This is a genomic window from Kitasatospora sp. NPDC086791 (assembly GCF_040685975.1).
Taxonomy (GTDB): domain Bacteria; phylum Actinomycetota; class Actinomycetes; order Streptomycetales; family Streptomycetaceae; genus Kitasatospora.
The window spans coordinates 1-56477 of the sequence record NZ_JBFBOC010000026.1 but is presented as its reverse complement, the minus strand read 5'-3'; the positions used below and the strand labels follow the sequence as shown (position 1 = coordinate 56477).

49 protein-coding genes, 2 tRNA genes and 1 pseudogene (1 of these 52 running past the window's edge) are annotated in these 56477 nt (G+C 73.4%); 19 read left to right on the top strand and 33 right to left on the bottom strand.

Features of this window, described 5'->3' with window-relative positions; genetic code table 11:
* The 3 genes in view from purL to purS are tightly spaced (each overlapping or abutting the next) and all read right to left on the bottom strand, a layout consistent with a single transcriptional unit that may run on beyond the window.
* Window positions 1-2186, bottom strand: the 5' portion of a protein-coding gene (purL, locus tag AB0Q99_RS26745; RefSeq protein WP_363575910.1) for a phosphoribosylformylglycinamidine synthase subunit PurL. The gene continues 70 nt to the left of window position 1, outside the view; only the first 2186 of its 2256 coding nucleotides appear in the window; its start codon is at window positions 2184-2186; its stop codon lies beyond the left edge, outside the window.
* Window positions 2186-2863 carry a phosphoribosylformylglycinamidine synthase subunit PurQ gene (purQ, locus tag AB0Q99_RS26740; RefSeq protein WP_363575908.1) on the bottom strand — a complete coding sequence of 226 codons (678 nt, stop codon included), beginning with the start codon at window positions 2861-2863 and terminating at the stop codon, window positions 2186-2188. Before purQ ends, purL begins: the two co-directional genes overlap by 1 nt.
* The gene (gene purS / locus AB0Q99_RS26735; RefSeq protein ID WP_363575906.1) at window positions 2860-3114 is read right to left on the bottom strand and encodes a phosphoribosylformylglycinamidine synthase subunit PurS; all 255 of its coding nucleotides are present in this window, start codon (window positions 3112-3114) and stop codon (window positions 2860-2862) included. Before purS ends, purQ begins: the two co-directional genes overlap by 4 nt.
* Window positions 3115-3581: 467 nt before the next feature.
* On the opposite strand from purS, the gene AB0Q99_RS26730 reads away from it, so the two are divergent.
* From AB0Q99_RS26730 to AB0Q99_RS26700, 7 genes are all read left to right on the top strand, one after another.
* On the top strand, window positions 3582-3899 hold the full coding sequence (locus tag AB0Q99_RS26730; RefSeq protein ID WP_030056585.1) for an Lsr2 family protein: 318 nt from the start codon (window positions 3582-3584) through the stop codon (window positions 3897-3899).
* 152 nt (window positions 3900-4051) lie between these two features.
* A tRNA-Gly gene (locus AB0Q99_RS26725) sits at window positions 4052-4124 on the top strand.
* Window positions 4125-4164: 40 nt separating this feature from the next.
* Window positions 4165-4237: transfer RNA gene (locus AB0Q99_RS26720), tRNA-Gly, on the top strand.
* A gap of 212 nt (window positions 4238-4449) precedes the next feature.
* Window positions 4450-5457, top strand: a complete 1008-nt coding sequence (locus AB0Q99_RS26715; protein ID WP_363575904.1) for an ABC transporter ATP-binding protein — start codon at window positions 4450-4452, stop codon at window positions 5455-5457.
* The gene (locus AB0Q99_RS26710) at window positions 5454-6302 is read left to right on the top strand and encodes an ABC transporter permease (protein WP_363575902.1); all 849 of its coding nucleotides are present in this window, start codon (window positions 5454-5456) and stop codon (window positions 6300-6302) included. Before AB0Q99_RS26715 ends, AB0Q99_RS26710 begins: the two co-directional genes overlap by 4 nt.
* Window positions 6303-6398: 96 nt before the next feature.
* Complete coding sequence (locus AB0Q99_RS26705) at window positions 6399-7628, top strand: histidine kinase (protein ID WP_363575900.1); 1230 nt, start codon at window positions 6399-6401, stop codon at window positions 7626-7628.
* Between the two features lie 60 nt (window positions 7629-7688).
* Window positions 7689-8339 (top strand): response regulator transcription factor, encoded by a 651-nt coding sequence (locus AB0Q99_RS26700; protein ID WP_363575898.1) that lies wholly within the window; start codon window positions 7689-7691, stop codon window positions 8337-8339.
* 58 nt (window positions 8340-8397) lie between these two features.
* Here the strand turns inward: AB0Q99_RS26700 and AB0Q99_RS26695 are convergent, their stop codons facing one another.
* From AB0Q99_RS26695 to purD, 4 genes are all read right to left on the bottom strand, one after another.
* The gene (locus AB0Q99_RS26695) at window positions 8398-9297 is read right to left on the bottom strand and encodes a phosphoribosylaminoimidazolesuccinocarboxamide synthase (protein ID WP_363575897.1); all 900 of its coding nucleotides are present in this window, start codon (window positions 9295-9297) and stop codon (window positions 8398-8400) included.
* 90 nt (window positions 9298-9387) lie between these two features.
* Entirely contained in the window at window positions 9388-10926 is a 1539-nt protein-coding gene (locus AB0Q99_RS26690; RefSeq protein WP_363575896.1) for a N,N-dimethylformamidase beta subunit family domain-containing protein, read from the bottom strand.
* Between the two features lie 239 nt (window positions 10927-11165).
* Window positions 11166-12749, bottom strand: coding sequence for a hypothetical protein (locus AB0Q99_RS26685; RefSeq protein ID WP_363575894.1), 1584 nt, complete (start codon window positions 12747-12749; stop codon window positions 11166-11168).
* Between the two features lie 546 nt (window positions 12750-13295).
* On the bottom strand, window positions 13296-14543 hold the full coding sequence (gene purD, locus AB0Q99_RS26680; protein ID WP_363575892.1) for a phosphoribosylamine--glycine ligase: 1248 nt from the start codon (window positions 14541-14543) through the stop codon (window positions 13296-13298).
* A gap of 368 nt (window positions 14544-14911) precedes the next feature.
* Between purD and AB0Q99_RS26675 the strand changes: the two genes are divergently transcribed.
* Window positions 14912-15697, top strand: coding sequence for an SLATT domain-containing protein (locus AB0Q99_RS26675; protein WP_363575890.1), 786 nt, complete (start codon window positions 14912-14914; stop codon window positions 15695-15697).
* Between the two features lie 44 nt (window positions 15698-15741).
* Here AB0Q99_RS26675 and AB0Q99_RS26670 read toward each other — a convergent pair whose 3' ends face one another.
* The 3 genes from AB0Q99_RS26670 to AB0Q99_RS26660 form a co-directional block, all read right to left on the bottom strand.
* The gene (locus AB0Q99_RS26670; RefSeq protein WP_363575888.1) at window positions 15742-16389 is read right to left on the bottom strand and encodes a hypothetical protein; all 648 of its coding nucleotides are present in this window, start codon (window positions 16387-16389) and stop codon (window positions 15742-15744) included.
* A 113-nt stretch (window positions 16390-16502) separates the two neighbouring features.
* Complete coding sequence (locus tag AB0Q99_RS26665) at window positions 16503-17549, bottom strand: GntR family transcriptional regulator (RefSeq protein WP_363575886.1); 1047 nt, start codon at window positions 17547-17549, stop codon at window positions 16503-16505.
* Window positions 17550-17726: 177 nt separating this feature from the next.
* Window positions 17727-18524, bottom strand: coding sequence for a carbon-nitrogen family hydrolase (locus AB0Q99_RS26660; RefSeq protein WP_363575884.1), 798 nt, complete (start codon window positions 18522-18524; stop codon window positions 17727-17729).
* Window positions 18525-18697: 173 nt separating this feature from the next.
* Here AB0Q99_RS26660 and AB0Q99_RS26655 point away from each other — a divergent pair, with 173 nt between their 5' ends.
* Complete coding sequence (locus AB0Q99_RS26655) at window positions 18698-19519, top strand: maleylpyruvate isomerase family mycothiol-dependent enzyme (protein WP_363575883.1); 822 nt, start codon at window positions 18698-18700, stop codon at window positions 19517-19519.
* A 158-nt stretch (window positions 19520-19677) separates the two neighbouring features.
* Window positions 19678-20541 (top strand): Bro-N domain-containing protein, encoded by an 864-nt coding sequence (locus AB0Q99_RS26650; RefSeq protein WP_363575881.1) that lies wholly within the window; start codon window positions 19678-19680, stop codon window positions 20539-20541.
* A gap of 100 nt (window positions 20542-20641) precedes the next feature.
* Here the strand turns inward: AB0Q99_RS26650 and AB0Q99_RS26645 are convergent, their stop codons facing one another.
* The 3 genes from AB0Q99_RS26645 to AB0Q99_RS26635 form a co-directional block, all read right to left on the bottom strand.
* Complete coding sequence (locus tag AB0Q99_RS26645) at window positions 20642-22027, bottom strand: MFS transporter (protein ID WP_363575879.1); 1386 nt, start codon at window positions 22025-22027, stop codon at window positions 20642-20644.
* A gap of 174 nt (window positions 22028-22201) precedes the next feature.
* Window positions 22202-23380 carry a M64 family metallopeptidase gene (locus AB0Q99_RS26640; protein WP_363575877.1) on the bottom strand — a complete coding sequence of 393 codons (1179 nt, stop codon included), beginning with the start codon at window positions 23378-23380 and terminating at the stop codon, window positions 22202-22204.
* 265 nt (window positions 23381-23645) lie between these two features.
* Complete coding sequence (locus AB0Q99_RS26635) at window positions 23646-24869, bottom strand: benzoate/H(+) symporter BenE family transporter (RefSeq protein WP_363575876.1); 1224 nt, start codon at window positions 24867-24869, stop codon at window positions 23646-23648.
* Window positions 24870-25075: 206 nt separating this feature from the next.
* Between AB0Q99_RS26635 and AB0Q99_RS26630 the strand changes: the two genes are divergently transcribed.
* Complete coding sequence (locus AB0Q99_RS26630) at window positions 25076-26023, top strand: hypothetical protein (RefSeq protein ID WP_363575874.1); 948 nt, start codon at window positions 25076-25078, stop codon at window positions 26021-26023.
* A gap of 86 nt (window positions 26024-26109) precedes the next feature.
* Here the strand turns inward: AB0Q99_RS26630 and AB0Q99_RS26625 are convergent, their stop codons facing one another.
* From AB0Q99_RS26625 to pdhA, 3 genes are read right to left on the bottom strand one after another with little or no spacing between them, the layout of a single operon-like run.
* On the bottom strand, window positions 26110-27588 hold the full coding sequence (locus AB0Q99_RS26625; RefSeq protein WP_363575872.1) for a dihydrolipoamide acetyltransferase family protein: 1479 nt from the start codon (window positions 27586-27588) through the stop codon (window positions 26110-26112).
* A 15-nt stretch (window positions 27589-27603) separates the two neighbouring features.
* Window positions 27604-28581, bottom strand: a complete 978-nt coding sequence (locus AB0Q99_RS26620) for an alpha-ketoacid dehydrogenase subunit beta (protein ID WP_363575972.1) — start codon at window positions 28579-28581, stop codon at window positions 27604-27606.
* A complete protein-coding gene (gene pdhA, locus AB0Q99_RS26615) occupies window positions 28578-29738 on the bottom strand; it encodes a pyruvate dehydrogenase (acetyl-transferring) E1 component subunit alpha (protein WP_363575870.1) in 1161 nt (386 codons plus the stop codon). Before pdhA ends, AB0Q99_RS26620 begins: the two co-directional genes overlap by 4 nt.
* Window positions 29739-30158: 420 nt before the next feature.
* On the opposite strand from pdhA, the gene AB0Q99_RS26610 reads away from it, so the two are divergent.
* Window positions 30159-30818, top strand: a complete 660-nt coding sequence (locus AB0Q99_RS26610; protein WP_363575868.1) for a response regulator transcription factor — start codon at window positions 30159-30161, stop codon at window positions 30816-30818.
* 65 nt (window positions 30819-30883) lie between these two features.
* Window positions 30884-31984, top strand: a complete 1101-nt coding sequence (locus AB0Q99_RS26605; RefSeq protein ID WP_363575866.1) for a phosphotransferase — start codon at window positions 30884-30886, stop codon at window positions 31982-31984.
* Between the two features lie 5 nt (window positions 31985-31989).
* Here AB0Q99_RS26605 and AB0Q99_RS26600 read toward each other — a convergent pair whose 3' ends face one another.
* The 10 genes and pseudogenes from AB0Q99_RS26600 to AB0Q99_RS26555 all read right to left on the bottom strand — a co-directional run bounded on the left by AB0Q99_RS26600 (window position 31990) and on the right by AB0Q99_RS26555 (window position 43518).
* Window positions 31990-33522, bottom strand: a complete 1533-nt coding sequence (locus AB0Q99_RS26600) for a protein kinase (RefSeq protein WP_363575970.1) — start codon at window positions 33520-33522, stop codon at window positions 31990-31992.
* 310 nt (window positions 33523-33832) lie between these two features.
* Complete coding sequence (locus tag AB0Q99_RS26595) at window positions 33833-35266, bottom strand: protein kinase (RefSeq protein ID WP_363575864.1); 1434 nt, start codon at window positions 35264-35266, stop codon at window positions 33833-33835.
* A gap of 293 nt (window positions 35267-35559) precedes the next feature.
* Window positions 35560-36171, bottom strand: a complete 612-nt coding sequence (locus tag AB0Q99_RS26590; protein WP_363575862.1) for a bacterial proteasome activator family protein — start codon at window positions 36169-36171, stop codon at window positions 35560-35562.
* Window positions 36172-36423: 252 nt separating this feature from the next.
* Window positions 36424-36876 carry a hypothetical protein gene (locus AB0Q99_RS26585; RefSeq protein WP_363575861.1) on the bottom strand — a complete coding sequence of 151 codons (453 nt, stop codon included), beginning with the start codon at window positions 36874-36876 and terminating at the stop codon, window positions 36424-36426.
* A 526-nt stretch (window positions 36877-37402) separates the two neighbouring features.
* Window positions 37403-38380, bottom strand: coding sequence for an NAD(P)H-quinone oxidoreductase (locus AB0Q99_RS26580; RefSeq protein ID WP_363575859.1), 978 nt, complete (start codon window positions 38378-38380; stop codon window positions 37403-37405).
* A 67-nt stretch (window positions 38381-38447) separates the two neighbouring features.
* Window positions 38448-39494: a potassium channel family protein gene (locus tag AB0Q99_RS26575; protein WP_363575857.1), complete on the bottom strand. Its 1047-nt coding sequence runs from the start codon at window positions 39492-39494 to the stop codon at window positions 38448-38450.
* 22 nt (window positions 39495-39516) lie between these two features.
* The gene (locus tag AB0Q99_RS26570; protein WP_363575855.1) at window positions 39517-40713 is read right to left on the bottom strand and encodes a molybdopterin molybdotransferase MoeA; all 1197 of its coding nucleotides are present in this window, start codon (window positions 40711-40713) and stop codon (window positions 39517-39519) included.
* A gap of 98 nt (window positions 40714-40811) precedes the next feature.
* Window positions 40812-41754 (bottom strand): annotated as a pseudogene (locus AB0Q99_RS26565) (NTP transferase domain-containing protein).
* A gap of 67 nt (window positions 41755-41821) precedes the next feature.
* The gene (locus AB0Q99_RS26560; RefSeq protein ID WP_363575853.1) at window positions 41822-42760 is read right to left on the bottom strand and encodes an MBL fold metallo-hydrolase; all 939 of its coding nucleotides are present in this window, start codon (window positions 42758-42760) and stop codon (window positions 41822-41824) included.
* Window positions 42761-42870: 110 nt separating this feature from the next.
* A complete protein-coding gene (locus AB0Q99_RS26555) occupies window positions 42871-43518 on the bottom strand; it encodes an NAD(P)H-dependent oxidoreductase (RefSeq protein WP_363575851.1) in 648 nt (215 codons plus the stop codon).
* A gap of 106 nt (window positions 43519-43624) precedes the next feature.
* Between AB0Q99_RS26555 and AB0Q99_RS26550 the strand changes: the two genes are divergently transcribed.
* Window positions 43625-44035 carry a helix-turn-helix domain-containing protein gene (locus tag AB0Q99_RS26550; protein ID WP_363575849.1) on the top strand — a complete coding sequence of 137 codons (411 nt, stop codon included), beginning with the start codon at window positions 43625-43627 and terminating at the stop codon, window positions 44033-44035.
* Between the two features lie 96 nt (window positions 44036-44131).
* Here the strand turns inward: AB0Q99_RS26550 and AB0Q99_RS26545 are convergent, their stop codons facing one another.
* Complete coding sequence (locus AB0Q99_RS26545; RefSeq protein ID WP_363575847.1) at window positions 44132-44896, bottom strand: polyprenol monophosphomannose synthase; 765 nt, start codon at window positions 44894-44896, stop codon at window positions 44132-44134.
* A 329-nt stretch (window positions 44897-45225) separates the two neighbouring features.
* Between AB0Q99_RS26545 and manA the strand changes: the two genes are divergently transcribed.
* A complete protein-coding gene (gene manA / locus AB0Q99_RS26540) occupies window positions 45226-46431 on the top strand; it encodes a mannose-6-phosphate isomerase, class I (RefSeq protein WP_363575846.1) in 1206 nt (401 codons plus the stop codon).
* A gap of 77 nt (window positions 46432-46508) precedes the next feature.
* Here manA and AB0Q99_RS26535 read toward each other — a convergent pair whose 3' ends face one another.
* On the bottom strand, window positions 46509-47885 hold the full coding sequence (locus AB0Q99_RS26535) for an acyltransferase (protein ID WP_363575844.1): 1377 nt from the start codon (window positions 47883-47885) through the stop codon (window positions 46509-46511).
* A 200-nt stretch (window positions 47886-48085) separates the two neighbouring features.
* Window positions 48086-49735: a replicative DNA helicase gene (gene dnaB / locus AB0Q99_RS26530; protein ID WP_363575843.1), complete on the bottom strand. Its 1650-nt coding sequence runs from the start codon at window positions 49733-49735 to the stop codon at window positions 48086-48088.
* A 452-nt stretch (window positions 49736-50187) separates the two neighbouring features.
* Here dnaB and AB0Q99_RS26525 point away from each other — a divergent pair, with 452 nt between their 5' ends.
* Window positions 50188-51549: an MATE family efflux transporter gene (locus AB0Q99_RS26525; protein WP_363575841.1), complete on the top strand. Its 1362-nt coding sequence runs from the start codon at window positions 50188-50190 to the stop codon at window positions 51547-51549.
* A 69-nt stretch (window positions 51550-51618) separates the two neighbouring features.
* Here the strand turns inward: AB0Q99_RS26525 and rplI are convergent, their stop codons facing one another.
* The 4 genes from rplI to rpsF form a co-directional block, all read right to left on the bottom strand.
* Window positions 51619-52065 carry a 50S ribosomal protein L9 gene (gene rplI / locus AB0Q99_RS26520; protein ID WP_363575840.1) on the bottom strand — a complete coding sequence of 149 codons (447 nt, stop codon included), beginning with the start codon at window positions 52063-52065 and terminating at the stop codon, window positions 51619-51621.
* 17 nt (window positions 52066-52082) lie between these two features.
* The gene (rpsR, locus tag AB0Q99_RS26515; RefSeq protein ID WP_030059640.1) at window positions 52083-52319 is read right to left on the bottom strand and encodes a 30S ribosomal protein S18; all 237 of its coding nucleotides are present in this window, start codon (window positions 52317-52319) and stop codon (window positions 52083-52085) included.
* Window positions 52320-52398: 79 nt separating this feature from the next.
* Window positions 52399-53010 (bottom strand): single-stranded DNA-binding protein, encoded by a 612-nt coding sequence (locus AB0Q99_RS26510; protein WP_363575838.1) that lies wholly within the window; start codon window positions 53008-53010, stop codon window positions 52399-52401.
* A 96-nt stretch (window positions 53011-53106) separates the two neighbouring features.
* Window positions 53107-53397: a 30S ribosomal protein S6 gene (rpsF, locus tag AB0Q99_RS26505; RefSeq protein WP_063348486.1), complete on the bottom strand. Its 291-nt coding sequence runs from the start codon at window positions 53395-53397 to the stop codon at window positions 53107-53109.
* 319 nt (window positions 53398-53716) lie between these two features.
* Between rpsF and AB0Q99_RS26500 the strand changes: the two genes are divergently transcribed.
* The 3 genes from AB0Q99_RS26500 (at window position 53717) to AB0Q99_RS26490 (ending at window position 56388) form a co-directional block, all read left to right on the top strand.
* Entirely contained in the window at window positions 53717-54016 is a 300-nt protein-coding gene (locus AB0Q99_RS26500; RefSeq protein ID WP_363575837.1) for a hypothetical protein, read from the top strand.
* A 205-nt stretch (window positions 54017-54221) separates the two neighbouring features.
* Complete coding sequence (locus tag AB0Q99_RS26495) at window positions 54222-55340, top strand: peptidoglycan bridge formation glycyltransferase FemA/FemB family protein (RefSeq protein WP_363575835.1); 1119 nt, start codon at window positions 54222-54224, stop codon at window positions 55338-55340.
* A gap of 13 nt (window positions 55341-55353) precedes the next feature.
* Window positions 55354-56388, top strand: a complete 1035-nt coding sequence (locus tag AB0Q99_RS26490; RefSeq protein ID WP_363575833.1) for an alanine racemase — start codon at window positions 55354-55356, stop codon at window positions 56386-56388.
* Window positions 56389-56477: the final 89 nt, after the last annotated feature.

The window sequence follows — 56477 nt, the reverse complement described above, 5'->3', positions numbered from 1 at the left end:
CCCTGGACGTCCAGGTCCTGGCCGTCCACGACACCGATCCGGGTGGCCGGCAGGCCACGCGCGGTGCACATGTCGTTGAACCGGAGCTCCTCGCTGCGCGGCACCGCCACGACGGCGCGGCCGGCCGACTCCGAGAACAGCAGGACGAACGGGTCCGTGCCCTCGGGCACGACGATCCGCGCGCCGTGGCCGCCCTTGAGGCAGCTCTCCACCAGCGCCTGGCCGAGACCACCGTCGGAGAGGTCGTGCGCGGCGTCGATCATGCCGTCGCGCGAGGCGGCGATCAGGATGTCGCCGAGCAGCCGCTCGCGCTCCAGGTCCACCGCGGGCGGCAGGCCGCCGAGGTGCTCGTGGACCGCCTGGGACCAGGCCGAGCCGCCGAGCTCGTCCGCCGTGTCGCCGAGCAGGTAGAGCAGCTGCCCCTCCTCGGCGAAGGCGACCGGGGTGCGCCGGGTGACGTCGTCGATGACGCCGAGCACCGCGACCACGGGGGTCGGGTGGATGGCGACCTCGCCGGTCTGGTTGTAGAGCGAGACGTTGCCGCCGGTGACCGGGGTGCCGAGCACCAGGCAGGCGTCGGCCAGGCCGCGGGTCGCCTCGGCGAACTGCCACATCACGTCCGGGTCCTCGGGGGAGCCGAAGTTGAGGCAGTCGGAGACGGCGAGCGGCTTGGCACCGCCGGCCGCGACGTTGCGGTACGCCTCGGCCAGGGCCAGCTGGGCGCCGGTGTACGGGTCCAGCTTGGCGAAGCGGCCGTTGCCGTCGGTGGCGACCGAGACGCCGAGGTTGGTCTCCTCGTCGATCCGGATCATGCCCGAGTCCTCGCCGACCGAGAGCACGGTGTTGCCGAGCACGTAGCGGTCGTACTGGTCGGTGATCCAGGACTTGGAGGCCTGGTTCGGGTGGCTCACGACCTTCAGCAGGTCGGCCTTGAGGCCCTCGCCGGTGGTCGGGCGGGCCAGCCGCTCGGCGGTCGGGGCGTCGGCCTGCAGCGCGTCCTGCCAGCTCGGGCGGGCGTACGGGCGCTCGTAGGTCGGGCCCTCGTGGGCGACGGTGCGCGGCGGGACGTCCACCACGAGGTCGCCGTGCCAGTAGATCTCCAGGCGCTCGCCGTCGGTCACCTCACCGATGACGTTGGCGATGACGTCCCACTTCTCGCAGATCTCCAGGAAGCGGTCGACCTTGTCGGGCTCCACGATCGCGCACATGCGCTCCTGCGACTCGCTCATGAGGATCTCCTCGGGCGAGAGCGTGTGGTCGCGCAGGTGCACGGTGTCGAGCTCGATCCGCATGCCGCCGGAACCGGCCGAGGCCAGCTCGCTGGTGGCGCAGGACAGACCGGCGCCGCCGAGGTCCTGGATGCCCTTGACGAGCTTCTCGCGGAAGATCTCCAGGGTGCACTCGATGAGGAGCTTCTCCTGGAACGGGTCGCCGACCTGGACCGCCGGACGCTTGGCCGGCTTGGTGTCGTCGAAGGTCTCCGAGGCCAGCACCGAGACGCCGCCGATGCCGTCGCCGCCGGTGCGGGCGCCGTACAGGATGACCTTGTTGCCGGCGCCGGAGGCCTGCGCGAGGTGGATGTCCTCGTGCTTCATGACGCCCACGCACAGCGCGTTGACCAGCGGGTTGCCCTGGTAGCAGGAGTCGAAGACGACCTCGCCGCCGATGTTCGGCAGGCCCAGGCAGTTGCCGTAGCCGCCGATGCCCGCGACGATCCCGGGCAGCACGCGCCGGGTGTCCGGGTGGTCGGCCGCACCGAAGCGCAGCGGGTCCATCACGGCGACCGGGCGGGCGCCCATCGCCAGGATGTCGCGCACGATGCCGCCGATGCCGGTGGCCGCGCCCTGGTAGGGCTCGATGTACGACGGGTGGTTGTGCGACTCGACCTTGAAGGTGACCGCGTAGCCCTGGCCGACGTCGACCACACCGGCGTTCTCGCCGATGCCGACGAGCATCGCGTCCGAATCGGGCTTCTTCTCGCCGAACTGCTTGAGGTGGACCTTGCTGCTCTTGTACGAACAGTGCTCCGACCACATGACCGAGTACATCGCGAGTTCGGCGCCGGTCGGGCGGCGGCCGAGGATCTCCCGGATGCGCGCGTACTCGTCCTCCTTGAGGCCGAGTTCGGCCCAGGGCTGGGCGGCGTCCGGGGTCTGCTCGGCGTTCTTGACGGTGTCGAGGCTCATCAGGCGTTCACCAGCTGCTTCAGGACGGAAGTGAAGAAGCCCAGGCCCTCGGTGGTCGGACCGGTGAGCGGCTCCACGGCGTGCTCCGGGTGCGGCATCAGGCCGACGACATTGCCGGCGGCGTTGGTGATGCCGGCGATGTCGCGGTACGAACCGTTCGGGTTGACGTCCAGGTAACGGGCCACCACCCGGCCCTCGGCCTCCAGCTCGTCCAGGACGTGCGCGTCCGCGACGAAGCGGCCCTCGCCGTTCTTCAGCGGGACGACGATTTCCTGGCCCGCCGAGTAATCCCCGGTCCAGGCGGTGCCGGCGTTCTCGATGCGCAGCTTCTGGTCGCGGCAGATGAAGTGCAGCGAGTCGTTGCGGGTGAGCGCGCCGGGCAGCAGGTGGGATTCGCAGAGCACCTGGAAGCCGTTGCAGATACCGAGCACCGGCATTCCGAGCTTCGCCTGCTCGATGACGGTCTCCATCACCGGGGAGAAGCGGGAGATCGCACCGCAGCGCAGATAGTCGCCGTAACTGAATCCGCCCGGCAGGACGACGGCGTCGACCTGGTGGAGATCCTTGTCACGGTGCCAGAGGGCGACCGGCTCGGCACCGGCGAGGCGGACCGCCCGCTGGGCGTCGCGGTCGTCGAGCGAGCCGGGGAAAGTGACGACGCCTACGCGGGTGGTCACTTGCCCTCCTCCTCGACCCGGACGGTGAAGTCCTCGATCACGGTGTTGGCGAGAAAGGTCTCGGCGGCTTCGCGGATACGGGCGAGCGCCGCGTCGTCGACCGGGCCCTCCACATCCAGCTCGAAACGCTTGCCCTGGCGGACGTCGGCGATCCCGGCGAATCCGAGACGGGGCAGTGCACGCTGCACCGCCTGTCCCTGGGGGTCGAGGATCTCCGGCTTGAGCATGACGTCGACTACGACGCGTGCCACTGGCACTCCCGGTGGTGTCTTCGGTGAGGCGGGGGAACTCCAGACTACCGGTGGTTTCGGGCAGGATTGCTGGCCGGGGATAGCGACGCGCGTAGACCAGGGCCCCTTACGCCGCAAGGGATCCGAACCCCCGACCCCCCGTCCGGGGCGGCCGGTTTCCGCGGATTCGGCGCCCGGAACCGGCGCCTCCGGAGAACACCCGAATACGGCACTTGCGGACAGATCCGCCCGTCCCGCACACCGGTATCCGACCACCCCGCGAAGACACGTGAATATCCGGAAAAGAATGCCGGACTCTTCGATTTCGACCCCCTTCGGGTGCAGAATAGGGCCACCTGTCGCGGCAAGTGCTGCGTATCAGGCGGGCCGTCCGGCCTGCCCGTATGCGCTTGCGCGAGTTGGTGCACATCAGGCCCCGGGCGTACCCCCGCGGACCGGTGGCCGAATTGCCGAGAGGATTGACACCCATGGCTCAGCGTGTAGTTGTCACGCTCTCCGACGACCTGGACGGCGGCGCAGCCGCGGAAACCGTCCACTTCGGCGTCGACGGGAAGTCGTACGAGATCGACCTGTCCGTGGACAACGCGGAAAAGCTGCGGGAGGCCCTCGCCCCGTTCGTCGCCGCCGGCCGCCGGCAGAGCCGCACCGGAAAGTCGTTCCGCCGCACCGCCCTCACCCCGGACCCGGCCGCCGTCCGCGCCTGGGCGCTGTCCCGCGGCATGGAACTGCCGGCCCGCGGCCGCATCCCCAAGCACGTGTACGAGGCGTTCGCCGAGGCGAACTGACCCTCGCGGCCCGGGGCGCACCAGCCCCCTCGGTCGCCCTGCCCGCCCGGATCGAAAGGGTGGGGCGACCACCCCGAACGATGCTGTAGAGTATTCCTCGTCGCCGCAACGGAGAGATCCGAAGAGGCGGCGGGTGTCCCACCAGGCACCATGCGGACGTGGCTCAGTTGGTAGAGCATCACCTTGCCAAGGTGAGGGTCGCGAGTTCGAATCTCGTCGTCCGCTCGCAGTGCGCGAGCACAGCACAACTCAATAGTTTGACCATGCGGACGTGGCTCAGTTGGTAGAGCATCACCTTGCCAAGGTGAGGGTCGCGAGTTCGAATCTCGTCGTCCGCTCCGAACGAAGGGCCCCTCGATCGAGGGGGCCCTTCGGCATTCCCGTCCCGGAACCCGCGCCGGCCCCATACCGGAACCCGGCTCCGAACCCGCGCCGGAACCCGTCCCGAAATGCGCCATGACATTTGTCATCGCCGACCCGTGGATCCCCATCGCGAGGTCATGACGGCGCGCACTGCCCGCGCGGCCCGGGCGGCGGAAGGCTTGGGGGCATGGAAACGAGCAGCCCCTCCCGCCCCGGCGACAGCGTGATCGAGGTCACCGACCTGCACCGCCACTACGGCAGCGGTGCCACCGGCTACCACGCCGTCCGGGGCGTCGACCTGACCGTCGGCCGCGGCGAGCTGTTCGCCCTGCTCGGCACCAACGGCGCGGGCAAGACCTCCACCATGGAGCTCATCGAGGGCCTGGCCGCCCCCAGCGGCGGCACCGTCCGGGTGCTCGGCCACGACCCGCACCGGGAGCGCGCCGCCGTCCGCCCGCGGATCGGCATCATGCTCCAGGAGGGCGGCTTCCCCGGCGACCTCACCGCCGCCGAGACCGGCCGCGTCTGGGCCGGGATGACCAGCGGCGCCCGCCCGGTCGAGGAGGCGCTGGAGCTGGTCGGCCTCGCCCACCGCCGCGACGTCCGGGTCAAGCAGCTGTCCGGCGGCGAACGGCGCCGGCTCGACCTCGCGATGGCCCTGCTCGGCCGCCCCGAGGTGCTGTTCCTGGACGAGCCCAGCACCGGCCTCGACCCCGAGGCGCGCGCCGCCGTCTGGCGGCTGGTCCGCGAGCTGCGCGCCCAGGGCACCACCGTGCTGCTCACCACGCACTACCTGGAGGAGGCCGAGGAGCTGGCCGACCGGCTGGCCATCATGCACGGCGGCCGGGTCGTCACCGCGGGCACCGTCGCCGAGGTGATCGCCGGACGGCCGTCCCGGATCGCCTTCGAGCTGCCCGAGTTCACCGGCGTCTCGCTCCCGCTGCTCACCACGGCCGAGGTCACCGCCGACGGCCGCAGGGTCATCGTGCAGACCACCGACCTCCAGCGGACCCTCCACGACCTGCTCGGCTGGGCCCACCGGCACGGCATCGCGCTCGGCGCCCTGGACGCCCGCAGCGCCTCGCTGGAGGAGGCCTTCCTCGCCATCGCCTCCAAGGCCGCCCACCAGGCCCCCTCGGCCCCTGCCGCCCCCGCCCGTACCGCCCGCCGCCGCCTGATCGGATCCGCCCGATGACCACCGCCGCCACCGCCACCACCGGCCCGCAGGGCACCGTCACCGGCCCGCGGAGCACCACCGCCCGCCGGCTGCTCGCCCTGGGCCGCGCCGAGGCCACCCTGCTGCTGCGCAACCGCACGGCCCTGTTCACCGCCCTGCTGCTGCCGCTGCTCCTGCTCCTCACCCTGCGGAGCACGCTCGCCCAGCAGGCCGAGGGCAACCCCGGGCTGGACGTCGACTCGCTGCTGGTCCACGGCTCGGTCGGGATGATGCTGGGCTTCGTCGTCTACTACAACCTGACCGCCGCCTACGTCGCCCGGCGCGGTGAACTGGTCCTCAAGCGGCTGCGCACCGGCGAGGCCCGGGACATCGAGATCATGCTCGGCACCGCCGTCCCCTCGCTCGCGCTCGGCCTGCTGATGGCCGCCGTGATCGGGACCGTCGGCAGCGTCGGACTGCACCTGACGGTGCCGGTCAACCCGCTGCTGATGCTGGTCGGCCTGGTGCTGGTGCTGGCCACCATGATCGCCCTGGCCGCGCTCTCCAGCGCCTTCACCAGGACCGTCGAGAGCGCGGGCATCACCACCCTGCCGGTCATGCTGATCATCCAGCTCGGCTCCGGCCTGTTCATCCCGCTGGAGGTCATGCCCGCACAGGTGGCCGACGTCTGCCGCCTGCTGCCGACCACCCCGGCCTTCCAGCTGATCCGGGTCGGCTGGTTCGGTACCGACGGTTCGGCCGCCGCGACCGGATTCGCCGGCAGCTGGGGCACCGCCGGCCCGCACCTGGTCACCGGCGCGATCTGGCTGGGCCTGACGGTCTGGGGCGCGGTGCGCTACTTCCGCTGGGAGCCGCGCCGCTGATCGTGCCACGGCAAACCAAGGCGACACCCCCGGTCCGACCTCTGATATGAAGGCAGCAGCGTGATCATGGTCGGACAGGGGGTACACCACGTGGACATGCGCTCACCACTGCGGAGATGGCGGGGCTTCGGCAAGCCCCAGCGCGCCGAGCTCTACTTCCGCTGGTCGATCTACCTGATGCCGCTGGTCGTGCTGCCCTCGACCCTGCTCGTCATCGGCGCCCACAACGGGCCCGGGCTCTCGCCGGCCCCGGTCCGGATCGCCCTGGTCGTCGCGCTGGCCGCCACCCTGGTCGGCCTCCGGGCCTGCCGCACCTCGCTCGACCACTACCTGGGACGGCCCACCGACCACCTCCGTTGGCTCGCGATCAGCGGCGGGCTCACCGTGGCCGGCGCCTGGGCCCTGCTGCTGACCGGCCCGGCGGCGGGCGGACCGGCCGGGCCCGCCGAGCCGCCGTACACCTCCCTGATCACGGTCTTCCTGCTGGTCGTCTCCGCCGGCCCGATCTCCATCGGCCTCCCGCTGCGGTGGGCCGCCCCGGCCGTCACCGGCCTCGCGCTGCTGATCGCCCCGGCGATGCTGCTGGCCGGGACGAGCCTCGGCAGCACCGCCGGGCAACTGGTCGGCACCCTGCTCGGAATGCCCTTCGTCGGGGCGAGCTGCCGCAGCTTCGCCTGGCTGACCGCGGTGGTCTGGGAGCTGGACGGCGCCCGCGAGGCGCAGTCCAGGCTGGCCGTCGCCGAGGAGCGGCTGCGCTTCTCCCGCGATCTGCACGACGTGATGGGCCGCAACCTGACCACCATCGCGCTGAAGAGCGAGCTCGCCGTCCAGCTCGCCCGCCGTGGGCGCCCGGAGGCCGCCGAGCAGATGGCCGAGGTGCAGAAGATCGCCCAAGAGTCGCAGCGCGAGGTCCGCGACGTCATCCGCGGCTACCGCACCGCCGACCTGCACGCCGAGGCGATCGGCGCCCGCGCGGTGCTCCGCTCCGCCGACGTCGCCTGCGAGATCGACCTCGGCGAGCGGGCCGACGAGCTGCCGCCGCACGTCCAGTCGGTGTTCGGCTGGGTGATCCGCGAGGCCACCACCAACGTACTGCGGCACAGCGAGGCCGACCGCTGCCTGATCCGGCTGCGCCGGGAGGGCGGACGGGCGGTGCTGGAGCTGGAGAATGACGGGGTGCCCGCCGTGCCGCCGCCCTCCCAGGGCGGCGGCACCGGGCTGCGCGGCCTGCGCGAGCGCCTCGCCGCCCACGACGGCGAGCTGACCGTGCCGACCGCCGGGCCGGGCGTCTTCCGGATGCTCGCCACCGTCCCGCTACCGGACTGAGCGCACCGGCGCACCCGGCACACCCGGCACACCGCAAGCGAACCGAGGAAGGCCCGACCGATGACCGACGCCGCGACCGTCCGCGTCCTGCTCGCCGACGACGAGCACCTGATCCGGGGCGCGCTGGCCGCGCTGCTCTCGCTGGAGGACGACATCGAGGTGGTCGCACAGGCCGGCTCCGGCCCGGAGGCACTGGCGATGGCCCGGTCGCACCGGCCCGACGTCGCGGTGCTGGACCTGCAGATGCGCCCCCGGCCCGAGGGCCGGGAGGTGCCCCCAGGCCTGGACGGCATCGAGGTGGCCGCCGAACTGCGCCGGGTGCTGCCGGACTGCCGCTGCATGATCGTCACCGGCCACGGCCGCCCCGGCTACCTGAAGCGGGCGCTGGAGGTCGGGGTGCGCGCCTTCCTGCCGAAGACCGTCTCGGCGGCGGACCTGGCCGGCATCATCCGCACCGTGCGGTCCGGCGGCCGGTACGTGGACCCGGAACTGGCGGCGGACGCGATCAGCGCGGGCGAGACCCCGCTGACGCCGCGCGAGACGGACGTCCTGGAACTGGCCGCGGACGGCACCCCGATCGCCGAGATCGCCGCCCGGGCCGCGCTCTCCCAGGGCACCGTCCGCAACTACCTGTCCTCGGCGGCCGGCAAGCTGGGCGCGGAGAACCGGCACGCGGCGGTGCGGATCGCCCGCGAGCACGGCTGGATCTGAGCGGCCGCGCCCGCGGGCGTCACCGGCGTCCCGTTCACCGGGTCACCGGATCACCGGATCACTGCCAGGTGGTACCGGTCAGCCGCTCGTACACCTCGATGTACTTGGACCGGGTCCGCTCCACGACCTCGGCGGGCAGTGCCGGCGGCGGCTGCTCGCCGTGGCGGTCCCAGCCGGAGGCCGGGGAGACCAGCCAGTCGCGGATCAGCTGCTTGTCGAAGGACGACTGCGAGCGGCCCGGCCGGTACTCGTCGGCGGGCCAGTAGCGCGAGGAGTCCGGGGTGAGCACCTCGTCGCCGATCACCAGCTCGCCGTCCAGCAGGCCGAACTCGAACTTGGTGTCGGCCAGGATGATGCCGCGCTCGCGGGCGACGTCCCGGGCACGGGCGTAGACGTCCAGGGTGGTGCGGCGCACCTGGTTGGCCAGCTCGGCGCCGATCCGGCGGGCGGTCTCCTCGTAGGTGACGTTCTCGTCGTGCTCGCCGACCTCGGCCTTGAGCGCCGGGGTGTAGATCGGGGCGGGCAGTTCGGAGCTGTTCTCCAGCCCCTCCGGGAGCGCGATGCCGCAGACCGTGCGGCTCTCCTCGTACTCGGTCAGGCCGGAGCCGGCCAGGTAGCCGCGGGCGACCGCCTCGACCGGGATCATCTCCAGGCTCCGGCAGATCAGCGTGCGGCCCTTCCAGTCGGCGGGGGCGCCGGCCGGGACCTCGGTGGAGATCACGTGGTTGGGGACGATGTCCGCGATCCGCTCGAACCACCACAGCGACAGCTGGGTGAGGATGCGGCCCTTGTCGGGGATCTCGTTCGGCAGCACCCAGTCGTGCGCGGACGTCCGGTCGCTGGCGACCATGACGAGCTCACCCGACTCGGTGCGGTAGAGGTCGCGCACCTTGCCGGTGTGCAGGTGGACCAGGCCGGGTACCTGGACCGGCTCGGGCTTGGTGACAAATCCGCTCAAGGTGTCTCAGTCCTCAGGGGTCGTTCGCGGGCGTGGGGCGCTGCGAAAGGGGAGGTCACTGCCCCCGCAGTCTTTCACGACCGCCGGACCTCAGTTCTTGCAGAGCCGGTCCAGCAGGTTGGCGGTGGCCCGCTGGATCCGCTCGTCGGTCAGTCCGGGGCGGCCCAGCGCGGGCGACCAGGCGAAGGTTCCGGCCGCGAAGACGAAGGCGCCGCTGGGCGCCCGGTACAGCGAGGTCTCCTGGTAGCGGGTGCGGCCGGCCGGGTCCCGGTACGGCGAGTGCGCCAGCAGGACCCGCTCGGTGTGCTCGGGCAGCGCCACCTTGGGGTAGTACCGGTCGGCCTCGCCGGCGACCAGGCCGGGCAGCTCGTCGCCCTCCTGCAGGCCGGTGCCGTCCCAGAGCCAGTGCGCGGTGTGCCGGGCGACCAGCGGGACGGGCGCGGCGACCCGGCCCGAGTACTGCACGCCGAGCAGGTGCTGCTCGGGCTCCCCGGCGTCCCGCCAGAGCGCGCTGGAGGCGCCGGTCGCGCCCGCGGCCGGGCTGCCGGGCCCGACCTTCTGCCGTTTGCGGCAGTTGAGCAGCCGGTTGGGCTCGCCGGAGGCGGCGGCGGTCAGCTCGACCCGCCAGTACATGGTGTTGGCGGAGAGGAACACCAGCGAGGTGCCGCCGTCCCGGGCCCGCTCGGCCGCCCGGCGCATCGGCGCGGACCAGTACTCGTCGTGGCCGGGGAAGACCAGGGCCCGGTGCCGGGACGGGTCGACCAGGCCGGCGTGCAGGTCGGTGGCGGTGGCGTAGGAGAGGTCGTAGCCGTAGCGCTCGGCCCAGCGGATGAAGTCGTACGCGTGGCCGACGTGCAGCGGCAGTCCGGCGGTGGCGTGCGGGCGGTCGAAGGAGACGGTGACGGCCGCCTCCTGCTCGCCGACCAGGCCGCCCAGACCGTCCCAGGCGTGGTAGAGACTGGCCCCGGTGCGGCCGTCCTCGGGGAAGAGGTTGTAGGCCTGCCAGGTCACGTCGGGGAGCACCAGGAGCAGCTCGGCGGTGTGCCCCCGGTCGTCGAAGTCCCGCACGGTGAAGGGGATGTGGCTGCGGTGCGCCAGGTCCGCGGTGGTCAGCACGGCGACGTACGCGCCGGGCTTCCAGTGCGCCGGGACCTGCAGCCGCCAGGAGTGCCACCAGTGGTGGCAGGAGACCGTCCGGTCGACCACCAGCGGGGCGGGCTGGGCGAGGCCGGCGATCAGCGGGCTGTCGGTGACGTGCCGGGCGCCGTCGCCGCCGTAGTGGCCGATCCGGAAGACGCTCACGGTGAACTCGCGGGGCGGGTTGACGGTGACCCGGAAGTCGACCGAGCCGCCGGGGCGGACCACTCCGGCCGAGGCGAAGCCCTTGATCTGCTGGTCCACGTCGTTGGCGCTCTGCGGCGTGCCGACCGACGGCTTGGGGCGCACGCCGGTGGTCAGCGGCTGCTGGCCGGGCGCGTCCACCGAGACGTACCAGGGGACGGCGCCCTCCGCGCCGACCCGGTACTGGTCCGGACTGCGCAGCCAGGGCAGCGGGCCCTGGCCGAAGGGGTCGGAGACGCTGTAGGCGTGCGTTCCGGACTCCCAGCGGCGGTTGAGTTCGGTGCTCACGCGCCCCTCCCAGGTGCACTTCCGCCCGGTTGGCACGTGCCCCCCGGATGTGCGTGCGGTCTAATACACCACAGAGTGATGGCGCTCCGTCACCCTCCGGTGGCAATTGGTGGCGGGAATCTCGCAGGCCGCCCGGAGGGAGCCTCCGGCCTGCGAAGACGGCCGGCGGCCGGCCGGCCCGGGGGCGCGTGCGGAGGTGTCGAGCGCCGTCCCACCCGTCACAGCCGTCCGGCCACCCGTCACAGCCGTACGGGTTTCTCCAGCCGGACGTCGGCGGCGTCCAGCCAGGCGCGCAGCGGGCCGTCCTGGCCCTGCTCGACGGCCTGGGCGACCGGGCCGGCCAGGTCGGTCCGGCGGACCCCGCCGAGCAGCAGCACCGGGCCGTCCAGCCAGTCCAGGCCGGGGGAGCCGCCGGCGGTGTCCACGGCCGCGCAGCAGACCATCGCGGTGACGTGGTCGACCAGCACGTCCCGGCCGGAGCGGTCGGGTTCGAGCAGCGGGGCCTGGGCCGTGGTGCGGGCCGACCGGGCGGCGAGGGCGGCGGCCAGCTGCTCGCCGTCGCCCTCGGCGAGCCGGACCAGCAGCCGGGTGAGGGTCGGGGCGCCGGGGCGGGACTGCGGGGCGAGCCGGTCCAGGGCGGCCTGCAGGGCGACGGCGCCCGCCCGCCAGCCGGCGTCCACCACCTCGGCCGGGTAGTCGGCCCACTCCAGCTCGCGCCAGGCGCCGGCCGCCGGGCGGCCGAAGAACAGCTCGGCGGCGAGCCGGGAGACCGCCCGGTCGACGCTGCCGGGCTCCTCCAGCAGGTCGCAGGCGGGGCGGTCGGCGAGCCGGCTGCCGTAGCCGTCGGCCAGCCGGTCGCGGCGGGAGAGCTCGGTGAGGGCGGCGGCCACGCCGGCGTTGAGGTGGGCCGGGTGGCGGCCGAGCCGCCAGGCGGGCAGCGCGACCCGGGTGAGCAGCCGGTCCCAGCCGGCGTAGGCGAGGCCGACCTGCTCCTGGGCGGCGATCCGCAGCCCGTAGTCGACCGTCCTGGCCTGCTCGGAGGCCCAGCTCGCGACGGAGCGCTCCAGCTCGGCGGAGTGGCCGCGGCAGGCGCCGAGCAGCCGGCGGGTGATCCCGCGGGTGATCCGGTCGGCGAGCGCGGCCGGGCCGCGCCGGGGCGGCCGGGGCGGGGCGGCCAGGGTGCCGCCGCCGAGGCCGGGGGCGGCACCCTGGCCGGAGTCCAGGCAGGCGTCCAGGCTGCGCAGGAAGCGGCGGGCGGCGGCGATCTCCGGGTCGGCGGAGGCGGCGCTGCCGGCCACCACGGGGGCGAGCAGGGCGCGCAGTTCACCGGCCCGCATCCACCAGAGGAAGGGCGAGCCGATCACCAGCACCGGCGCGGGCGCCCCGGGGTGCAGCCGCAGCGGGCCCGGCCGCCGCGGCGGCGGCGCGTCCTCCAGCCAGCTGTCGCAGTCCGGGGTGAGGGCGATGGCGGAGGGCGCGGGGACGTCCAGCCGGTCGGCGAGCTCGTGGATCAGCCGGTACAGCTCGGGAGCCTCGGCGCGGTCCAGCGGGACGGCGGGGGTCCGGGGCGGCTCGGCCCGGCGCAGGGCGCGGGCGGTCAGCCCGGCGACCAGCAGGGTCAGCGCGGCGACCGCGCAGACCGCCCAGCGGGCGGCGTCCCAGCCGGCCGCGTCGGCTGCGCCGGGCGCGCCGATCCGGCCGGTGATCCGGCCCGCGAGCAGGACCACCGCCACGGCGGCGGGCAGGACGGCGGCGGCCCGGGCGAGGCCTCGGACCCGCAGGACCGCCTGGGCGTGAGCGCGCGCGGTGTCGACAGCGGCCATACGGTGCGGCACCCCCTTCGGAGCCCTCGGGTGCCCGGCGACGGGCCCTGAGCCGACTCGAAACGATCGGTTCCGACCGGGAAGCGGAGGCGTCCGATCCCGGTAGTGCATGCTGCGTGGCGCTACTGACATTTTCGACGCCCCGGCACGGGTGGTCGTTCCGGATCATCCCGGTTTCCACTCGTCCCGGTGACGTCGCCCGGATTCCGGACGCCTGCGACCGGTCCGGTGCGAAGCACCCGGCGACCGCCCGGCCGGACGCCGTCCAGCATCCCCCCGCGGAAGCACCGCTACCCGGCGGCGCCCCCCGCGCACGAGCCCCGCACGCTGCGATCCAGCGCACCATAAGGCCGGGCGCGGGGTTACGTCAGCCGGATGCGGGTGCTGTCACCCGATGGGCTGGAATCCCTCAGCCGAACGGTACGTCCGCCCCCGGAGCCGTTCCGGCCCCGAAACGCCGAGGGCGCTGCGGCCATGGGGGTTGGTCCCACGGTCCGCAGCGCCCTCGGCGCGGCTTCGGAGCGGCCTCGGAGCGGCCGAACTTCCCTACGCGGTGGCCGCCTTCAGCGCGATGTCGGTACGGTGCTGGCCGCCCTTGAGGGAGATCCGGTCCACCGCGGCGTACGCGTGCCCGCGCGCCTCGGCCAGGTCCGCGCCGGTCGCGGTGACCGACAGCACGCGGCCGCCGGCGCTCAGCACCTGCCCCTCCTCGCCCGTCTTCGTCCCGGCGTGCAGCACGAACGCGGTGCCGTCCGCCTCGGCCTCGGCCAGGCCCTCGATCGGGTCGCCGGTGCGCGGCGCGGCCGGGTAGCCCTCGGAGGCGACGACCACGGTGACGGCCGCGCCCTCGTCCCAGCGCAGCGGCTCCAGCTGGTCCAGGGTGCCGGTGGCGGCGGCCAGCAGCACCGCGGCCAGCGGGGTGCGCAGCCGGGCCAGCACGACCTGGGTCTCCGGGTCGCCGAAGCGGGCGTTGAACTCGATCACCCGGGTGCCGCGCGAGGTGAGCGCCAGGCCGGCGTACAGCAGGCCGGAGAACTCGGTGCCGCGGCGGCGCAGCTCGTCGACGGTCGGCTGCAGGACGGTCTCCAGGACCTCCTCGACCAGCCCGGCGGGCGCCCACGGCAGCGGCGAGTAGGCACCCATGCCGCCGGTGTTGGGGCCCTCGTCGCCGTCCAGCGCGCGCTTGAAGTCCTGCGCGGGCTGCAGCGGGACGACGGTGGTGCCGTCGGTGATCGCGAACAGCGAGACCTCGGGCCCGTCCAGGTACTCCTCGATGACCACGCGCTCACAGGAAGCGGCGTGCGCCAGCGCGGCCGCGCGGTCGGAGGTGACCACGACGCCCTTGCCGGCGGCCAGGCCGTCGTCCTTGACCACGTACGGGGCACCGAAGGCGTCCAGCGCCTCGGCGGCCTCCGCGGCGGTGGTGCAGACGTAGGAGCGGGCGGTGGGGACGCCCGCGCCGGCCATCACGTCCTTGGCGAAGGCCTTGGAGCCTTCGAGCTGCGCGGCCGCCGCGGACGGGCCGAACACCGGGATGCCGGCCGCGCGCACGGCGTCGGCGACGCCGGCGACGAGCGGGGCCTCCGGGCCGACCACGACCAGGGCGGCGCCGAGCCGCTCGGCCAGCGCGGCGACCTGGGCACCGTCGAGCTGGTCGACCGGGTGGACCGTCGCCACCTGTGCGATCCCGGCGTTACCCGGGGCACAGTGCAGCTCGGTCACGGCGGGATCTTGGGACAGAGAGCGGCACAGGGCGTGTTCGCGGGCGCCGCCGCCGATGACGAGGACCTTCACGCCTCGGAAGCCTAGTCGGTGGCCTGTTCAAGCCGCTCTCCGGTCCCGTCGGATCCTCCAGGGGAAGAGCTCCGTACGCCGACGATCCAGGAGGATCCTCCAAGCCCGGAGGGGTCCGGTGGGCGGTGGGTGTCCGGGTCACGACCGCGGGTCACCGGACCCTCGCTCGGACGGGTGAAATCCCGCCGACCCCCGCAACCCGCTCACCTCGGGTTCCGGTGGCCGAAACCGGTAACGATCAACCGGGAAGCTCCCCCACGGTCAGCCATTTGGCGGTAAGAAGTGCTGTTGGACAACCACCGGCGGACCTCGCGTCAGCCGATGCGCCGACAGACCCAGCCGCCCGCCCGCCACAGGGAGCCCCACAGGTGAGCCAGCCGGAAATGCAGCCCGAGGAGAGTGCCTGGGGCAAGGAGATCGGCGAGGAGGACCCGCCCGCCGCCGCCGTGGCCCGCCGGGACTCCACCCGCCGCCACGCCGATCTGAGCACCCGACAGTTCCCGCTCGGGGACTGGGGCGAGCCGGCCGAGCGGCTGGAGGAGCTCTACCGCTGGTCCGAGGAGCGGGCGGTCGAGGCGATCGAGTGGTACCGCCGGGACCGGGTCTGGAAGCGGCGGTGGGCCCGCCTGCTGCGGTTCGGCACGGCCGGCTTCGCGGTGGGCGGGGTGACCGCCCCGCTGGTCGACCTGGCCGGCGGCTTCGCGCACGGCGTCAGCTGGGGCTACGTGGGCCTGGCGCTCTCCGCCGCCTGCTACGGCGCGGACCGGGCCTTCGGCCTCACCTCCGGCTGGATGCGGGACGTCTCCACCGGACAGGCCCTGCAACGCCGCCTGGAGGCCTTCCAGTTCGACTGGGCGTCGGAGTGCGTGCGCGAGGTGCTCGGCCCGACCGAGGGCACCGCGGGCGAGGCCGCCGAGCGCTGCCTGGGCGTGCTGCGCCGGTTCTGCGAGGACGTCTCGGACATGGTCCGCACCGAGACCTCGGAGTGGATGCTGGAGTTCCGCGCGTCGATGACCCAGCTGCCCACCCAGACCCCCGGGAGCTGGGGCGGGCGCTCCGAACCGGGGGTGGGCGCCCAGGTGCGGGTGCTGCCGCCGCCGGGCACCCGGCCCACCATGCCGCGCCAGCGGCCGCCGGAGGGGCCGCTGCGGTAGGCCCGGCGGCCGCCCCGGCGCCCTGCCGAGGGGCCGGCGGGGCGCTACGCGAAGACGATCATCGAGCCCTGGGCGACGCTCCTGGTCGCCGCCGCGTACAGGCCCGACCAGGCGTGCCGCTCCCGGGCGAAGGGGTGCACGTCGTCGATCGGCGGAGCGAACGGCTGCTCCAGGCCGGTCGGGCCGAGCGGCCGGGTCGGGTCCGGCGGGTTGAGCGGGTCGATGCCCAGCGCCGGTGCCACGGCCTGCAGTTCGCGCAGCAGCCCGTGGCTGGAGCCGAGCGGGCCGCCGGAGGCCAGCAGCGCGTCGTCCACCAGCGGCACCGCGAACTCGATCGGCACGTACGCGCCCGCGTGGTCGAAGTGCCAGACCAGGTGGGACTGTTCGGCGCTGCTCTCGAACATCTCCAGCAGCTGCTCGTAGTCGCCGCCGAGCGCGTCGACCGGGGTGATGTCCAGACCGGTGAGGCCCAACAGGAAGGCGCGGCGCAGGAAGTGCAGCGAGTCGTAGTCGAAGGCGGCTATCGGCTCGACCGCGCCGCTGATGCCCGGGACGTACTGGTAGACCGGCATCTCGGGCAGCCCGCGCGAGGTCAACACCGCGTTGTAGAGGGCTAGATCGTCCCGGAAGGGGTTGTCGGGGCTGTGGCTCAGCACGTCCACCAGCGGGACGAGCCAGAGGTCGCAGGCCATGGCCGGCAGTTCCTCTCCGGGCGGCGGGGGATCGCCCGCGGGGTGGGGCGACGACGGGGTGGGGTCGGTACCCGGACGGCCCTTTCGCGGGGCCCGGTCCGACGCCCGCCACCCTACCGGCCCGGGGCGGCGTGCGGGTCGGGCCGTCCCCGCGGAGTCTCGGGGGGCGACGGGGGGAGTCGGCGGCCGAACCGGCCGTACGGCACCGAGCGGGGCTGCGGCACCAGGCCGAGGCCCAGTCCGAGCTCACGGCCCAGCTCCCGGCCGACCTCGTCACCGCGCGGGGGCCGCTCGGCGCGGGCCGCGGCCGGCTCGGCACCTGGCTCGGCGGCGGGTCCCTGTGCGGGCCCGGACGGGAGCCCGGGCGAGGACTCCGGGGCAGCCGGCGGCCCGCCGGGGACGGGCGGCGACTGGGACCCGTCCCCGGTGGTCTCGGTGAGCAGCCCGAGGACCGTCACCGACTCCAGCGGCTGCCCGGCCAGTTCGGCCAGCAGCCGGGCGGTGTCCAGGTTGTACTCGCAGATGATCCGGTACGCGTCGGCCAGGTCGCGCGCCTCGATCGCCCCGACCAGCTCCGGATGGCGGTCCCAGCAGACCCCGGCCAGGCCGGACATCTCCCGCAGGTAGGGGGCGGCGAACATCCAGGACTGCACCCGCAGCCAGTCCAGGTAGTCGGCGATCCGGCGGTTGCCGAGCAGTCCGGCGACCTCCTGCCAGAACCGGCGGTCGCAGCCCACCATCACGTCCAGGTTCCCGGCCCGGGCGGCCCGGACGGCCGCGTCGGCCCGGCGGTGCAACGAGGGCAGCCGGCTGAGGTCGGGCAGCGCCCGGCGGGTGGCGAACTGGCGGTGGAAGCTGTCGGTGAGCAGCACCCGGGACTCGAAGATCTCCAGGAAGTCCTCCCAGCCCAGCTCGGGGACCGTGAAGCCGCGGTGGTGCTCGGCCCGCAGCAACCCCTGTGCGCCGAGGTCGACCAGGGCCTCGCGGGCCGGGGTCGCGGAGACGCCGTACAGCTCGGCGATCTCCTTGACGGTGAAGTTGCGGCCGGCCGCCAGTCGGCCGGCCATCATCTCCTCGCGCAGCGCGCCGGCGATCTGCTCGCGCAGGCTGTTGCGCTGGATGACGGGGCGGGGGGTGTCGCCTGCGCCGTTGACGGGCATGGGCGCGACCTCCTCGGGCGGTCCTACCGTGCCGGCCTCGATGGGCCGACGGGAACACGACGAGTGCTCATCTTCTCAAACCCGCCCGGGCCAGGTACGAACCAACCCTCCCGAACGCCGTCCGCCCTGGCCGGACCGGCTCCGGACCGGCCCGGAACGGTGCTGGAGCAGCCCGGCTCAGCGCTGGACCGGCGCCGGGATCCCCAGCAGCCGGTCCCGCAGCACCGGGAAGTCCGCGCGCGCCTCGGCCACCTCGGCCGGGTCGAACTCGACCGTCAGCACCTGCTCCTCCGTCCCCGCCTCGGCCAGCACCCGGCCCCACGGGTCCACCACGATGCTGTGCCCGGCCTGCTCCACCCCGGCGTGCGTCCCGGCGGTGTTGCACGCCAGCACGAAGGCCTGCTCCTCCACCGCCCGCGCCCGGGCCAGCAGCGTCCAGTGCTCGCGCCGCTTGGCCGGCCAGGCCGCCGGGACCACCAGCAGCTGCGCGCCGGCGTCCAGCAGTGCCCGGAACAGCTCCGGGAAGCGCAGGTCGTAGCAGGTGGCCAGGCCCAGCGTGGCGAAGTCGGTGGGCGCGGTGACGATCTCCTGGCCCGCGCCCATCACCACCGCCTCGCCGCTGTCGAAGCCGAAGCGGTGGATCTTGCGGTAGGTGTGCACCAGCTCGCCGTCCGGGGCGAACAGCATCGAGGTGTTGTAGATGGGCCCGTCCGGGTCGCGCTCCACGATCGAACCCGCGTGCAGCCAGACCCCGGCGGCCCGGGCGGCCGCCGCCATCGCGTCCGAGGTGGGCCCGTCCAGGCCCTCCGCGCCGTCCGACCAGAGGTCGTAGGCGAAGCCGCCGAGCGGCCACAGCTCCGGCAGCACCACCAGGTCGGCGCCCTGCTGCGCCCGGACCAACGCCGCCGCCCTGGCCCGCCGTTCGGCGGGCGGCTCGGCGTCGGAGACCGCGAGTTGGATCAATGAAGCGCGCACAGTACCACCGTCCACGGCAAGAGTCCTACGATCGTCACCCGAAAGCGCTGCCCAGCTGTCTTCCGGCAGCGTAACGTGCGGTTAGCGTGCGCGCCCGGAAGCCGGACCATCCCGGCCGGCGGTGACGGCTGGGCGCGGACGGCAAGGAAGCTGACGGAGGGCCGGAGATTCCCGTGACGGACAACCAGACCGTGCAGGCTTACACGGAGGCGTGGACCCAGAGCATCGAGTCCATATCGGAGCTGGTCGCCCCCCTCCCCGAGGGCTCCTGGAACCGGGCCACCGAATGTCCGGGCTGGTCCGTCCGGGACGTCGTCTCACACGTCATCGCGGTCGAGTCCGAGCTGCTCGGCGACCCGCGCCCGATCCACTCGCTGCCGCGTGACCTCCGTCACGTCACCACCGAGTTCGCCCGCTACGTCGAACTTCCGGTCGACAAGCGCCGCTGCCACACCGCGCTGGAGATGACCAGCGAGCTGGAGTACACGATCATCCGCCGCTCCCGGGCGCTGCGGAACGCCAAGCAGACCCCTACCGCGCCGGTGCGCTGGCCGGCCGGACCGCTCGCCAGGGACGTCCCGTACCACGAGCTGCTGCGGATGCGGGCCTTCGACGTCTGGGTGCACGAGCAGGACCTGCGCCGGGCCCTGGACACCCCCGGCAACCTGGACGCCCCGGCCGCGCTGATCGCCCGGGACCTCCTGCTGGAGCTGCTGCCCAAGGCCATCGCCAACCAGGCCGGCGCCCCGGCCGGGACGGCCCTGGTACTGGACGTCACCGGCCCGGTGGAGTTCCTGCGCACCGTCCGGGTCGACTCCACCGGCCACTGCACCGTGGACGAGTCGATCAGCCTGGCCCCCGACGTCCAGTTCACCATGGGTTGGGAGACCTACCTCCGGCTCGCCTGCGGCCGCGGCCGGCCCGGGCCGGTCTCCGTCGAGGGCGACAAGGAACTGGCCGACCGGGTGCTCGCCAACTTCTCGGTCACCATCTGACACCCCAGGCGCACGCCACCCGGCGTACACGCACCACCGCACGCCGGGTGGGCACCACTCGTGCATCCACGCGTCAACCCGGCACCAGCCACCTCACCCGTTCGGCCTCGTTGTTCCGGGCAGTCCAACCATCACCCGGAGGAACGAGGGGCATTGCCATGGACGACGAACAGGAACAGCAGGAACAGATGGTGCTGGTGCGGTCGAGCTTCCCGGTCACGGGGCAGCCGGTCAGGGTCGTGATGATCGACGGCGAGCCGTGGTTCGTCACGGCGGACGTGTGCGCCGTGCTCGGCAGGCTGAACCCCAGCCGGGTGCGCCACGTCGTCGACGCGGCTCACGCACGGGTCGTCAACTCGCGCTCGATTAACCTAACTTTCGGGAAGGTTAATCACGATTCCGCAGGTCAGAAACCCTACGAGCGCGGCAACCCGATGCTCAACGTCATCAGTGAGTCCGCTCTGTACACACTGATCATGCGATCGAACAAACCCAACGCCAAGCCGTTCCAGGAATGGGTCACGAGCAACCTCCTCCCCTCCATCCGACGCGGGGACACCGACATCCCCACCCAGCGGCGGCGGATGGCGGAGACCCTGACGGAGGCGATCGGGCAGCAGGTACGGATCGTCGCGGAGATCGACCACGAGGACTGGCCCGGCCTGGTCGTCCACTCCGACGGGACGGTCCGCTGCCGGCACGGGGAGATGGTCCTCCGCCTGCCGGACCGGGAGGAGGACAGCGGACCGCCGTTCGGCGCGTACTTCGCCTGCCCGGGCGGGGAGCGGGTCGGGATCCGGGGCAGCCGGATCGTCCCGGGCTGCCCGAAGCTCAAGCTGGTGGACCTGATCCGCCTGCGGAGCGAAGCGCAGCCCACCCCCGGCACTGGCACTGGCACCGGCACCGGCACCGGCACCGGGCCCGTGCCCGCTCACGGGCCGATGCGTGCGGAACTGCACGGCGCCCGGCTCTTCGGGACACCACCGCAGATGGCCGCGTTCCTGCGGGCGTACGTCCGCTGATCCTGCCGCTACAGGCGCTATGGGTGAGTTCATCTCGCCCATAGCGGCAACAAACCCTGGTTCCGACCGAGGGTCACGACGTTTCCGCAGGTCGGAAACGCTACGCCTCCGCTGCTGCGACCCTCCGCCGCAGGCGGACGATCATCAGCGTCCCCACCGCCAGGGGGACGTACTGCCAGCAGAACGCCCAGCGGAAGGCATCGGCCGGGTAGCCGGCGGTGCCGTCCGGGGTGAGGGCGTCCAGCAGGACGCCGACGCCGAAGAGGGTGATCATCGTGCCGATGAAGCCGCCCATGTTGACGATCCCGGAGGCGGTGCCGAGCCGCTCCGCGGGGTTGCGTGAGCGCGCGTAGTCCAGGCCGACCAGCGAGGCCGGACCGTTGCTGCCCATCACCAGGATGATCCCGACCAGCAGCCACATCGGCGGGTGCCCACCGGGCCAGGCGAGTACCAGCGCCCAGCCGAGCGCGGTGGTGACGATGACGGTGAGCACGATCGGCATCCGGGCGCGCGCCGTGGCGGAGAGCAGCCGCCCGAAGACGAACCCGAAGGTCATGTTGCTGAGCACCAGCAGGGTCAGCAGCCCGCCCGCCCCGGCCCGGGACATGCCCTGCGCCTCGACCAGGTAGGGCAGGCCCCAGAGCAGGCCGAAGGCGTTGCCGGGGAACTGGGTGGTGAAGTGGATCCAGAGCCCGAGCCGGGTGCCGGGTTCCCGCCAGCAGTCCCGGAGCTGCCGGCCGACCTTGGGTCGTTCCCGGTGCTCCACCGGCCGGATCGGTTCCGCGGGCACCGGCGCCTCCCGGAGGAAGAGCGCGACCAGCGCGAACACCGCCACGCCCAGCACGGCGATCGCGGCGAAGGTGGGCGTCCAGCCCTCGCTGTGCAGCGCCTGCGCCAGCACCACGGTGGTGACCAGGTTGCCGCCCATCCCGGCCAGACCGGTCAGCTGGGCCACGAACGGGTTCCGGGCGGCCGGGAACCAGCGGGCGGCGATCCGCAGCACGCTGATGAAGGTCATCGCGTCGCCGCAGCCGAGCACCGCCCGGGAGGCCAGCGCGGGGGCGAAGGAGGAACTGAAGGCGAAGGCCAGTTGCCCGGTGCTCAGCAGCACGATCCCGAGCAGCAGCACCCGGCGCGGACCGAAGCGGTCCACCAGCAGGCCGACCGGGATCTGCATGGCCGCGTAGACCAGCACCTGGAGGATCGAGAAGGTGGAGAGCGCCGAGGCGCCGATGCCGAAGCGGTCGGCGGCGTCCAGCCCGGCCACGCCGAGGCTGGTGCGATGGATGACCGCCAGCACGTAGACGCTGACGCCGACGGACCAGGCCAGCCAGGCCGCGCGACCGCCGGGCGGCGCGGGCACGGGGACGGGGACGGGGACGGCGGGCGGAACGGCCGGGTGCGCGGGTACGGCCGGGGGCTCGGCACCGGGCCGGGGAGCGGAGGCGGACGGGGGCGCTGCTGGGCTGGCGGGCTCCACGGTCATAGTGCGACCAGGTTAGTCATCCCATGATGGGAGACCCAGGGCGGGGTTCGGTCGCCCCGGTGCGCAGCCGCGACCCCCCGGCCGCGTGGATCCGCCGGTGCGCTCCCCCTGTTTCCCCCGCCTCCCGGCCCCGACTCGCCCCGGCCCGCCTCGGTCGGCCTCCCCGGCCCCGCCTCAGCCCGTCAGCGTCCAGGACACCGACCGGGTCATGAAGCGGTCCCGGAAGGCCTCGTCCCGCACCCAGTCGGTGGTGTCCCGGACGGTCGCCGTCACGGTGGCCGTCCGGCCCGGGGCCAGGTTCAGCTGCGTCGTGTCCAGCCAGGAGCCGTCCGCGGACTGCGGCGTCACCGGGACGCCGTCGACCTTCCACTCCACCTTCAGCTGCCGCGGCCCGGTCAGCGGCAGCGGCCGGACGTCGAGCCGGGGCCGCCCGGTCACCTCGCCGGGCGCCGGCAGCGGGGCGTCGGTCGGGCGGACCTTGCGGTACAGCTCCTCGATGATCGCCTCGCGCGAAGGCAGGTTGTACGCACTGCCCAGGGTCCGCATGACCGAGTCCGGAGTCGGCCGGTAGAGGCCGTTGGCGCTGCGGTACGCCCCGACGACGCCGACGCCGTCCGGGGACTCGGCGCCCAGCCAGCGCCACCACTTGACCTGCTTCTTGCGCATGTCGTCGGCGTTCAGGGTGGCGAGGTTCGGGTAGTCGGCGTCGTCGGGGGCGCTGTCGTACTCGTCGCCGAGGTCCCCCACCGTGTGCCCGATCTCGTGCTGGATGATCCGCCCGGCGTCCTGGCTGCCGCCCGCCAGGGTGGTCACCCCGGTGCCACCGGCGCCGCCGTACTCCGTGGAGTTGGCCAGCGCGATCAGGTACTGCGGCCCGGCGCCGTCCCCCGCGTACCGGGCGGTGGCGGCCTCGTCGGCGCAGAGCAGCCGGGCGGTGCCCTCGCACCAGAAGTGCATGCCGAGCGGGGTGGCCGGGTTGCGGCCCCGGCTCTCGGTCTCGGCTATCCCGGAGACCGGGGAGACCACCTCGACCCGTCGTATGTTGAAGAAGCCCTGGTAGGTGCGGAAGGGCTCGATGTCCATCAGCGCGTGCCAGGCCCGGTCGGCCTGCTGCCGGAAGAGGTCCTGTTCGCCCGCCGTGTAGCCGTCGCCGAGCAGGACCAGGGTGATCCGGTTGGCCGGGTCCCCGGTGCGGCGTATGTCGACGGTCGGGGCGGGCGAGAGTATCCGCTGGTCGGCGCGGAGCGCGGTGTGCGGCGGCACCGCCCGGTCGGCCGGGGCCCCCGGCCCGATCACGCCGAACGGCGAGGGGCCGGCCAGCTCCAGGGCGGCGGGGAGCAGGGCGGTGGACACCAGCACGAGCGCGGCCAGACTCCGAACGAGACGGCCAGGGTTGCCAGGCGGCATACGGGTGCGTCCTCGGGGCTCCGGTCACCCGGCGTCGCCCGGGTGGTGGAGCGGAGACGTACCCGGACCGGCGTGTCGCCCCCACCGGCGGACGCAAATGTCACCGACCTGGCCGAACGATCCGTATTCATCCAGCCATGCAGGTCATACCAACCACTACTCCCCGGTGCCGCCCCCGGCACTGCTCCCCCGGCGCCGCCCCGCCGCTTCCTCAGCCCTTCCGGAAGCCCAGCACCAGATGGGTGCCCAGCCCGAAGAGCAGCCCCCAGAAGGCCGAGCCGATCCCGAACAGGCTCATCCCGGAGGCGCTCGCCAGGAAGGTCACCACCGCCGCGTCCCGCCCGCGCTCCTCGGCGACCGCCGCCGCCAGGCTGCCCTGTAGCGAGGCCAGCAGCGCCACCCCGGCGATCACCGCGATCAGTTCCTTCGGCAGCCCGGTGAACAGGCTCACCAGCACCCCGCCGAAACTGCCCACCAGCACGTACAGCACGCCCGAGGACATCCCCGCGACGTACCGGCGGCGCGGGTCCGGATGGGCCTCCGGGCCCGCGCAGATCGCCGCCGTGATCGCCGCCAGGTTCACCCCCGGCGAGCCGAACGGCGCCATCAGCACCGACACCGCGCCGGTCGAGCCGATCAGCAGCCGGTCGTCCGCCCGGTAGCCGAAGGCCCGCATCACCCCGAGGCCCGGCGCGTTCTGCGAGGCCAGCGCGACGATCGTGAGCGGCAGCGCCAGGCCCACCAGCGCCGACCAGGAGAACGCCGGCACCGTCAGCACCGGCACGGTCGGCCCACCCTGCCCCAGGTGCGGCGACAGCCCGACGGTGAGCGCCGCCAGCACCCCGCCGGCCACCAGGGCGATCAGCACGGCGTACCGCGGCACGAACCGCTTGGCCACCAGGAAGGCCGCGAAGCCGCCCACCACCAGCACCGGCGCGCCGTGCACGGCGCCGAAGATCCCGGCGCCGAAGGAGAACAGGATGCCGGCGAGCATCGCGTTCACGATGCCCACCGGCACCGCCGCGATCAGCCGGCCGAACCAGCCGGTCACCCCGAACAGCGCCACCGCCACCGCGCTCACCAGAAAAGCGCCGACCGCCTCCCGGTACGGGTAGTCGCCCAGGCTGGTCACCAGGAGCGCGGCCCCCGGGGTGGACCAGGCGGTGATCACCGGCGTCCGGGTCCACCAGCTCAGCGCGAAGCCGCTCACCCCGCTGCCGATCGCCACCGCCCAGATCCAGGACGCGGTGTGCGCCGCGTCCAGCCGTCCGGCGGCCGCCGCCGCGAGCACCACCACCAGCGGTCCCGAGAAGGACACCGCGACGCACACCAGTCCGGCCAGCAGCGCCGGCCCCGACGCGTCCCGTCGCAGCGACCGACGTTCCCCGCTCCCGACCGGTGTCGTCTCCGGTCGGACCGTCAGCTCATCCGTCATCCCGGCAGTATCCCGAAGCCCCGCCGAAGACTCCCGAAAAAGTTTTTGAACCCACCTGCAACCCCCGGCTGGGATGCGCGTCTATACGGATGAAGGCACGGAGAGCGAGACCGGCGGAGCCGGGGGGCGCTTCCGCTCGACAGGAGCGGGGCCGGTCGTCTTCACCCATCCACACCATCAGTCACATGACCCTGGGGAGTCACGTCATGCGTATGCCCGTTATCACCCGTTTCGCGAAGAACGACCGCGCGCTCTCCGGCCGCCGCCGCATCGCCGTCCTCGCCGCCACCACCGTCCTCGCCGGCGGCGTCCAGTTCCTCGCCACCGACAGCGCCTGGGCCTGCGGCGCACCGGACACGGCAACCAAGTCGGCCCAGGCCGCCCCGGCCGTCCCGGCCGCCACGCACGACGGCTCCTACACCGCCGATTTCCACATGACCCCGGACGGCCAGAGCATCACCGCAGGCGGCGCCAAGGTCGAGATCGGCGTCAGCGTCGGCAACGTCACCGGGGCCCCGTACCAGAACGTCTCCGCGATGCTCGCGCTGTACAACCCGAAGCCCGGCACCAACCTCCGGCCCGAGGACCTCACGGTCGAGGTCGCCACCGCCGGCGGCTGGAAGTCGGTCGGCCTCCGCCACGGCTGCGACCCGACGCTCTTCACCCTCACCTCGGCCGCCACCACCACCCCGAACCTGGAGACCGGCCGGGTCGCCAACGTCGGGTTCCGGGTGGGGCTCTCCGCGAAGGCGCCGAAGGACCTGACCGAGATCCAGGTCGGCCTGCTGGCCCAGGCTCCCGGCTTCCCGGCCGAAGCCGGGCCGACCCACACCTACCGCGTGCAGCGGACCGCCGCCCCCGCCGCGCCGACCACCCCGGCCAAGCCCACCAAGCCCGCGCCCACCAAGACCGCCAAGCCCGCTCCGGCCGAGCCCGCCGCCGACCGCACCCCGGCCAAGGCCGCCGAGCCCGCCAAGGCCCCCACCGCGGCCCCGTCCACCCCGCCGGCCACCACCGCCCCCGCCGGCACCCCCGAGCTGGCCCAGACCGGCGCCTCCTCCACCCACACCTTCCTCGCCGTCAGCTCCGCCGCCCTGCTCGCCCTCGGCGCCGGCGTCCTGATCGCCGTCCGTCGACTCCGTCCCCAGCGCTAGTCGACGGACGGGCACGACGAAGGGCCCCCTCCTCCACACGGCGGTGTGGAGAAGGGGGCCCCTTCGTCGTTCTCGGGCCGGGCCCGTCAGCCCCAGGTGATCAGGCGCTTCGGGTACTCCAGCAGGGCGGCCACGTCGGCCAGCACCTTGGAGCCCAACTCCCCGTCCACCAGGCGGTGGTCGAAGGAGAGCGCCAGCGTGGTCACCTGACGCGGGACGACCTTGCCCTTGTGCACCCACGGCAGTTCCCGGACCGCGCCGAAGGCGAGGATGGCGGCCTCACCCGGGTTGAGGATCGGGGTGCCGGTGTCGACGCCGAAGACGCCCACGTTGGTGATGGTGATCGTCCCGCCCTGCATGTCGGCCGGCGAGGTCTTGCCCTGGCGGGCGGTCTCGACCAGCTCGCCGAGCGAAACGGCCAGCCCCGAAAGGGTCTTGGACCCGGCGTCCTTGATGTTCGGGACGATCAGGCCGCGCGGGGTGGCCGCGGCGATGCCGAGGTTCACCTGACCCCTGATGACGATCTCCTGGGCCGCCTCGTCCCACTGGGCGTTGACCTCGGGGTGCCGCTTGACCGCGGTGAGCAGCGCCTTGGCGACCAGCAGCAGCGGGCTGACCCGGACGTCCCGGCCCAGCTCGCCGCTCTCCTTGAGCCGACGGACGAACTTCATCGTGCGGGTCACGTCGACCTGGACGAACTCGGTGACGTGCGGGGCGGTGAAGGCCGAGGCCACCATCGCCTGCGCGGTCGCCTTGCGGACGCCCTTGATCGGCACCCGGACGTCGCCCGTGCCGGAACCGGACACGGCCACCGGCAGCGGCGCCGCGACCGGCTCGGCCGCGGCGGCCTCGACCACCGGGGCGACCGGCACGGCCGGAGCGGCCGGAGCGGCCTTGGCCGCGGCGTACGCGTGCACGTCCTCACGGGTGATCACGCCGTCCCGGCCGGTCGGGGTCACCTCGCGCAGGTCGACGCCCAGGTCCTTGGCCAGCTTGCGGACCGGCGGCTTCGCCAACGGCCGCTCCCCGGAGGGAACGTCGGCGACCGGCGCCGGAGCGGCCGGGGCAACCGGGGCGGGCACGACCGGAACCGGAGCCGGAGCGACCGCAGCCGCCGGAGCCGGCTTCGTCGCGGCGACCTTAGTGGTGGTCGTCCGCCGGGCCCGGCGCTGGCTGACCCCGGTGCGCGGACCGTACCCGACCAGCACCTCGCGGCGCTCGGGCTCGGCCTCCTCGGCGGGCGCCGGGGCGGCCGGAGCCGCCACGGCGGGCGCGGCCGCGGCCGGAGCGACCGGGGCCCCCGCCTCCCCGGCGACCGCGACCGAGATGATCACGGTGCCGACGTCGACGGTCGCGCCCTCGGGGAAGTGCAGCGCCTCGACCACCCCGTTGAACGGGATGGGCAGCTCCACCGCGGCCTTGGCGGTCTCGACCTCGCAGACGACCTGCCCGTCGGTGACGGTGTCACCGGGCTTGACGTACCAGCTGAGGATCTCGGCCTCGGTGAGGCCCTCGCCCACGTCGGGCATCTTGAACTCGCGGAGCGAGCGAACTTCGGTGGTCATCTTCGCTCCCCGGGATCAGTACGCGAGCGCGCGGTCGACGGCGTCGAGCACGCGGTCCAGGTCGGGGAGGAAGGCCTCCTCGACGCGGGACGGCGGGTACGGCGCGTAGTAGCCGCCGACCCGCAGAACCGGTGCCTCCAGGTGGTAGAAGCACTTCTCGGTGAGCCGGGCGGCCAGCTCGGCGCCCATGCCCAGGAAGACCGGTGCCTCGTGCACCACGATGGCCCGGCCGGTCCGCTTGACCGACTCCTCCAGGGTGGTGAAGTCCACCGGGGAGAGCGAGCGCAGGTCGACGACCTCCAGCCGGCGGCCGTCCTCCTCGGCGGCCGCGGCGGCCTCCAGGCAGACCTTGACCATCGGGCCGTACGCGAGCAGCGTCGCGTCGGTGCCGGGCCGGACGATCCGGGCGTCGTGCATGCCCAGGTCGGCGGCGTCGCCGACCTCGCCCTTGTCCCAGTAGCGGCGCTTGGGCTCCAGGAAGATGACCGGGTCGTCGGACTCGATCGCCTGCCGCAGCATCCAGTGCGCGTCGTGCGCGTTGGAGGGGGTGACCACGCGCAGACCTGCGGTGTGCGCGAAGTACGCCTCGTGCGACTCGCTGTGGTGCTCGACCGCGCCGATGCCGCCCCCGTAGGGGATGCGGATGGTGACCGGCATCTTGACGTGCCCGAGCGCGCGGGCGTGCATCTTCGCCAGCTGGGAGACGATCTGGTCGAAGGCCGGGTAGACGAAGCCGTCGAACTGGATCTCCACCACCGGGCGGTACCCGCGCAGCGCCAGGCCGATCGCGGTGCCGACGATGCCGGACTCGGCGAGCGGGGAGTCGATCACCCGGTCCTCGCCGAAGTCCTTCTGCAGGCCGTCGGTGATCCGGAAGACGCCACCGAGCTTGCCGATGTCCTCGCCCATGAGGAGGGTCTTCGGGTCGTTCTCCAGCGACTTGCGCAGCGCTCCGTTCAGCGCCTTGGCGATGCTCAGCTGACCGGCCATCAGAGGTTCTCCCCCGCCTCGAAGGAGGCCGCGTACTCGACGTACTCGGCCCGTTCCTCATCGACCAGCGCGTGCGGCTCGCTGTACACGTGGTCGAAGATCAGGGTCGGGTCCGGGTCCGGCATGCCGCGCACGCCCTCGCGCACCCGCAGCCCCAGCTGCTCGCTCTCGGCGTCGACGGCGGCGAAGAACTCCTCGTCGGCCAGGCCCTCCTTCTCCAGGTGGGCGCGGAGCCGGGCGATCGGGTCCTTGGCCTTCCAGGCCTCGGTCTCCTCGGCGTGCCGGTAGCGGGTGGGGTCGTCGGAGGTGGTGTGGGCGCCCATCCGGTAGGTGAACGCCTCGATCAGCACCGGGCCGTTGCCGCTGCGGGCGTGGTCGAGCGCCCAGCGGGTGACCGCGAGGCAGGCCAGCACGTCGTTGCCGTCGACCCGGACGCCGGGGAAGCCGAAGCCGGAGGCGCGGCGGTACAGCGGGATCTTGGTCTGGGTGGTGGTGGGCTCGGAGATCGCCCACTGGTTGTTCTGGCAGAAGAACACGACCGGCGCGTTGTAGACCGAGGCGAAGGTGAAGGCCTCGTTGACGTCGCCCTGGCTGGAGGCGCCGTCGCCGAAGTACGCGATGACCGCGTCGTCGGTGCCGTCCTTGGTGATGCCCATCGCGTAACCGGTGGCGTGCAGGGTCTGCGAGCCGATCACGATGGTGTACAGGTGGAAGTTCTTCTCGTTCGGGTCCCAGCCGCCGTGGTTCACACCGCGGAACATGCCGAGCAGGTTCAGCGGGTCGACGTCGCGGCACCAGGCCACGCCGTGCTCGCGGTAGGTGGGGAAGGCGTAGTCGCCGGTGCGCATGGCACGGCCGGAGCCGACCTGGGCGGCCTCCTGGCCGAGCAGCGAGGCCCACAGGCCCAGCTCGCCCTGGCGCTGCAGCGCGGTGGCCTCACCGTCGAACCGGCGCACCAGCACCAGGTCGCGGTAGAGGGAGCGCAGCTCCTCCGGAGTGGTGGTGAGGGGGTAGTCCGGGTGCTCGACCCGCTCGCCTTCCGGCGTGAGCAGCTGGACGAGCTCCGGCTGGGCGTCCTCACCCGTGGCGCGGAGGGTGTCAGGGACAGCGGGGGCCGCCTTCTTGCGAGCCCTCGCCGTGCTTTTGACGGTCACGTTCACTCCTCGGTCTGTCCGGCCGCCCGGGGTCGCCGGCGACCGGTCCGGTCACCGCCTCGCGGGGCGCGCGTGGGTGTGCGCACCTACTGCGGGGCAGGTGGTGATCCTGTTCCGACGGCGTCCCTCACGAGAACGTTACCCAGCGTCCGCCCTTGGCGCGCTTGCGCTAGGACGTCCTACTTGTTCAGGGCCTACAACCCCGAGGGTGCCGCGCTCGGACCGCCGTCGGAAGGGTGGGGGTGACGGGCGACGTGACGCAGCTCTCAATCCGAGCGCCTTCAGGACACCAGCGCACGTTATCCGGGCGGACGCCCGTACGTAAGGGGGTTCTCGGTATCGGTTTCGGACGGCTCTGGCCGGATCACGTCTTTACGGCGGTACGAGCGATAGGTCTTTCCTACGGTGATATGGGAGGCTTTGGACGTGACTGATAACGGACGAATCAGGGTATTCCTCCTCGACGATCACGAGGTCGTCCGACGGGGTGTGCACGACCTGCTCTCGGTCGAGGGCGACATCGAGGTCGTCGGCGAGGCCGGTACGGCCACCGAGGCACTCACCCGGATCCCCGCGGTCCACCCCGACGTCGCGGTGCTCGACGTCCGGCTGCCGGACGGCAACGGGGTCGAGGTCTGCCGCGAGATCCGGTCCCGGCTGCCGGAGATCAAGTGCCTGATGCTGACCTCGTTCTCGGACGACGAGGCGCTGTTCGACTCGATCATGGCCGGCGCCTCGGGCTACGTCCTGAAGGCGATCCGCGGCACCGACCTGATCACCGCCGTCCGGGACGTCGCGGCCGGCCGCTCGCTGCTCGACCCGGTCGCCACCAGCCGGGTGCTCGCCCGGCTGCGCGGCGGCGGCCGGGAGGAGGACGAACGGCTGGCCCAACTCACCAAGCAGGAGCGGCGGATCCTCGATCTGATCGGCGAGGGGATGACCAATCGTCAGATCGGCAACGAGTTGCACCTGGCCGAGAAGACGGTGAAGAACTACGTCTCCAGTCTGCTCGCCAAGATGGGCATGGAGCGACGCACCCAAGCGGCCGCCTTCGTGGCGCGGCACCAGGCCGACCACCAGTACTGACCCGACGACTGCACAGTTCTGACGGTTTGTCAAGGACCCCTGCCAGCTGGCCATACCCTCTGGCTGTGACTTTCAGCCAGACCCTCGCCTGCGCCCCGGCCCGCCCCGACCTCTCCGCACCGCCGATGGGGACCCTCAGTCCGCCCGTCCCGCACACCGCGCTCGCCGAGGTCCTGGGCCGCTACCGGGTGGGGCGCCTGCTGACCGCCGAACCGGTCGCCGAAGGCCTGCTGAACCGGGGGTACCGCGTCACCACCGAGGCCGGTCCGTACTTCCTGAAGTGCTACGTCGACACCGCCACCGCCAGCCGCCCGAAGATCCTCGCCCACCACCGCGCGATGGCCGCGCTGAACACCCTCGGACTGCCCGTCGCACCCCCGCTGACCTGCGCCGAACGGTCCGGCACGGTGGCCGGCTGGGGCGGCCGGCTGTTCGCGCTGTTCCCGTGGACCGATGGCCGACACCGGCACGGCAGCGAGCTCGACCTCGCGCAGTGCGAGGCGCTCGGCGCGCTGCTCGGCCGGCTGCACGGCGCACTCGACGACGTCTGCGCCCCCTTCGAACCGCCCACCGGCTACCGCAGCGCCGACCCCGCCGACAGCGCCGACCTCGCCCGCGACCTGCGGCGCCGCGCCCGTGCGCACCGCCCGCACGGGGAACTGGACGCGCTGGTCGAGCGACGGCTCACGGAACGGCTGGAACTGCTCGCCGAGCACGCCCACCGCCGCCCCGCCCCGCTGGCCGCCCCGCCCGCCGGCTGGACCCACGGGGACTTCCACGGCCTCAACCTGCTGTACGACGACGGCCCGGCGGGCGGGCGGGTGACCGCCGTCCTGGACTGGGACAAGCTCGGCCCGCAGCCGCGCGCCGAGGAGGCCGTCCGGGCCGCCACCCTGCTGTTCGACGACCGGGTGTCCGGCGTCCTGGACCTGGTCCGGGTCCGGCGCTACTCCCAGGCCTACCGGGCCTCCGGCGCCGCCACCGCCGAGCACCTGGCCGCCGCCGCCCACCGGGTGTGGTGGGAGCGGCTGAACGACTTCTGGATGCTGCAGTGGCGCTACCAGCGGGCCGACCACCGGGCCGACCCGCTCTACCCCGGCTCGGCCGGGCAACTGGCCTGGTGGTGCCAGGAGTACGAGCAGGTCCTGGACGCCTTCACCAACTGACCGGGTCAGGGAGTCTGCGGCGCCGTCGGCTTCGAGGACTGGGACGGCGGGTTGGTGGGCGTGCCGCCCCCGCCGCCCGAGGTCGGCGTCGCCCCACCGGTAGACCCGCCGGTCGGCGTCGCCGTCCCCGGGGCCGTCGGGGTGTGGCTGGCGCTCGTCGTCGGCGTCGGCGTCGGCGTGTGCTTGCCCGAAGTCGGCGACGGCGACATGTTGGTGCCGTTGTTCCCGGTGTTGTTCCCGCTGTTGTTGTTGCCGGGGTCGGTCGGCGGCTGCGGCTTCTTGCTGCCGGAGACCGAGGCCGGCGGGGTCGGCAGCCCGCTCTGGGCCGGCGTGGTGGGCTCGGTCGTGCTGACCACCGGCGCGGGCGCCGGGGGCAGGTCGTGGCCCTTGGTGGTGCCGTTGCCGACACCGTTGAGCGCGATCGCGATGCCGGCCCCGGCCGCGACCAGTACCGCGACGCCGCCGGCCACCCAGGCCCACGGCCCGCGCCGCCGGCCGTACCCGCCGTCGTGGCCGTCGTCCTCGCCGCCACCGCCGTACCCGCCGCCGGCCACCGGGTAGGACGTGGCGGGGGTGTGCGGGCCGTTCGCGCCCTGGTAGGGCAGCGCGGAGGTCTGGTCGCCGGGGCCGACCACGCCGAAGGCCGCGGTGGCCGCCGTCTGGTCCGGCCGGAGCACCTGGGTCGCGCCGGTGTCGCCGGCCGTGCCGACCCAGCCGGCCCCGGCGGCGCCGTGCATCTCGCGCAGCGCGTGCTGCAGGTGGGCGCGGAACTCGTCGGCGTCCTGGAAGCGGTCGTCCGGGTTCTTGGCGAGCGAGCGCAGCACCAGCGGGTCGAGGCCGACCGGCACCCGGCTGTTCGCCTGCGAGGGCGGCACCGGCGGGTCCTGGACGTGCTGGTAGACCACCGAGAGCGGGGTGTCGCCGGTGAACGGCGGGCGCAGCGTGAGCAGTTCGTACAGCATGCAGCCGGCCGCGTACAGGTCGGAGCGGTGGTCGACCGGTTTGCCGAGCGCCTGCTCGGGCGAGAGGTACTGCGGGGTGCCCATGACCATGCCGGTCTGGGTCATCGTGGTGGCCCCGCCGGTCAGCGCCCGGGCGATGCCGAAGTCCATCACCTTGACCGCGCCGGTGGTCGTGATGATCACGTTGGCGGGCTTGATGTCGCGGTGGACGATGCCGTGCCGGTGGCTGTACGCGAGCGCCTCCAGCACCCCGGCGATGATGATCAGCGCCTGGTCGACCGGCGGTGCGTCCTCGTCCGCCAGCAGCTCGCGGACGGTCCGGCCCTCGACCAGCTCCATCACGATGTACGGCGTGGACTCGTCCCCGACGTACTCCTCGCCGGTGTCGTAGACCGAGACGATCGAGTGGTGGTTGAGCGCCGCGACGGCGTGTGCCTCGCGGGTGAACCGCAGCCGGGCGACGTCGTCCTGGGCCAGCTCACCGCGCAGCAGCTTGACGGCGACGGTGCGGCCCAGCCGCACGTCCTCGGCGGCGAACACCTCGGCCATGCCACCGCGGCCCAGCCGGTGGGTCATCCGGTAGCGGCCGTCACCGACGGTGCCCAGCGGTGCCGAGGTGCCGCGACCGGGGGTGTGCGGGCCGCCGGCCCCGTAGACGGGCGGCAGCCCCGAGGGCGCGGGCTCGCTGCCGGGCTCCGGCATCCTCGGCGTCCCGCCGGTCCGGCCGACCGCTCGGGCACCCGCGTCGTCGTCCGGCTGCTGCGTCTGTGCCATCGCTCCTCGCCCCGGGCGTTCGCTCGGATCGCGGTGCCCTGTCGCTTACGTATCCCCGAACGCTACCCCTTCCGGGAAGCGTACGTGGCATGCGCCAACCGGTCGGAAACCGTCAGAGCAGACCATTCCGGTCGGCCGGGAGGTCGACCACCAGCACGTTCGCCGGGCGGTCGGCGTGGCTGAACTTGCCGCCGGTCTTCTTGTCGGCGTTGTTGACCACGATCGCGATGATGATGCCCGCCAGCACGAGCACGCCGATGATGATCCCGACCACGACCAGGACCGTCGAACAGCCGCCGCCCCCGGGCGCCTTCGGCTGCTGGTACGGCGGCACCCGGTGCGGCTGCGGGGTGTGCGCCTGCTGCGGGAAGGGGTGCGGCGTGTGCGGGGCCTGCGGGCGCGGGGCCTGGTAGGCGGGCGGCGGCGTCCGGTACTGCGGCGGCTGCTGCCCCTGCTGCAGGTACTGCGGCTGCGGCGTGTGCGGGGCCTGCGGACCCGGCGCCTGGTAGGCGGGCGGCGGCGTCCGGTACTGCGGCGGCTGCTGCCCCTGCTGCAGGTACTGCGGCTGCGGCGTGTGCGGCGGCTGCGGGGCGGCGTGCACCGAGCGCGGGCCCTCGTTGATCACCAGCGGGGTGCTGGCCTGCAGCTTCTGCCCGCTGCCGCCGCCCTTGGCGGCCTCGATCAGCCGCTCCGCCTCGTCCCGCATCGCCGCCGCGCTCTGGAACCGGTGCGCCGGGTCCTTGCGCAGCGCCTGGGCGACGAAGGCGTCCACCTCGGGGGTGAGCGAGCGGTTGAGGGTGGAGGGCGCCGGCGGCTCCTCCTGGACGTGCTTGTAGGCGATCGAGAACGCCGAGTCGCCGTCGAAGACCAGCTGGCCGGTGAGCATCTCGAAGAGCATCACGCCGACCGAGTACAGGTCGGAGCGGGCGTCCACCGGCTTGCCGAGCGCCTGCTCGGGCGAGAGGTACTGCGGGGTGCCGACCACCATGCCGGTCTGCGTCATCGACGTGGCGCCGGACTCCAGCGCCCGGGCGATGCCGAAGTCCATGACCTTGACATTGCCCTTGCGGTCGAACATGACGTTGCCGGGCTTGATGTCGCGGTGCACCAGGCCCATGTCGTGCGAGGCCTCCAGCGCGTTCAGCACGCCGACGGTGACCCGCAGGGCCGCCTCGGTCGGCATCGCGCCGTACTGGCCGACCGCCTCGTTGATCGCCTCGCGCAGGCCCTGGCCGTCGATCAGCTGCATGACGATGTACGGGGTGCTGGAGCCGTCCGGGGCGACGTCCTCACCGCTGTCGTACACCGTGACGATGTTCGGGTGCTCCAGCCGGGCCACCGCCTGGGCCTCGCGGCGGAACCGCTCCTTGAACGAGGCGTCCCGGCCCAGCTCGCTGTGCATGCTCTTCAGCGCGACCTGCCGGTCCAGCACGCTGTCGTAGGCGAGGTGCACGGACGCCATGCCGCCCTCGCCCAGCAGCCGCTGCAGCACATAGCGGCCGTTGCCCAGGGAGAAGCCCTCGACCGCGTTGCCGTGCTCGCTCATGGTCCTCTGCTCCCCCTCGGCGCGGCCGTGCTGCCGCAACCGTGACGTTCGGTCTCGTCCGTGCGTGGTGGGCCCGGCCCGCTGGCCCGGCGGGCCCCTGTCGCGGCGGCTCGACCGGCCTGCGACAGGGGCCAGGGTATCGGCTCGCGCCGACGGTGACCGGCCCAGGGCCGGTCCGGGGCACGGGCCGTCGGCACCGGGTCCCGACGGCGCGGCCCGGGGGCGGATCGTCGTGGTACGTCCGGTCCGGCGGGCAGCCGCCGGACGCACCGGCGGCTGCCCGCCGGAGGTCGTTAGAGGTACGGACCGGAGCGGACGCCGCGGCCGTGGCCCGGCTCGTCCTCGTCGTGGTCGCCACCCTGCAGGCCCGGCGGCAGCGCCCGCCGCATCTGCTCCAACTGGGCCCGCGCCGCCATCTGCTGGGCGAACAACGCGGTCTGGATGCCGTGGAACAGTCCCTCCAGCCAGCCGACCAGCTGGGCCTGGGCGATCCGCAGCTCGGCCTCGGTCGGGATGCTGTCCTCGGTGAACGGCAGCGACAGCCGCTCCAGTTCGGCGACCAGCTCCGGCGCCAGGCCGAGTTCGAGCTCCTTGATCGAGCTCGCGTGGATGTCCTTCAACCGGGCCCGGCTCGCCTCGTCGAGGGGTGCCGCCCGGACCTCCTCCAGCAGCTGCTTGATCATGCTGCCGATGCGCATGACCTTGGCGGGCTGCTCGACCATCTCGGTCACCGGGAGCTCGCGCGGCACGTCGCCGTCGTCCTCGTCCCCCACCGGGCCGGTGAACCCCGGGCCCACCGGCATTCCGTCCGGTCCGACGATCAGCACCTTCTGGCCGTCCTGCGGCTGCCCGCCGGCGGCCCGGTAGGGCTCCTGCGACGAGCGCTCGTTCATCGGATTCGTCATGAACAACATTCTCTCTCACTGGGGTTGGTCGGGCGGAAGCCCCCGTTCGTCCCGCCGGCCTGCGCCACCCGTGACGAAGGTACGCCCCCGCGCGCCGCACGGGAATCCGTACGGGTCCGCGACCTTCGGCCCGCGCGGCCCGCGCACCGGCCGCCCGCCCGGTCCACGCCCGCTCCCCCGCCCACGGAATCCGCACCGAACCTCCACCCCCGCCCGCGCCGCGAACCGCCCCCGCGACGCCGGCCCCGCGGCTCAGCCCTTCCGCAGCCGCAGACCGATCAGCCCCAGACCGCAGCCGATCATGCCCAGGCCGACGCCCAGCGGGAGCTGGGTGGTGGAGGCGTCCTGCCAGCGGGCGGGGAGGACGGAGGGGATCGCGGCGGCCGCGACCGGCCGGTCGGAGGCGGCCGTGACGGCCTCCGGTGCCGCGAGGCCGCCGGGGTCCACCGGGTCCGGGGTGCCCGGGCCGGCGGCCGACGGGCCGGCCACGATGCTCTGGTCCTGAACCTGGCCGGGGGCCTGGTCGGGAGCCTGGTCCTGAACCTGGTCGGGGGCCTGGTCGGGAGCCTGGTCCTGAACCTGGTCGGGGGCCTGGTCGGGAGCCTGGTCGGGCACCTGGCCGACCGCCTGGTCCGGTGCCTGCTCCACGGTGGCGTCGAAGCGCTCCGGCAGCGAGGCCGGACGGTGCCGGAGCGGACGGCGCACCGGGTGCCGCGGCGGCGCGGCCGCCGGCCCGGTCCCGGCCGGAGACACCGCCGCCGACGTCTCGGAGCCCGCCTCCGCACCCACCGCACTCGACCCGGCACCCGGCGTCGGAGCGGGAGGAGGGGAAGGAGGAAGCGGAGAGGGCGCGGGATCGGGGTCGGGAGAAGGTGACACCCAGGCCGAGGGCGACGGCATCGCCACCGCCGCCGACGCGGCGGCCAGTGGGAGCGTGAGCCCCAGGACGGCCGCCGCGAACAGCCGCTGGGCGCGGCCCGCGTACGGGCGGCGACGGGTACGACGGTGGTGCGGCGCCACGGGCAGCGGCCCGAGGAACGCGTGCGGGGATGCGGCCACGGTCGGAGTCCTTCCGACGGCCGGCCGCGCCCGGGGGCGGGGTCGGCGGCGGGACAGCTCCGGACCAGCGTCGCACGGCCCGGCATTCCAGGCATTTCGGACGCCGGCCGGACACCCGCACCGCAGCACCGGCCCGGCCTCCCCCGCCCCCGAACCAGCGGGCCCGCCGGCCCTAGGCCCGCAGCACGACCTTCCCCACCTGCTCCCCGGCCTCCAGCACCCGGTGCCCCTCGCCCGCGTCGGTCAGCGGCAGCACCCGGTCCACCACCGGCTTCACCACCCCGGACTCGACCAGCGGCCACACGTGCTCCCGCACCGCCGCCACGATCGCCGCCTTCTCCGCCAGCGGCCGCCCGCGCAGGTTGGTGGCGATCACCGCCGCCCGCTTGCGCAGCAGCGCGTTGAGGTCGAGTTCGCCCTTCACCCCGCCCTGCAGCCCGATGATCACCAGCCGCCCGTTGACCGCCAGCGCGTCCACGTTCCGCTGCAGGTACTTGGCGCCCATGATGTCCAGGATCACGTCCGCCCCGGCCCCGCCGGTGGCCTCCCGGAGCGCCGCGACGAAGTCCTGCTTCCGGTAGTCGATCGCGATGTCCGCCCCCAGCTCGGTGCACCGGGCCAGCTTCTCGGCGCTGCCCGCGGTGACCGCGACCCGCGCGCCGACGGCCTTGGCCAGCTGGATCGCCATGGTCCCGATGCCGCTCGCGCCGCCGTGCAGCAGCACGGTCTCGCCGGGCCGCAGGTGCGCGGTGAGGAAGACGTTGGACCACACCGTGCAGGCGACCTCCGGCAGCGCCGCGGCCTGCTCGGGGGTGAGCCCCTTCGGCAGCGGCAGCAGCTGCCCGCTCGGCACCGCGACCCGCTGCGCGTAGCCGCCGCCCGTCAGCAGCGCGCACACCTCGTCGCCGACCGCCCAGCCGGCCACCCCGGGCCCGAGCGCGACGATCCGCCCGGCGCACTCCAGCCCCGGGTAGGGCGAGGCGCCGGGCGGCGGGTCGTAGAAACCCTGCCGCTGGAGCAGGTCGGCCCGGTTGACGGCGGTGGCCGTCACCTCGACCAGGACCTCGCCCTCCGCGGGCACCGGGTCGGGCACCTCGGCCCACACCAGTGCCTCGGGGCCGCCGGGTACGGGAATCGTCATCGCGTGCATGCCCCGAACCTACTCCGCGTCAGGGCGGTTCAGGGGGCAGGGCCCGCGCCGGCCGGCCGACGCCGGGTCAGCCGGTCGACCTGATGACGATCACCCGGTCGGTGAGCCGCAGCACGGCGGCCTCCGGCTCGTCGTAGTTGAGCACCCGTCGCCCGCGGACCACCGCGACCACCAGGTCCTCGCACTCGCGCGGGCCGTGCCCGGCCTCGGCCCGGGTGACCGGGCGCTCCACCACGTCCAGCCCGGTGCCGTACGTCAGCAGGTCCTCCATCACCGCCCCGGCGTGCGGGCTGAGCATCGACAGCCCGAGCAGCCGCCCGGCCGAACTGGAACTGGTGACCACGACGTCGGCGCCGCTCTGCCGCAGCAGCGGGGCGTTCTCGTCCTCCCGCACGGCGGCGACCACCGTGGCGTGCTTGTTCAGCTGGCGCGCCGTCAGCGTGACCAGCACGGCGGTGTCGTCCCGCTCCGGGGCGACCACGACCCGGGCCGCCGTGGGCAGGGCGGCCCGCACCAGCGTGTCGGTGCGGGTGGCGTCGCCGACCACCCCGACCAGGCCGTGCTGCGCGGCCTGGTCGATCACCTTGCGCTGCGGGTCGACGACGACGATCTCCTCCTTCCTCACCCCCTGCCCGAGCAGGGTGTCGACGGCGCTGCGGCCCTTCGTCCCGTACCCGATGACGACGGTGTGCTCGTGCACCGTGGACCTCCAGCGGTTCAACCGCCATTGCAGGCGGGTGCGTTCGGTCAGCACCTCCAGCGTGGTGCCGACCAGGATGATCAGGAACAGCACGCGCAGCGGGGTGACCACGAGGATGTTGGTGAGCCGGGCGCTGTCGCTGTACGGGGTGATGTCGCCGTAGCCGGTGGTGGAGAGCGTCACGGTGGCGTAGTACGCCGCGTCGAGGAAGCCGACCCCGCCTCCGGCGTTGTCGTTGTAGCCCGCCCGGTCGGCGTAGACGATCAGCGTGGTGGCGATCAGCACGGCGAGCGCCAGCAGCAGCCGCGAGCCGACCTGCCGTCCGGCGGGTGCGGCCCGGCGGGCGGGCAGCACGATCCCGGCGTCCGCCCACGGCTCCGTCCCCGGCGCCCGGTCGCGTCCGAAGCGGCTCATGCGGGCGCCTCGTTCGGCCCGTTCACGGCACCTCCAGCAGCTCGACCGTCTCCCCCGCGGCCGCCCCGCCGGGCGGGACCACGGCCAGCGCCTCGGCCCGGGCGAGTCCGCGCAGCATCGCGGGCCCGTCGAAGGCGAGCGGGACGACGCCCTCGGCGGTGCGCCGGACGGGCTGCAGCCGGGTGTCCGCCGGGTGGCCGGGGAGCGCGGCCGCGACGGGTGCCAGGGCGGGGACGCCGACGGCCCGGCCGGCGCGGGCGTGCAGCAGCGGCAGGGCGAGCGTGACCATCCCCGCGACGGCGGCCAGCGGGTTGCCCGGCAGGCCGACCAGGTGGCGCCCGCCGGGGAGTTCGGCCAGCAGCATGGGGTGTCCGGGCCGGACGGCGACGCCGTCCACCAGCAGCCGGGCACCGGCCTCGGTGAGCGCCCGGTGCAGGAAGTCGACCGGCCCGGCGGCCGTCCCACCGGTGGTGACCACGATGTCGGCGGTGGAGTGCCGCAGCGCGTCCCGGAGCAGTCCGAAGTCGTCGCACACGTACCGCACTTCGGCGACCTCGGCACCGGCGGCCCGCAGCCAGGGCGGCAGCAGCGGTCCGAGCGCGTCCCGGACCAGGCCCGGGCCGGGGATCCCGGCGGCCAGCAACTCGTCCCCGAGGACGAGCAGTTGGACCACCGGGCGGCGGCGGACCAGCAGCCGGTCGTGGCCGCAGGCGGCGGCCAGGCCGAGCACGGCGGGCCCGACCTCGGTGCCCGCCGGCAGCAACTCCTCGCCCCGGCGGCACTCCTGGCCGCGCGGCCGGACGTCCTGGCCGGTGGTCAACTGCCGGGGGCCGCGGTCGCGCAGCAGCGTGCCGTCCGTCCACCCGTGCTCACGGCGCAGCACGGCGGTGGCGCCGGAGGGCAGTCGGGCGCCGGTGGCGATCTCCACCGCGGAGCCGTCGGCCAGCGGCGCCGACTCGACCGATCCGGCCAGTACCCGGCCGGCGACCCGCCACGGGCCGGGCCCGGCGACCGCCCAGCCGTCCATCGCGGAGGTGTCGAAGGCGGGCAGGTCGGTCAGCGCGGCGAGCGGCTCGGCGAGAGTGCGGCCGAGCGCCTCGGCCAGCGGCAGCCCGACCCCGGGCAGCGGACGCAGTCCGGCCCGGCGCGCGGTCTCGCGGGCCCGGGGCCAGCTCGACTCGGCGGGGCCGGCGGGCGGTGTGGAACCGCCGGAGGACATCAGACCGACGGACGGCGTCGGGCCCCCGGACGGCGTCGGGCCCCCGGACGGCGTGGGGTCGGCGGACGGTGCGGCCACGGTGGTCTGCCCGACCGTGCTCACTGCTCGCCCGGCCGGTCGCCGGCGCTCCACCCGTCGGCGAGCGCCTCGGTCCGCCGGGCGGCCTCGGCGACCGCCTCCGGCCCGCCGCCCCGCTGGGCTGCCGCGTAGCCGATCAGGAAGGCGGTCAGCGGCGCGGCCGGCCGGGCCACCCCGTGCGCGACCACCCGGGCCAGGTCGAGCAGACCTCGGACGTCCACGTCCAGGTCGACGCCCAGGTCGGCCTTGACCTCGGCGATCCAGTCATCCAGCGTGCGCTCCATGCGCCCATGCTGCCTGATCGGCGGTTTCCCCGAGGTGTTCGCCCCGTGTGCGGGACGCGTCGTTTCCCTCACAGCCCGGTCTCCGGCGTCGTGAGGTTCAGGTCCGGTCGCGTTCCCGGGCCTGTTCCAGGTCCTCCCAGGTGTCGCAGTCGTAGGCGACGCCGTCGGTGTCGGCGACCCGCAGCTTCGCCAGCCCGCCGACCAGGCGGCGCAACGGCTGCCCCGCCGGATCGCCGAGCCCGGCCAGCGCGGCGCGCAGCGGGGCGGTCCGGTAGGCGGCGGCGAGCGGCTGGTCGCGGCCGCCCGCGTCGACCAGCACGGCGGCGGCCACCGCGGGCCCGGCGCCGTCCAGGGCGGCGGCGAGCCGGTGCACGGTCCGCCGGTCCAGGAACGGCAGGTCGGCGGCGAGCAGCAGCACGGTGTCCGCGGTGACCAGGTCGAGCCCGGCCGCGACGGCGGCGACCGGCCCGCCGCCGGGCGGCTGTTCCCTCGTCCAGCGGACGCCGTCGCGCGCGGTCGGCCGGGCCGGGCCGACCACCACGGTGGTGCGGGCGTCCGGGCAGGCGGCGAGCACCCGGTCGAGCAGGGTGGTCTCGCCGACCGTCAGCCCGGGTTTGTCGGCCCCGCCGAGGCGCCGGGCGGCCCCGCCCGCCGGAACGATCACGTCGTACGGCGTCATGCGGCCAGTATCCGTCCGGCCGCGACGGAACCCACCCGCCCCACCGGTCCTGGTCGTCCTACCAGTCCTACCAGTCCTGGTCGTCCTCGACGATCTCCGCGTCGATGATCCCGTCCTCCGCCGCCCGGGCGGTGTTCGCCGCCGCGCCCAGGTCCAGGATGACCGGCAGCGTCAGCTCCCCGTACCGCTGGTTCACGGCGGTGACCAGCGCTTCGGGGTCGTCCGGGTGCCGGGCCAGCAGCCGGTCGAAGTCCCGCAGGTACTCGCCGGTGAAGGCGAGCACCCGGGCCGCGTCGTCGCCCTGGCCGGGGGCCCGGTGCCCGGCGATCACCCGGTCCGCGCCGAGGCCGGCGATCCGGCCGAGGTTGTGTCCCCAGGTGGTGCGCTGGGCCGGGGTGGTGTCGGCGGTCCAGACGTGGGTGCCGTTGTAGACGAAGTCCCCGGCGATCACGGTCCGGATGCTCGGCACGTGGACGACGGTGGAGTCCCCGCAGTCGGCCTGGCCGAGCAGCAGCACGGGGATCACCTGGCGGTCCAGCACGAGCGGCTGCGGCAGCAGCAGGGCGGGGATCAGCGGGTGGTCCGGGATGTCGTCGCCGTAGACCGGCTTCCACTGGGCGACCTTGGCGGCGGCGGTGCGCCGGATGCCCTCGACCACCGCCGGCGCGGCCAGCAACTGCGCCTCGGGGAAGAGCTTCAGCACCTCCTCGGCGCCGAAGTAGTGGTCCGGGTGCTGGTGGGTGACCACGATGGCGAGCAGTCGGCGGCCCTTGCCCGCGACCCACTCGGCCAGTTCGCGCCCGGCGCTGCGGGTGAGCTGGGCGTCCACCAGGATCGCGGTCCGCTCGCCGAGGATCAGCGTGGAGGTGGCGAAGAAGGCCGACTCGGGGCCGGTGAAGACGGCGACCTCCAGCGGCGCGGCGGGCCGCTGGGCCTCCGGGTGCGCCGCGGCCGGGGCGTCCGCACGCTCCGCGCCGGCGCTCTCGTCGGACGGGGACGACGTCACGGGCTGCTCCCTCGGCTGGGCGGTCGGATCTGCTGCGCCCTACAGCATGGGAGCACCGGGGCCCGATTGCCCGGAAGGCGCGCCCGGCGGGGCACGCCTTCCGACTCAGGTCACGCCGCGGCCCGGGCGGCGAGCTCCTTGGCCCGGCGGGCGGCCTGCTCCAGGGCCCGGGCCTTGGACTCGGCGGCGTTCGGGACGAACTCGGCCATCGCCGGGACGGCGGACGCCAGGGTGAACTCCGGGACGATGAAGTCGACCTCCAGCCCGAGCATCCCGGTCAGCACCTTCTCCAGGTAGGTGGTGACGAACTCGAACGGCTCGCGCGGGGCGCCGGGCGCGTAGGAGCCGCCGCGGGCCGCGACCACGGTGACCGGGGTGCCCTTGGCGGAGGGCGCCTCACCGGCGGTGCGGCCCACCAGGATCACCTGGTCCAGCCAGGCCTTGAGGGACGACGGGATCGTGAAGTTGTACATCGGGCTGCCGATCAGCACGGCGTCGGCCCGCTCCAGCTCCGACATCAGCTCGTGGCGCAGCGCGAAGGCGGCGGCCTGCTCGGTGCTGTGCGCCGCGGCCGGGGCGAATCCGGCGCTGATGCCGTGCGCGTCCAGGTGCGGGACCGGGTCGGCGGCGAGGTCCCGGTAGATCACCGTGCCCTCGGGGTGCTCCGCCTGCCAGGCGGCCCGGAAGGCGGCCGTGACCTCGCGGGAGACGGAGCCGGCGGCGACCGCGGAGGAGTCGATGTGCAGGAGCGTGGGCATGGCTGGGCCTCCAGAGAATAAGTAGCTTCCGTTTCCGCTGCAGCTAAAAGTACGGTAGCAGCTTACTTTTCTGCAGTCACTAGTGAACGTCGAGTACGCTGGAGCCATGGCCCAGCCCGAGGTAGTGCCCCACGGAGTCCCGACCGCCCTCGCCACGGGCGGCACCGGCGCCCACGGCGGCTGCCAGAACGTCGACCCGGCCCTCGGCCGGGTCTTCACCCTGCTCGGCAAACGCTGGACCGGCATGCTGCTGGGCGTGCTCAACAACGGCGGCCAGGCCTACTTCTCCGAGCTGCGCCGCGCCGTCCCGGGCATCAGCGAACGGATGCTCTCCGACCGGCTGACCGAGCTGGCCGAGGCCGGGCTGGTGGTCCGCGAGGTCGACGCCGGCCCGCCGCTGCGGGTCAGCTACCGGCTCACCGAGAGCGGCGTCGCGCTCAAGCCCGCGCTCCGCGAACTGGCCGTCTGGGCCGACCGCTACCTGCCGGAGAGCGCCCTCAGGAACGGCGGCTGCTGACCCCGCACCGGGGCGGCCGTCCGCACCCGGACACGCTGAGGGGCCCGTCCGCTGTCACCAGCGGACGGGCCCCTCAGCCACGTGCATCCGTCGTCGTCAGCGCTTCTTCGCGCCGCGCAGCCGGGCCAGCCGGTCGGAGAGACCCCAGGAGGTCACCCGCCACAGCGCCTCGACCACGATGGAGCGGCTCATCTTGGAGGCGCCCAGCTCCCGCTCGACGAAGGTGATCGGCACCTCGGCGACCTTGAACCCGGCCTTCACCGTGCGCCAGGCCAGGTCGACCTGGAAGCAGTACCCGGCCGAGGCGACCTCGTCCATGCCGAGGCCCAGCAGGGTCTCCTTGCGGAACGCCCGGTAGCCACCGGTGACGTCCTTGATCGGCACGCCCAGCATCAGCCGGGAGTAGGTCGAGCCGCCGCGCGAGAGGAGCAGCCGCGACTTCGGCCAGTTCACCACCCGGCCGCCCGGCACCCAGCGGGAGCCCAGCACCAGGTCGGCGCCGCGCAGCGCGCCCAGCAGCCGGTCCAGCTCCTCGGGCTGGTGCGAGCCGTCCGCGTCCATCTCGACCAGGACGTCGTAGCCGTTGTCGATGCCCCAGCGGAAGCCCGCGAGGTAGGCGGCGCCCAAGCCCTCCTTGCCCTTGCGGTGCATGACGTGCACGTACGGGTCCTCGACGGCCAGCTTGTCGGCCAGCTCGCCGGTGCCGTCGGGGCTGTTGTCGTCGGCGACCAGGACGTGCGCCTCGGGCACCGCGGCACGGACCCGGCCGACGATCCGCTCGACGTTCTCCGCCTCGTTGTAGGTCGGGATGATCACCAGGACCCTGCCGAGATCAGCAAAACTCTGCTGGTTCACGGTCACGTACAAACCTCTCGGCCGATGGCGGGGATGCTCAGAACACCGTCGCCCGCACTCTGGAACGCGGCTCCACCGGCAGTCCCTCCGACGGGATGACCACGGTGGAGAACTGCGCGCAGGGCGGAGACTACTGCGTGCTGGCATCCTACTACCGCGCCCGGGAACCACCGGTCCGACCATGGCACTCCCACCGGACGCCCACCGTTTCCCCCTCGGTGACACCGTTCGGCTAGGGTCGATGCCCTTGCCCGTGCCCGGACCGCCCGCACCGCCGGGCCCGCCCCGGCGATCCGGCACAACCGCTCAGACAGCGAAGGAGTAGGACCGCGCGCATGGACAGGCTCGTCAACACCGTCCGCCCGTACGCCTGGGGGTCGCTCACGGCCCTGCCCGAGCTGCTCGGGCGGCAGCCGACCGGTGAACCGCAGGCCGAGCTGTGGATGGGCGCCCACCCCGGCGACCCGTCCCGCGCCGACCGCGGGGCCGGCCCGCGCCGACTGGACGAGCTGATCGCGGCCGACCCGGAGGGCGAGCTGGGCGCCGCCGGCGTGGCCAGGTTCGGTCCGACCCTGCCGTTCCTCTTCAAGGTCCTCGCCGCGGGCACCCCGCTGTCGATCCAGGCCCACCCCACACTCGATCAGGCCCGGGCCGGCTTCGCCGCCGAGAACGCCCTCGGCATCCCGCTGGACGCCCCCGAGCGCAGCTACCGCGACGCCAACCACAAGCCCGAAATGGTCTGCGCGCTGGGCGAGTTCGAGGGCCTGTGCGGCTTCCGCCGGCCCGCCGAGGCGGCCGGGCTGCTGGCCGGGCTCGGGGTGCCCGGGCTGGAGCCGCTGATCGAGCTGCTGGGCGTCGAGGACGAGGCCGAGGCGCTGCGCGGCACGCTGGCCGCGATCCTCACCATGGACGACGGGACGGCCGCGAAGACCGTCCGGGAGACCGCCGAGGCGCTGGCGGAGTTCGGCACCGGCGATCCGGACCGACCGCACGCCCGGTACGCCCCGTACGCCCGGATCGCCAAGGACTTCCCGGACGACCGCGGCGTGATCGCCGGCATGCTGCTCAACCACTTCCGGCTGCGGGCCGGCGAGGCGCTCTACCTGGGCGCCGGGGTGCCGCACGCCTACCTGTCCGGCGTCTGCGTCGAACTGCAGGCCAACTCCGACAACGTGCTGCGGGCCGGCCTCACCCCGAAGCACATCGACGTGCCGGAGCTGCTGAAGGTCGTGGTCTTCGAGTCCGGCGCCCCCGGGGTGCTGGCCCCCGTCCCCGTCGAGGGCACGCCGGGCGAGGAGCTCTACCCCGTCCCGATCGACGAGTTCCGGCTCTCCCGCTTCACGCTGGCCGGCGTCGAGCGCGCGATCGACGGCCGCACCCCGCAGATCCTGCTCTGCACCGGGGGCGGCGTCCGCCTGACCGCCGACGACGGCACCGTCCTGGACCTCGCCCGCGGTGGATCCGCCTTCCTGCCCGCCACCGGCGCCCCGACCCGGCTGTCCGGCACCGGCACCCTCTTCCGCGCCACCGTGACGATCTGAGCCCCTGACGGGCCCTCGATCGAACAGGGCCGGGCAGCAGGAACCCTCCTGCCGCCCGGCCCTGTTCGATCGGTCCGCTACTGCTGCCCGCCCGTGCTCGCGCCCGCAGCCACCAGCGCCGGCTCCGCGGTCGTCCCCGTACCCGAGGACTGCGCCGGGACCGGCGCCGGCTCCTGCAGCGACTGCGGCGGCCACCGCCGGTTCGCCGCCGCGGTCAGCCTGCGGCCCAGGTTCTGGAACGGCAGCTCCACCAGCCGGTACACCACCCAGCAGACCACCAGCAGCACCGCGACATAGCCGAGCACCCAGGCCCACCGCTCCACCACCGGCATCGCGGCCAGCTTGTCCGGGTAGTGGTGGCTGTCCCAGCCGAGCCGCCAGAGCAGGAACTTCTTGACCGCCCAGTGCAGCAGGTAGGCCGAGTAGCTCACCGCCCCAAGCCAGACCAGCGGACGGGGCCACCGCCGGTTGCGCAGCAGGAAGAAGCCGCCGAACGACGCCCACGCCGCCAGGTAGGCGGTGGTCCACGCCGACCAGGTGAAGGTCGAGGTCGCGTTCGCCATCGCGCCCCGGTTGTACATCGGGCCCACCAGGGCGCCCGACACCACCACGAAACCGACGGACAGCCAGGCCTCGATCCGCTCGATCTGCCCGTGCTGCGCCCGGTAGACCACCGTGCCCGCGAACATCGTCGCGAAGATGGTGAAGGTCTCGTACGCGGTGGTCCGGCCGTTGGTGAACACCAGCAGCAGACCCAGCCCGCCCAGCAGCAGACCGCCGGTCCGGGCCAGCGCCGCATTGCCGCTGAGCATGCAGAACACGCCCATGACCACGACGACCACGGAGGCGAGCACGAGGTTTCTGATCGCGTCGAGGCTGCTCTGCAGGCTCCACGACGGGATCAGCACCCCCAGCACGAGCGCGATCGCCGCCGACCCGACCGCGATCGGTGCGCTGCGCCGGTGCCAGGCGAACGCGAAGAGGCTGCTGACGAAGAAGTAGAAGAGCATCTCGTACGTCAGCGTCCACATGATGCTGAGCCCGTTCACCACGCCCAGCACGTCCGACAGCATCAGGCCGTTGCCGGCCAGCCAGAGCTTGTCGTGCCCGTAGCCGTCGAAGGTGAGCACCTGGTAGTCGTGCGGCAGGACCAGCTCGGCGAAGAGCATGGTCACGATCAGCGCCGGGTAGATCCGGAGGATCCGGCCGATCCAGAAGGCCCGGACGTCACCGCGGCGCTCCAGCGAGGCCGGGATGATGTACCCGCTGACGATGAAGAACGCCATCACCCCGTAGAACCCGAGGTCGAAGTGGTCCGCGATGGCGGCGCCGCCCGGGATCAGCTTCAGGACTTCGAAGTGATGGGCCACCACGGCCATCGCGGCGATGCCGCGCAGCGCGTCCAGCCAGCCGAGTCGGCTCCCCGGCGCGGCGGCGCGCTCGCCCCGCCGCACCCTCCGCACTCCCCACCGAGCCAGTGATCCCTTGGTACCCATCCGCCGGACACTAGCCCATCCGGGCGGCCCCACCGCCGCCCGGGCTGGCCTCGGTCGGTCCCCGAACCACTCCCGACCCGCTCCCCGGTCTGATCCCCGACCCGCTCCCCGGCCTGATCCCCAGGCCGGTCGCGGTCGGTCCCGGTGCCGGGCCCCGGTCAGTCCCTGGTCATGTCCACGAAGCGCGAGTAGTGGCCCTGGAAGGCCACCGTGATGGTCGCGGTCGGACCGTTGCGGTGCTTGGCGACGATCAGGTCGGCCTCGCCCGCGCGCGGGGACTCCTTCTCGTAGGCGTCCTCGCGGTGCAGCAGGATGACCATGTCGGCGTCCTGCTCGATCGAGCCGGACTCGCGCAGGTCGGAGACCATCGGCCGCTTGTCGGTGCGCTGCTCGGGGCCACGGTTCAGCTGGGAGAGCGCGATGACCGGGACTTCCAGCTCCTTGGCCAGCAGCTTGAGGTTCCGGGACATGTCCGAGACCTCCTGCTGGCGGTTCTCGGCCCGGCGGGAGCCGCCGGACTGCATCAGCTGGAGGTAGTCGATGACGACCAGCTTGATGTCGTTGCGCTGCTTGAGCCGGCGGCACTTGGCCCGGATCTCCATCATCGACAGGTTCGGCGAGTCGTCGATGAACAGCGGCGCCTCGCTGACGTCCGGCATCCGGCGGGCGACCCGGGTCCAGTCGTCGTCCGTCATGTTCCCGGAGCGCATGTGGTGCAGCGCGACCCGGGCCTCGGCGGAGAGCAGGCGCATGGCGATCTCGTTGCGCCCCATTTCGAGCGAGAAGATCACGCTCGGCAGCTTGTGCTGGATCGAGCAGGCCCGGGCGAAGTCCAGGGCGAGGGTGGACTTGCCCATCGCGGGGCGGGCCGCGATGACGATCATCTGGCCGGGGTGCAGGCCGTTGGTCAGCTGGTCGAAGTCGGCGAAGCCGGTCGGCACGCCGGACATCTGGCCCTGCCGGGAGCCGATCGCCTCGATCTCGTCGAGGGCGCCCTCCATGATGTCGGCCAGCGGCGCGTAGTCCTCGTTGGTGCGCTGCTCGGTGACGGCGTAGATCTCCGCCTGGGCGGCGTTGACGATCTCGTCCACGTCGCCCTCGGACGCGTAGCCCATGCCGGCGATCCGGGTGCCCGCCTCGACCAGCCGGCGCAGCACGGCGCGCTCGTGGACGATCTGGGCGTAGTACTCGGCGTTGGCCGCGGTCGGGACGGAGTTGACCAGGGTGTGCAGGTACGAGGCGCCGCCGACCCGCTGCAGCTCGCCGCGCTTGGTCAGCTCGCCGGCCACGGTGATCGGGTCGGCCGGCTCGCCGCGGGCGTAGAGGTCGAGGATCGCGCCGTGCACCATCTCGTGCGCGGGCCGGTAGTAGTCGGCGGGCTTGAGCACCTCGACCACGTCGGCGATGGCGTCCTTGGAGAGCAGCATGCCGCCGAGGACGGACTGCTCGGCGGCGAGGTCCTGCGGGGGGACGCGCTCGAAGCCGTCCGCGCCGCCCTCGCCGTCGCCCTCGCCGCGGCGCTGCCAGCCGCCGTCCCGCTGGCCGCCCTCGCGCCCCGAGCCGTTCCGGCCGCCCTTGCCGCCCTGGAAGCCGCTGCCCTTCTGGAAGCCGTCGCGGCCACCGCTCTGGCCGCCCTGGCCGCCCTGGCCGCCCTGGCCGCCCTGGCCGCGGGAGACCGGGAGCCGGTCCCCGGGGCCTTCCGGGAAGGGCGCGTCGTCGAAGGCACCGGCCGGGAAGGGGTCCTCGGCGGTCTGCCAGTCCTCTTCCGGCGGCGGGGCGTCGTGGTCGTCGTACTGGGGGCCGGTCACGCGTGTTCCCCGATCAGCGAGTCGTGCGAGTTGGAGCGGGCCTTGCCGGTGGCTGGGTGGAGCGGATCCGCCCCTCTTTGTACGCCACGGCTCCGACAAATCGGACGCCGGGGCGGTGGGAGTGTCGGTCGGAGGGGCCCACGCTAAGGCGCCGGACGCCCTTGCGCCAAGGCGGTTATCCACAGGGGGTGTGGATGAACGGCCCCGGCCTGTGGAGAACTGCCGCAAAGCTGTGGACACCCCTGTGGACGTCCCTGTGGATAACCGGACGATCGATCCGCTGTCAACCTGCTGACCTGCAATTACCTCTTCCAGGGCCTGTGCATGAGAAATTCTTCACACACCTCCGAACGGCTGTGGGCACAGAGCAGGCGAACGAGGTCGCTCAAGATATCGAGTAATAGTCACCTATCCTCTACATCTATTACCTGTGGATGAGTAGCCTGGAGCCCATGACCGCCTCGCCGCCCCACGACGCCTCCCCGGCCACCGTCACCGCCCCCGCCGGGCGCCGGCACGACCGGGAGATCCTCGCCCTGGCCGTCCCGGCCTTCGGCGCGCTGGTCGCCGAACCGCTCTTCCTGATGGCCGACTCGGCGATCGTCGGCCACCTCGGCACCGCCCAGCTGGCCGGGGTCGGCGTCGCCTCCGCCGCGCTCACCACCGCGACCGGCGTGTTCGTCTTCCTCGCCTACGCCACCACCGCGGCGGTCGCCCGCCGGATCGGCGCCGGGGACCGCCGGGGCGCCGTGCAGCAGGGCATCGACGGCATCTGGCTCGCCCTCGGCCTGGCCGTCCCGGTGGTCCTGCTGACCCTGCTGTCGGCCCCCTGGGTGGCCGACGTCCTGGGCGCCTCGCCGACCGCCGCCCCGCACACGGTGACGTACCTGCGGATCAGCTCCCTGGGCATCCCGGCGATGCTGATGGTGCTGGCGGCCACCGGCGTGCTGCGCGGTCTCCAGGACACCCGTACGCCGCTGGTGGTGGCCGTCGCCGGCTTCGCCGCCAACCTCGGCCTGAACGCCGGGCTGGTGTACGGGGCCGGGCTCGGGGTGGCCGGCTCGGCCTGGGGCACCGTGGCCGCGCAGACCGGGATGGCCGCCACCTACCTGGTCGTGGTGGTCCGCGGCGCCCGCCGGGAGCGGGCCTCGCTGCGGCCGGACCCGGCGGGCATCCGGGCCGGTGCCAGGGCGGGCGGCCCGCTGCTGGTGCGGACGATCAGCCTGCGCGCGGTGCTGATGATCGCCACCGCGGTGGCCGCCCGGCTGGGCGACGACCAGGTCGCCGCGCACCAGATCACCATGACGCTGTTCAGCTTCCTGGCCTTCGCACTGGACGCCATCGCGATCGCCGGCCAGGCCATCATCGGCCGCTGCCTGGGCGCCTCGGACGTCCCCGGGGCCAGGGCCGCCACCCGGCGGATGGTCGAGTGGGGCGTCGGCGCGGGGGTGCTGCTCGGCCTGCTGGTGGTGGCCGCCCGCCCGCTGTACGTCCCGCTGTTCACACCCGATCCGGCCGTCCGGGCACAGCTGGACACCGCCCTGCTGCTGCTCGCGCTCAGCCAGCCGGTCTCCGGCCTGGTCTTCGTGCTGGACGGGGTGCTGATGGGGGCCGGGGACGGTCCGTACCTGGCCCGGGCGGCGCTGGTGACCCTGGCGGTGTTCGCCCCGGCGGCCCTCGCCGTCCCGGCCACCGGCACCGGGCTGGCAGGGCTCTGGTGGGCGATGAACCTGTTCATGCTGGTCCGCGCCGGCTTCCTGGCCTGGCGCGCCCGCGGCGGCGCGTGGCTGGTCACCGGGGCCGTGCGCGGGTAGCCCGCCCCCGGGAACGACCGAGGGCCGGGCTCCCGGAGGAGCCCGGCCCTCAGGCCACTGCTACGGAACTCAGGCAGCGACGACCGCGATGTCCAGGTTGGCCTGAACGTCGGAGTGCAGCTTGACCGAGACCTTGTGGGTGCCCACGGTCTTGATCGGCGAGGCGATCGCGACGGCGCGCTTGTCGACCGACGGGCCGCCGGCGGCCTTGATGGCCTCGACGACGTCGGCCTGGGTCACCGAACCGAACAGACGGCCGGCCTCGCCCGAGCGAACGGCCAGCTTGACCTGGACGCCCTCCAGCTTGCCCTTGACCTCGTTGGCGGCCTCGAGGGTCTGGATCGCGTGGATCTTGCGGGCGCGACGGATGGCGTCGACGTCCTTCTGACCACCCTTGGTCCAGCGGATGGCGTAGCCACGCGGGACCAGGTAGTTGCGGGCGTAGCCGTCCTTGACCTCGACGACCTCGCCGGCGGAGCCGAGACCCGGCACCTCGTGCGTGAGGATGATCTTCATTACTTGGTCACCCTCTCTTAGCGCGCGGTGCTGGTGTAGGGCAGCAGCGCCATCTCACGGCTGTTCTTCACGGCCGTGGCGACGTCACGCTGGTGCTGGGTGCAGTTGCCGGTGACCCGGCGGGCACGGATCTTGCCGCGGTCGGAGATGTACTTCCGCAGCAGGTTCGTGTCCTTGTAGTCAACGTAGTTGACCTTGTCCTTGCAGAAGACGCAAACCTTCTTCTTCGGCTTGCGAGCAGGCGGCTTCGCCATTGTGTGCTCCATTTGGGGTTCACGGCCCGGCGGGCGTCCGGGGACGCCGACGGCCGGGCCGCACGAAATCTGTCAGCTCTTAGAACGGGGGCTCTTCCGAGTAGCCGCCGCCACCGCCACCGGACGGGGCTCCCCAGCCGCCGCCCTGGTTTCCACCGGACGGGGCGCTGGAGGCCCAGGGGTCCTCGGAGGGGCCGGACTGGCCGCCGGAGTTTCCACCCCAGCCGCCGCCCTGCTGGCCGCCACCGCCGCCCCAGTTGCCGCCGCCCTGGCCGCCGCCCTGCTGGCCGCCGAAGCCGCCACCAGGACCGCCGGGGCCGCCGGACCGGTTGGCCCGGGTGACCTTGGCGGTCGCCGAGCGCAGGCTCGGGCCGACCTCGTCGACCTCGACCTCGAAGACCGTCCGCTTCTCGCCTTCCTTGGTCTCGTAAGACCGCTGGCGCAGTCGGCCCTGCACGATGACGCGCATGCCGCGCTGCAGCGACTCGGCCACGTTCTCCGCCGGCTGCCGCCAGACGTTGCACGTGAGGAAGAGGCTCTCGCCGTCCTTCCACTCGTTCGTCTGACGGTCGAAGGTGCGGGGGGTGGACGCGATGCGGAACTTCGCGACCGCCGCACCCGACGGGGTGAAGCGCAGCTCGGGGTCGTCGACGAGATTGCCGACGAGGGTGATGACGGTCTCGCCTGCCATGGTGGTGATGACCTCTCGGGAAGATGTCCGTTCACCGCTGTTTCACGTGAAACAGCGGACGCGAGCTACCCGAGACCCGAAGGCCTCAGAGGTGGCTCAGTGGGTGTCCGGGCGCAGGACCTTGGTCCGCAGAACCGACTCGCTCAGGCCCATCTGGCGGTCGAGCTCCTTGACGACCTCAGGCGTGGCCTTCAGGTCGATGACCGAGTAGATGCCCTCGGACTGCTTGTTGATCTCGTAAGCCAGACGGCGACGACCCCAGGTGTCGACCTTCTCCACCTTGCCGCCCGCGTTGCGGACGACGGTGAGGAAGTTCTCGATCAGGGGGGAGACAGCGCGCTCCTCGACCGAGGGGTCGAGGATGACCATCACCTCGTAGTGACGCATGGGTAACCCACCTCCTTTGGACTCAGCGGCCACGGTCTCTCCGTGGCAGGAGGGTTGTGCGTAGCGTCGGCACCGGTGCGGTGACGACTCCGGCCCACCGTAGCGGGCGGGTCCGACAGTCGGCCCCGCCCACCCCCGGAGGGGGCGTCGCCCGGAAGAGGGCGCAAGGGGGCACAACTACACCAGTGCAGACGGCACAGCCTACCCGCACCCGTACGGCCGAACAAAACGCATAGGGGTTGTGAGAGCGGCCCAACCGCCTCAATCTGGACGGAACGGGATTCCTGCCCGTTCGTCTCCACGCCTGGAGGTGGGACTCATGGCCCAGTCCGTCCACCGCATGCCCGCGCTCACGCTGAACACCGACGGCCATCCGCACCCCCGCGAGAACACCCTGGTGGCGCTCACCGCCGTCCTGGGCGTGATCGCCTTCACGACCTCGTTCTTCTACAACCTCCACCTGCTGACCTCGTGGACCGGCCTGGCCGGCGTCGTCACCGGGCTCTGGGGCGTGTTCGTCTCGGTCACCACCGCCGAGCGCTTCGTCCTGATGGTCTCGCTCGGCGCCTCCGCGATCGGCTTCTACCTCGGCGTCGCCCGCGGCGGCCTCTGGGGCTGAGCCCGCACCCCCTCCGGCGCCGGACCGCTCCGGCCGCTCCGGAACCCCCGGCGCCCTCGCCGCGTATCTGCAAGGAGACAGGTACCCGACGGGGGCGCCGTCGCGCCCGCCGCGCCCGCCGCGACGGGGGCCCGGACCCCGGACGATAAGGTCAGCCCGAGAACCCGGGGCCCACCGCAGCCCGACCGACGAGGAGCACCGAGCAATGAGCCTGCGCCTGAGGACGATCACCCGCGAGGAGCACCTCGCCTTCATCAGGAGCCGCGCCTCGGCCAGCCACATGCAGGTGCCGTCGTGGGGCGACGTCAAGGCGGAGTGGCGGTCCGAGTCGATCGGCTGGTTCGACGACACCAACCAGCTCGTCGGCGCCGGCCTGGTCCTGTACCGCCAGCTGCCCAAGCTCAAGCGCTACCTCGCCTACCTGCCCGAGGGCCCGGTCATCGACTGGTTCGACCGCGACCTCGACCGCTGGCTCTCCCCGATGCTGGCGCACCTGAAGTCGCAGGGCGCGTTCTCGGTGAAGATGGGCCCGCCGGTGGTCATCCGCCGCTGGGACGCCCCCACCATCAAGGAGGCCATCGCCGCCAAGCAGGCCAAGCGGCTGCGCGACGTCGAGGCCGACTGGTACGAGCCGCGCGCCTTCGAGGTGGCCGACCGGCTGCGCAAGGCCGGCTGGCTGCAGGGCGAGGACGGCGGCGCCGGCTTCGGCGACGTCCAGCCCCGCTACGTCTTCCAGGTGCCGCTGGCCAACCGCTCGCTGGACGACATCCACAAGAACTTCAACCAGCTGTGGCGCCGCAACATCAAGAAGGCCGAGAAGAGCGGCGTCGAGGTGTACCAGGGCGGCTACGACGAGCTGCCGATCTTCCACCAGCTCTACCTGGTCACCGCCGAGCGCGACCACTTCACCCCGCGCCCGCTGTCCTACTTCCAGCGGATGTGGAAGGCCCTCACCGCCGAGGACCCGAACCGGATGCGCCTCTACATCGCCTACCACGAGGGCGAGCCGCTGGCCGCGACCACGATGCTGGTGGTCGGCGAGCACGTCTGGTACTCCTACGGCGCCTCGGCCAACCACAAGCGCGAGGTCAAGCCCTCCAACGCCATCCAGTGGCGGATGATGCGCGACTCCTACGCCCTCGGCGGCGGGGTGTACGACCTGCGCGGCATCAGTGACACCCTGGACGAGAACGACCACCTGTTCGGTCTGATCCAGTTCAAGGTCGGCACCGGCGGCCAGGCGGCCGAGTACCTCGGCGAGTGGGACTTCCCGCTCAACAAGCTGCTGCACAAGGCCCTCGACCTCTACATGTCCCGCCGCTGAGGAGGCTGACCCGATGACGCTGTCGCTCTACCTCGACACCGAACGCTGGCGCACCCACCAGCGCTCCGTCCTCGCCGAGTTCCCCGGCCTGGTGCCCGTCGCCAAGGGGAACGGCTACGGCCTGGGCAACCACCGGCTGGCCGAGGAGGCGACGCTGCTGGGCACCGGTGTGCTCGCCGTCGGTACCGCGTACGAGGCCGCCGACGCCGCCGAGTGGTACGGCGGCGAGCTGCTGGTGCTCACCCCCTACCGGGTCGGCGAGGAGGTCCTGCCGCTGCCGCACGCCCGGGTGATCCGCACGGTGGCGAGCGTGGCCGCGCTGCGCACGCTGCACGGCACCCGGGTGGTGCTGGAGTGCATGACCACCATGCGCCGCCACGGCGTGAGCGCCGCCGACCTGCGCACCGTCGCCGCCGAGCTGGACGGCGTCAGCTTCGAGGGCCTGGCGCTGCACCTGCCGATGGACCGGCCGGACGGCTCCAGCCCGGTCGAGGAGGTCGCGTACTGGGTGGACACCGCCCGCGCCGCGGGCATCCCGGTGCACACCGTGTTCGTCAGCCACCTCGGCGCGGCGGGCATGGAGCAGCTGGCCCAGCGCTACCCGGAGACCGTCTTCCGGGCCCGGATCGGCACCCGGCTCTGGCTGGGCGACCACGCCGCGCTGGAGGTCCGGGCCACCGTCCTGGACGTCACCCCGCTGAAGAAGGGCGACCGCTACGGCTACCGCCAGCACCCGGCGCCGGCCGACGGCCACATCCTGGTGGTCGCCGGCGGCACCGCGCACGGCATCGGCCTGGAGGCGCCCAAGTACGTGCAGAGCATGGCCTCACGGGCCAAGGGCATCGCCCGGGCCGGCCTGGCGACCGTCAACAAGACCAAGTCGCCGTTCCACTGGGCCGGCAAGCAGCTCTGGTTCGCCGAGCCGCCGCACATGCAGGTCTCGCTGCTGTTCCTGGACGGCGAGACCGAGCCCCCGGCGATCGGCGAGGAGCTCGGTCTCCAGGTCCGCCACACCACCACGCACTTCGACCGCGTGGTGGACCGCTAGACCGTCCTGCCGTCGCCATGCGTCACCGACCGCTCGGTGCCCGGGCGGACGGTGCTCACCCTGACGGTGTCCGGGCTCGCCCCCGACCA

Coding starts and splice junctions, on each gene's coding strand:
- manA (WP_363575846.1), top strand. CDS start 45,226: ATGGACAGGCTCGTCAACACCGTCCGCCCGTACGCCTGGGGGTCGCTC.
- AB0Q99_RS26510 (WP_363575838.1), bottom strand. CDS start 53,010: ATGGCAGGCGAGACCGTCATCACCCTCGTCGGCAATCTCGTCGACGAC.
- AB0Q99_RS26495 (WP_363575835.1), top strand. CDS start 54,222: ATGAGCCTGCGCCTGAGGACGATCACCCGCGAGGAGCACCTCGCCTTC.
- AB0Q99_RS26645 (WP_363575879.1), bottom strand. CDS start 22,027: ATGACCGTGGAGCCCGCCAGCCCAGCAGCGCCCCCGTCCGCCTCCGCT.
- AB0Q99_RS26590 (WP_363575862.1), bottom strand. CDS start 36,171: ATGACGAATCCGATGAACGAGCGCTCGTCGCAGGAGCCCTACCGGGCC.
- AB0Q99_RS26600 (WP_363575970.1), bottom strand. CDS start 33,522: ATGACCCACCGGCTGGGCCGCGGTGGCATGGCCGAGGTGTTCGCCGCC.
- AB0Q99_RS26650 (WP_363575881.1), top strand. CDS start 19,678: ATGGACGACGAACAGGAACAGCAGGAACAGATGGTGCTGGTGCGGTCG.
- AB0Q99_RS26550 (WP_363575849.1), top strand. CDS start 43,625: ATGGCCCAGCCCGAGGTAGTGCCCCACGGAGTCCCGACCGCCCTCGCC.
- AB0Q99_RS26490 (WP_363575833.1), top strand. CDS start 55,354: ATGACGCTGTCGCTCTACCTCGACACCGAACGCTGGCGCACCCACCAG.
- AB0Q99_RS26500 (WP_363575837.1), top strand. CDS start 53,717: ATGGCCCAGTCCGTCCACCGCATGCCCGCGCTCACGCTGAACACCGAC.
- AB0Q99_RS26625 (WP_363575872.1), bottom strand. CDS start 27,588: ATGACCACCGAAGTTCGCTCGCTCCGCGAGTTCAAGATGCCCGACGTG.
- AB0Q99_RS26630 (WP_363575874.1), top strand. CDS start 25,076: ATGCGTATGCCCGTTATCACCCGTTTCGCGAAGAACGACCGCGCGCTC.
- AB0Q99_RS26570 (WP_363575855.1), bottom strand. CDS start 40,713: ATGTCCTCCGGCGGTTCCACACCGCCCGCCGGCCCCGCCGAGTCGAGC.
- AB0Q99_RS26700 (WP_363575898.1), top strand. CDS start 7,689: ATGACCGACGCCGCGACCGTCCGCGTCCTGCTCGCCGACGACGAGCAC.
- rpsR (WP_030059640.1), bottom strand. CDS start 52,319: ATGGCGAAGCCGCCTGCTCGCAAGCCGAAGAAGAAGGTTTGCGTCTTC.
- AB0Q99_RS26715 (WP_363575904.1), top strand. CDS start 4,450: ATGGAAACGAGCAGCCCCTCCCGCCCCGGCGACAGCGTGATCGAGGTC.
- AB0Q99_RS26670 (WP_363575888.1), bottom strand. CDS start 16,389: ATGGCCTGCGACCTCTGGCTCGTCCCGCTGGTGGACGTGCTGAGCCAC.
- rpsF (WP_063348486.1), bottom strand. CDS start 53,397: ATGCGTCACTACGAGGTGATGGTCATCCTCGACCCCTCGGTCGAGGAG.
- AB0Q99_RS26580 (WP_363575859.1), bottom strand. CDS start 38,380: ATGCACGCGATGACGATTCCCGTACCCGGCGGCCCCGAGGCACTGGTG.
- AB0Q99_RS26705 (WP_363575900.1), top strand. CDS start 6,399: ATGCGCTCACCACTGCGGAGATGGCGGGGCTTCGGCAAGCCCCAGCGC.
- AB0Q99_RS26710 (WP_363575902.1), top strand. CDS start 5,454: ATGACCACCGCCGCCACCGCCACCACCGGCCCGCAGGGCACCGTCACC.
- AB0Q99_RS26575 (WP_363575857.1), bottom strand. CDS start 39,494: ATGAGCCGCTTCGGACGCGACCGGGCGCCGGGGACGGAGCCGTGGGCG.
- AB0Q99_RS26730 (WP_030056585.1), top strand. CDS start 3,582: ATGGCTCAGCGTGTAGTTGTCACGCTCTCCGACGACCTGGACGGCGGC.
- AB0Q99_RS26685 (WP_363575894.1), bottom strand. CDS start 12,749: ATGGCCGCTGTCGACACCGCGCGCGCTCACGCCCAGGCGGTCCTGCGG.
- AB0Q99_RS26525 (WP_363575841.1), top strand. CDS start 50,188: ATGACCGCCTCGCCGCCCCACGACGCCTCCCCGGCCACCGTCACCGCC.
- AB0Q99_RS26635 (WP_363575876.1), bottom strand. CDS start 24,869: ATGACGGATGAGCTGACGGTCCGACCGGAGACGACACCGGTCGGGAGC.
- AB0Q99_RS26665 (WP_363575886.1), bottom strand. CDS start 17,549: ATGCCCGTCAACGGCGCAGGCGACACCCCCCGCCCCGTCATCCAGCGC.
- AB0Q99_RS26595 (WP_363575864.1), bottom strand. CDS start 35,266: ATGAGCGAGCACGGCAACGCGGTCGAGGGCTTCTCCCTGGGCAACGGC.
- AB0Q99_RS26555 (WP_363575851.1), bottom strand. CDS start 43,518: ATGCCCACGCTCCTGCACATCGACTCCTCCGCGGTCGCCGCCGGCTCC.
- rplI (WP_363575840.1), bottom strand. CDS start 52,065: ATGAAGATCATCCTCACGCACGAGGTGCCGGGTCTCGGCTCCGCCGGC.